The 47,736-nt window shown below is 52.4% G+C and carries 41 protein-coding genes and 1 tRNA gene (1 of these 42 running past the window's edge); 19 read left to right on the top strand and 23 right to left on the bottom strand.

Annotated elements, in window-relative coordinates; translation table 11 throughout:
- On the top strand, positions 1-9 hold the 3' portion of the coding sequence (gene mepK, locus KUE00_RS14260) for a peptidoglycan L,D-endopeptidase MepK (protein ID WP_246760553.1). It extends 540 nt beyond the left edge of the window; 9 of the gene's 549 nt are visible here — the last part of the coding sequence; its start codon lies beyond the left edge, outside the window; its stop codon occupies positions 7-9.
- Between the two features lie 32 nt (positions 10-41).
- Complete coding sequence (locus tag KUE00_RS14265; RefSeq protein ID WP_246760554.1) at positions 42-671, top strand: MBL fold metallo-hydrolase; 630 nt, start codon at positions 42-44, stop codon at positions 669-671.
- Between the two features lie 90 nt (positions 672-761).
- Here the strand turns inward: KUE00_RS14265 and KUE00_RS14270 are convergent, their stop codons facing one another.
- The 5 genes from KUE00_RS14270 to pncB form a co-directional block, all read right to left on the bottom strand.
- A complete protein-coding gene (locus KUE00_RS14270; protein ID WP_246760555.1) occupies positions 762-1,952 on the bottom strand; it encodes an amino acid aminotransferase in 1,191 nt (396 codons plus the stop codon).
- Between the two features lie 188 nt (positions 1,953-2,140).
- Positions 2,141-2,506, bottom strand: coding sequence for a hypothetical protein (locus KUE00_RS14275; protein WP_246760556.1), 366 nt, complete (start codon positions 2,504-2,506; stop codon positions 2,141-2,143).
- Positions 2,507-2,858: 352 nt separating this feature from the next.
- A complete protein-coding gene (ompF, locus tag KUE00_RS14280; RefSeq protein ID WP_281434629.1) occupies positions 2,859-3,953 on the bottom strand; it encodes a porin OmpF in 1,095 nt (364 codons plus the stop codon).
- Positions 3,954-4,254: 301 nt separating this feature from the next.
- On the bottom strand, positions 4,255-5,655 hold the full coding sequence (gene asnS, locus KUE00_RS14285) for an asparagine--tRNA ligase (RefSeq protein ID WP_246760557.1): 1,401 nt from the start codon (positions 5,653-5,655) through the stop codon (positions 4,255-4,257).
- 180 nt (positions 5,656-5,835) lie between these two features.
- Positions 5,836-7,041, bottom strand: coding sequence for a nicotinate phosphoribosyltransferase (gene pncB, locus KUE00_RS14290; RefSeq protein ID WP_246760558.1), 1,206 nt, complete (start codon positions 7,039-7,041; stop codon positions 5,836-5,838).
- A 260-nt stretch (positions 7,042-7,301) separates the two neighbouring features.
- On the opposite strand from pncB, the gene pepN reads away from it, so the two are divergent.
- The 3 genes from pepN to KUE00_RS14305 all read left to right on the top strand — a co-directional run bounded on the left by pepN (position 7,302) and on the right by KUE00_RS14305 (position 16,055).
- Positions 7,302-9,917, top strand: coding sequence for an aminopeptidase N (pepN, locus tag KUE00_RS14295; RefSeq protein WP_246760559.1), 2,616 nt, complete (start codon positions 7,302-7,304; stop codon positions 9,915-9,917).
- Between the two features lie 475 nt (positions 9,918-10,392).
- Positions 10,393-12,105, top strand: coding sequence for a ShlB/FhaC/HecB family hemolysin secretion/activation protein (locus KUE00_RS14300; RefSeq protein ID WP_246760560.1), 1,713 nt, complete (start codon positions 10,393-10,395; stop codon positions 12,103-12,105).
- A 392-nt stretch (positions 12,106-12,497) separates the two neighbouring features.
- Positions 12,498-16,055: a two-partner secretion domain-containing protein gene (locus tag KUE00_RS14305; protein WP_246760561.1), complete on the top strand. Its 3,558-nt coding sequence runs from the start codon at positions 12,498-12,500 to the stop codon at positions 16,053-16,055.
- A 107-nt stretch (positions 16,056-16,162) separates the two neighbouring features.
- Here KUE00_RS14305 and ssuB read toward each other — a convergent pair whose 3' ends face one another.
- From ssuB to ssuE, 5 genes are read right to left on the bottom strand one after another with little or no spacing between them, the layout of a single operon-like run.
- Positions 16,163-16,951, bottom strand: a complete 789-nt coding sequence (ssuB, locus tag KUE00_RS14310) for an aliphatic sulfonates ABC transporter ATP-binding protein (RefSeq protein WP_246760562.1) — start codon at positions 16,949-16,951, stop codon at positions 16,163-16,165.
- On the bottom strand, positions 16,948-17,739 hold the full coding sequence (gene ssuC, locus KUE00_RS14315) for an aliphatic sulfonate ABC transporter permease SsuC (protein WP_246760563.1): 792 nt from the start codon (positions 17,737-17,739) through the stop codon (positions 16,948-16,950). Before ssuC ends, ssuB begins: the two co-directional genes overlap by 4 nt.
- A 7-nt stretch (positions 17,740-17,746) precedes the next feature.
- A complete protein-coding gene (gene ssuD / locus KUE00_RS14320) occupies positions 17,747-18,892 on the bottom strand; it encodes an FMNH2-dependent alkanesulfonate monooxygenase (RefSeq protein ID WP_246760564.1) in 1,146 nt (381 codons plus the stop codon).
- The gene (locus KUE00_RS14325; protein ID WP_246760565.1) at positions 18,889-19,860 is read right to left on the bottom strand and encodes a sulfonate ABC transporter substrate-binding protein; all 972 of its coding nucleotides are present in this window, start codon (positions 19,858-19,860) and stop codon (positions 18,889-18,891) included. The genes ssuD and KUE00_RS14325 overlap by 4 nt, the downstream gene beginning before the upstream one ends.
- A 10-nt stretch (positions 19,861-19,870) precedes the next feature.
- Positions 19,871-20,422: an NADPH-dependent FMN reductase gene (gene ssuE, locus KUE00_RS14330; RefSeq protein WP_246760566.1), complete on the bottom strand. Its 552-nt coding sequence runs from the start codon at positions 20,420-20,422 to the stop codon at positions 19,871-19,873.
- 362 nt (positions 20,423-20,784) lie between these two features.
- Between ssuE and pyrD the strand changes: the two genes are divergently transcribed.
- Both pyrD and KUE00_RS14340 read left to right on the top strand, forming a co-directional pair.
- Positions 20,785-21,792, top strand: coding sequence for a quinone-dependent dihydroorotate dehydrogenase (gene pyrD, locus KUE00_RS14335; protein ID WP_246760567.1), 1,008 nt, complete (start codon positions 20,785-20,787; stop codon positions 21,790-21,792).
- A gap of 148 nt (positions 21,793-21,940) precedes the next feature.
- Positions 21,941-22,483 (top strand): cell division protein ZapC, encoded by a 543-nt coding sequence (locus KUE00_RS14340; protein WP_246760568.1) that lies wholly within the window; start codon positions 21,941-21,943, stop codon positions 22,481-22,483.
- Here KUE00_RS14340 and KUE00_RS14345 read toward each other — a convergent pair.
- A complete protein-coding gene (locus KUE00_RS14345; protein ID WP_246760569.1) occupies positions 22,480-23,595 on the bottom strand; it encodes a YcbX family protein in 1,116 nt (371 codons plus the stop codon). The two genes, KUE00_RS14340 and KUE00_RS14345, sit on opposite strands and share 4 nt — an antisense overlap.
- A gap of 134 nt (positions 23,596-23,729) precedes the next feature.
- Here KUE00_RS14345 and rlmKL point away from each other — a divergent pair, with 134 nt between their 5' ends.
- From rlmKL to rmf, 6 genes are all read left to right on the top strand, one after another.
- Positions 23,730-25,838, top strand: coding sequence for a bifunctional 23S rRNA (guanine(2069)-N(7))-methyltransferase RlmK/23S rRNA (guanine(2445)-N(2))-methyltransferase RlmL (gene rlmKL / locus KUE00_RS14350; protein ID WP_246760602.1), 2,109 nt, complete (start codon positions 23,730-23,732; stop codon positions 25,836-25,838).
- A 5-nt stretch (positions 25,839-25,843) separates the two neighbouring features.
- On the top strand, positions 25,844-27,754 hold the full coding sequence (locus KUE00_RS14355) for an ABC transporter ATP-binding protein (RefSeq protein ID WP_246760570.1): 1,911 nt from the start codon (positions 25,844-25,846) through the stop codon (positions 27,752-27,754).
- Positions 27,755-27,768: 14 nt separating this feature from the next.
- Positions 27,769-29,043 carry a membrane integrity-associated transporter subunit PqiA gene (pqiA, locus tag KUE00_RS14360; protein ID WP_246760571.1) on the top strand — a complete coding sequence of 425 codons (1,275 nt, stop codon included), beginning with the start codon at positions 27,769-27,771 and terminating at the stop codon, positions 29,041-29,043.
- Positions 29,030-30,670 carry an intermembrane transport protein PqiB gene (pqiB, locus tag KUE00_RS14365; RefSeq protein WP_246760572.1) on the top strand — a complete coding sequence of 547 codons (1,641 nt, stop codon included), beginning with the start codon at positions 29,030-29,032 and terminating at the stop codon, positions 30,668-30,670. The genes pqiA and pqiB overlap by 14 nt, the downstream gene beginning before the upstream one ends.
- The gene (gene pqiC / locus KUE00_RS14370) at positions 30,670-31,233 is read left to right on the top strand and encodes a membrane integrity-associated transporter subunit PqiC (protein WP_246760573.1); all 564 of its coding nucleotides are present in this window, start codon (positions 30,670-30,672) and stop codon (positions 31,231-31,233) included. The genes pqiB and pqiC overlap by 1 nt, the downstream gene beginning before the upstream one ends.
- Before the next feature lie 276 nt (positions 31,234-31,509).
- Entirely contained in the window at positions 31,510-31,677 is a 168-nt protein-coding gene (rmf, locus tag KUE00_RS14375; protein ID WP_246760603.1) for a ribosome modulation factor, read from the top strand.
- 61 nt (positions 31,678-31,738) lie between these two features.
- Here rmf and fabA read toward each other — a convergent pair whose 3' ends face one another.
- Together fabA and KUE00_RS14385 are read right to left on the bottom strand one after the other, a co-directional pair.
- Positions 31,739-32,257, bottom strand: a complete 519-nt coding sequence (gene fabA / locus KUE00_RS14380) for a bifunctional 3-hydroxydecanoyl-ACP dehydratase/trans-2-decenoyl-ACP isomerase (protein ID WP_246760574.1) — start codon at positions 32,255-32,257, stop codon at positions 31,739-31,741.
- Between the two features lie 68 nt (positions 32,258-32,325).
- Complete coding sequence (locus KUE00_RS14385; RefSeq protein ID WP_246760575.1) at positions 32,326-34,107, bottom strand: AAA family ATPase; 1,782 nt, start codon at positions 34,105-34,107, stop codon at positions 32,326-32,328.
- A gap of 146 nt (positions 34,108-34,253) precedes the next feature.
- Here KUE00_RS14385 and matP point away from each other — a divergent pair, with 146 nt between their 5' ends.
- Complete coding sequence (gene matP, locus KUE00_RS14390) at positions 34,254-34,709, top strand: macrodomain Ter protein MatP (RefSeq protein ID WP_246760576.1); 456 nt, start codon at positions 34,254-34,256, stop codon at positions 34,707-34,709.
- Between the two features lie 154 nt (positions 34,710-34,863).
- Here matP and ompA read toward each other — a convergent pair whose 3' ends face one another.
- Both ompA and sulA read right to left on the bottom strand, forming a co-directional pair.
- Entirely contained in the window at positions 34,864-35,928 is a 1,065-nt protein-coding gene (ompA, locus tag KUE00_RS14395; protein WP_246760577.1) for a porin OmpA, read from the bottom strand.
- Between the two features lie 347 nt (positions 35,929-36,275).
- Positions 36,276-36,785, bottom strand: a complete 510-nt coding sequence (sulA, locus tag KUE00_RS14400; protein WP_246760578.1) for an SOS-induced cell division inhibitor SulA — start codon at positions 36,783-36,785, stop codon at positions 36,276-36,278.
- 208 nt (positions 36,786-36,993) lie between these two features.
- On the opposite strand from sulA, the gene KUE00_RS14405 reads away from it, so the two are divergent.
- Entirely contained in the window at positions 36,994-37,620 is a 627-nt protein-coding gene (locus KUE00_RS14405; protein ID WP_246760579.1) for a TfoX/Sxy family DNA transformation protein, read from the top strand.
- Here the strand turns inward: KUE00_RS14405 and yccS are convergent.
- Together yccS and KUE00_RS14415 are read right to left on the bottom strand one after the other, a co-directional pair.
- Positions 37,617-39,746: a YccS family putative transporter gene (yccS, locus tag KUE00_RS14410; RefSeq protein WP_246760580.1), complete on the bottom strand. Its 2,130-nt coding sequence runs from the start codon at positions 39,744-39,746 to the stop codon at positions 37,617-37,619. The two genes, KUE00_RS14405 and yccS, sit on opposite strands and share 4 nt — an antisense overlap.
- A gap of 2 nt (positions 39,747-39,748) precedes the next feature.
- A complete protein-coding gene (locus KUE00_RS14415; protein ID WP_246760581.1) occupies positions 39,749-40,195 on the bottom strand; it encodes a YccF domain-containing protein in 447 nt (148 codons plus the stop codon).
- Between the two features lie 131 nt (positions 40,196-40,326).
- Between KUE00_RS14415 and helD the strand changes: the two genes are divergently transcribed.
- Positions 40,327-42,381: a DNA helicase IV gene (helD, locus tag KUE00_RS14420; protein WP_246760582.1), complete on the top strand. Its 2,055-nt coding sequence runs from the start codon at positions 40,327-40,329 to the stop codon at positions 42,379-42,381.
- Between the two features lie 18 nt (positions 42,382-42,399).
- Here helD and KUE00_RS14425 read toward each other — a convergent pair whose 3' ends face one another.
- Both KUE00_RS14425 and KUE00_RS14430 read right to left on the bottom strand, forming a co-directional pair.
- Positions 42,400-42,858 (bottom strand): methylglyoxal synthase, encoded by a 459-nt coding sequence (locus KUE00_RS14425; RefSeq protein ID WP_246760583.1) that lies wholly within the window; start codon positions 42,856-42,858, stop codon positions 42,400-42,402.
- Positions 42,859-42,974: 116 nt separating this feature from the next.
- Positions 42,975-43,601 carry a YccT family protein gene (locus KUE00_RS14430; protein WP_246760584.1) on the bottom strand — a complete coding sequence of 209 codons (627 nt, stop codon included), beginning with the start codon at positions 43,599-43,601 and terminating at the stop codon, positions 42,975-42,977.
- Positions 43,602-43,779: 178 nt separating this feature from the next.
- Between KUE00_RS14430 and KUE00_RS14435 the strand changes: the two genes are divergently transcribed.
- Positions 43,780-44,193, top strand: coding sequence for a CoA-binding protein (locus KUE00_RS14435; RefSeq protein WP_246760585.1), 414 nt, complete (start codon positions 43,780-43,782; stop codon positions 44,191-44,193).
- A 25-nt stretch (positions 44,194-44,218) separates the two neighbouring features.
- Here KUE00_RS14435 and hspQ read toward each other — a convergent pair whose 3' ends face one another.
- Both hspQ and rlmI read right to left on the bottom strand, forming a co-directional pair.
- On the bottom strand, positions 44,219-44,536 hold the full coding sequence (gene hspQ / locus KUE00_RS14440; protein ID WP_246760586.1) for a heat shock protein HspQ: 318 nt from the start codon (positions 44,534-44,536) through the stop codon (positions 44,219-44,221).
- 61 nt (positions 44,537-44,597) lie between these two features.
- A complete protein-coding gene (gene rlmI / locus KUE00_RS14445; RefSeq protein ID WP_246760587.1) occupies positions 44,598-45,788 on the bottom strand; it encodes a 23S rRNA (cytosine(1962)-C(5))-methyltransferase RlmI in 1,191 nt (396 codons plus the stop codon).
- Positions 45,789-45,871: 83 nt separating this feature from the next.
- Here rlmI and yccX point away from each other — a divergent pair, with 83 nt between their 5' ends.
- Positions 45,872-46,150, top strand: coding sequence for an acylphosphatase (gene yccX, locus KUE00_RS14450; RefSeq protein WP_246760588.1), 279 nt, complete (start codon positions 45,872-45,874; stop codon positions 46,148-46,150).
- A 32-nt stretch (positions 46,151-46,182) separates the two neighbouring features.
- Here the strand turns inward: yccX and tusE are convergent, their stop codons facing one another.
- Both tusE and yccA read right to left on the bottom strand, forming a co-directional pair.
- Entirely contained in the window at positions 46,183-46,509 is a 327-nt protein-coding gene (gene tusE / locus KUE00_RS14455) for a sulfurtransferase TusE (protein WP_246760589.1), read from the bottom strand.
- Positions 46,510-46,631: 122 nt separating this feature from the next.
- Positions 46,632-47,288, bottom strand: coding sequence for an FtsH protease modulator YccA (gene yccA / locus KUE00_RS14460; RefSeq protein ID WP_246760590.1), 657 nt, complete (start codon positions 47,286-47,288; stop codon positions 46,632-46,634).
- A 216-nt stretch (positions 47,289-47,504) separates the two neighbouring features.
- On the opposite strand from yccA, the gene KUE00_RS14465 reads away from it, so the two are divergent.
- Positions 47,505-47,592: transfer RNA gene (locus KUE00_RS14465), tRNA-Ser, on the top strand.
- Positions 47,593-47,736 lie beyond the last annotated feature (144 nt).

Raw genomic sequence — 47,736 nt, forward strand, 5'->3', positions numbered from 1 at the left:
CACTGGTAAAAATCCTGGCGTGTCGGGATTAATGGAGCCCTATGAATTATGAAATTATTCCGGTAACGGCTTTTTCGCAGAACTGCTCGTTGATTTGGTGTCCGACTACCTTACAGGCAGCGATTGTCGATCCGGGTGGTGATGCGGAGAAGATACGGGCGCAGGTCACTGAAAAAGGCGTAACGGTCACGCAGATCCTGCTGACGCATGGCCATCTGGATCACGTTGGCGCGGCGGCCGAGCTGGCGGCTTTTTATGCCGTTCCCGTTATCGGGCCGCATAAAGCCGACGCTTTCTGGCTGGAGGGTTTGCCAACGCAGAGCCAAATGTTTGGCTTCCCTGAATGCGCACCGCTAACGCCCGATCGCTGGCTGGATGAAGGCGAAGTTGTACACACCGGCGATATCTCGCTGGAAGTCTTACTCTGTCCGGGACATACGCCGGGCCATATTGTCTTTTTCGATCGGGTCTCGCGGCTGTTGATTTCCGGCGACGTTATTTTTAGCGGTGGCGTAGGCCGTACCGATTTCCCTCAGGGTAGCCATACCGATCTGATTGATGCCATTAAGCGTAAGCTTTTACCCCTTGGCGATGACGTAACTTTTTTGCCAGGCCATGGCCCGATCTCTACACTTGGGCGCGAACGGATTTCTAACCCTTTTCTTCAGTAGCAATATCTTCATTTTCATTAAAGACTGCATAAAAAAGCCTGCCCGGTGCAGGCTTTTTTTACATTATTTAGCTTTGCTTCAGACCTGCCTTTACAACACGGCGGCAATGGCTTCACACAGCGGAGCCATATTATCCGGCGTCATGCCTGCCACGTTCACACGTCCTGAATTAACCGCGTAAACGCCAAACTCTTCGCGCAGTCGGATAACCTGTTCTTTAGTCAGCCCGCTGAAAGAGAACATGCCGTTTTGGTTGATGATAAAGCTGAAATCACCTTTAGCACCTTTTTCCTGTAGCGTATTCACGAACAGCTGGCGCATGCGATGGATGCGCTGACGCATATCGGTCAGCTCCTGTTCCCAAAGCGTACGCAGCGAGTCATTACTTAGAATCGTTGCTACTACCGCAGCGCCATGGGCCGGCGGGTTGGAGTAGTTAGCGCGAATAGTTGCCTTAACCTGACTAAATGCGACGTCCGCAACGTCCGCCGTGCTGGCCACCAGGGTGAAAGCACCGACGCGCTCGTTGTAAAGCCCAAAGTTCTTTGAGTAAGAGCTGGCGACAATCAGTTCTTTGTGACCAGCGGCAAAAATACGCAGGCCTTCCGCATCTTCTTCCAGACCGCGAGCAAAGCCCTGGTAAGCGAAATCAAACAGCGGCAACCAGCCGTTGGCCAGTGAGAGTTCTGCCAGCTTGTGCCACTGCTCAGCGGTAGGATCGATGCCGGTCGGGTTATGGCAGCAACCATGGAAGAGTACGACGTCGCCCGCTTTGGCTTCACGCAGGGCGTTCAGCATGCCGTCGAAGTCCAGCGCATGATTAGCCGCGTCATAATACTGATATTCACAGACTTCCAGACCCGCTGCCTGAAAGACATTTTTATGGTTTGGCCAGCTTGGGTTGCTCACCCAGATACGCTTTGCGCTGGTCTGGGAAGCAATAAAATCAGCGGCAATACGCAGCGCGCCAGTACCGCCTGGCGTCTGGGCCGTGCGGGCACGTTTTTCGTTCAGGATAGCGTTATCGTTGCCGAAAAGCAGCGCCTGCGTACACTGGCCAAAATCAGCCAGGCCGTCAATGCTGAGGTAATTTTTCGTGGTTTCGTTTTCCAGCAGATACTGCTCGGCTTTTTTCACGCTGGTCAGTACCGGCGTTTTACCGGTTTCATCTTTATAAACGCCGATGCCCAGATTAATTTTATCAGGACGATCGTCTGCGCGGAAAAGATCGGCTAAGCCAAGAATAGGATCTGCAGGTGCAGCTGAAATACGTTCAAACATAGTGGAAGTCCGTTATAACCCGAAACGAAGTGGTTATTCAGGGTAACGCCAGCAGAAAAAAATTGCTAACCGTTTGCGTTAAAAAAATGGGTACGATGCCGCAGGCAAAAGAAGCAGAGGTGCCTGACTGGAAAAGGGTAGCTGTCAGCTTTAATCAACCTTTGCGGCATCAAAATACCGGCCAATGCTTATAGCCAGTGAAAGCCTTTTGCCATAATGCTGGAAAGACCTAATGCGACCATAATTAACGCGCTGAACATGAGACGGAAATCAGACCGCATATCTTTGCGCACGTCTCTTATCTCGTCACGAACGTCTTTTATTTCACCGCGGACATCTTTTATCTCACCGCGGACATCTTTTATCTCACTACGAACATCTTTTATCTCAACACGAACATCCTTAAGCTCATTTCTGATTTCGGTTACATCATGCCTGAGCCAGTCGATGTGGGTTTCGACTCTGACAAAGCGGCCATGGGAAATTTCTTCCTGCGGTTTTGCTTCGCCTGGCTTTTCTGAAAGGTTGAGTACCAGTGGGGAAATCATATCCATATAAAAGCTCCTTCTCCTGAACGGTGTTCATTTTTTCACCTTTCCTGCATGTCGGCAATACTTTTTCTGACGCTTTTCAAGGTTTGCGGGCTGGCTCGAAATATGATGAAAGAGCAGGGATTCATTGCATGAACGGGATAAAATGATTGGCCTGAAATGCGGACGCAGCAAATGCTATTAGAGGTATTAGAGGTATTAGAGGTATTAGAGGTATTAGAGGTATTGGAGGTATTGGAGGTATTGGAGGTATTGAAGGTATTGAAGGTATTGGAAAGCTTATGGTGCTGACAGGAGAAAGCAGACATAAAAAAGCGGGGCCCGAAGCCCCGCTCGATAATACAAGCGTAACGGATTAGAACTGGTAAACCAGACCTACTGCTACGACGTCATCAGTGTTCAGACCCAGAGCGTTGTCGTCATCCAACAGGTTGATCTGGTAGTCAACGTAGGTAGACATGTTTTTGTTGAAGTAGTAGGTGGCACCCACATCAACATATTTGTACAGGTCAACGTCGCCTACGCCTTCGATATCCTTGCCTTTAGACTGTTCGTAGGCAATAGAAGGACGCAGACCGAAGTCGAACTGGTATTGCGCTACGATATCAAAGTTCTGCGCTTTGTTAGCAAAACCGTTCACAGCATTGTCATCATTATCAACAATATTATTGTTAGTAATAAACTGTGCGTTACGGGTTTCGCCGTAGGAAGCTGCCAGGTAGACGTTGTTGGCGTCATATTTCAGCGCGGTAGCCCACTGCTGGGTTTTGTCGCCACGACCATAGAAAGCGCTGTTCTGCGCATCGGTACGATCGCCAGAAGCATAGGCACCGACGATAGCTACGCCAATTGGTGAGGTATAAGAGGTAGAGACACCCCAGCCGTCACCGTTTGAACGACGAATGTCGTCACGATCGTTTTTGCCCTGGTACTGTACGGCAAAGTTCCAGCCGTCAACCAGGCCAAAGAAGTTGGTGTTGCGGTAGGTAGCCACGCCGGTAGAACGACCTACCAGGAAGTTATCGGAGTAGCCAGAGTAGCCGCCGAACTCAGGCAGCATATCGGTCCAGCCGATAGCGTCGTAAACTACGCCGTAGTTACGGCCGTAATCAAGAGAGCCATACTCAGCAAATTTCAGGCCGGCGAAGCCCAGACGGGTTTTATTACCGTCTTGCGCGTCGGAACCTTCGCTGTTGTTAGCCTGGATGTTGTATTCCCACTGACCATAGCCGGTCAGCATATCATTGATCTGGGTTTCACCTTTGAAACCAAAACGCACGTAGCTCTGGTCGCCATCGTTGCCGCTGTCGTCTGAGAAATAGTGCAGACCATCAACTTTGCCATAGAGGTCCAGCTTGTTGCCGTCTTTGTTATAGATTTCTGCTGCATTGGCTGCACCAGCGGCTAACAGGGCTGGGATAACCAGTGCCAGAATATTGCGCTTCATCATTATTTATTACCCTCATTGGAGTTATCTGGACACCTGCCACTGCCGTCAATAATTCTTTACAGAACTACGATGAGAGTTTGGTGTCTTCCTGTGTCTGCACGCATCTTTCCATTGGCAGTCCGGTTAATCCACCTCGAAAATGCTACAAATATCGAATTGGTGTTTCACGGAGAAAATTTTTGTTTCTATATGTAAATATAGCGGAACTTTGTGAACCATCTCATAATTTGCAAAAATAAAAAAAGGCCAGCGAGGCTGGCCTTAGTTATATATATGAATTTCTTATATTTAATACATAAAATCAGAAGCTGGCGTTGCGCGGCGTTCTTGGGAAGGCAATAACGTCCCTGACATTTTGTACGCCGGTAACATAGGCAATCAGGCGTTCAAACCCTAAGCCAAATCCGGAATGAGGCACGGTGCCATAACGACGCAGGTCGCGATACCACCAGTAATCTTCTTTATTCAGACCCATTTCGGCAAGGCGTGCATCCAGCACGTCCAGACGTTCTTCACGCTGTGAACCACCAATGATCTCGCCGATACCGGGTGCCAGCACGTCCATGGCGGCTACGGTTTTTCCGTCATCGTTCAAACGCATATAGAACGCTTTAATGTCCTTCGGATAGTTTTTTACTACCACAGGGGCTTTAAAGTGCTTCTCAGCCAGATAACGCTCGTGTTCTGAAGAAAGGTCAATGCCCCACGAAACCGCGTTTTCAAACTTTTCACCGCAGGCTTTCAGAATTTCAATGGCATCGGTGTAATCGACCTGCGCGAAATCAGTAGTCACAAACTGTTGCAGGCGTGTAATAGCTTCTTTGTCTACGCGCTCGGCAAAGAAAGCCATATCATCCGCACGCTCTTCCAGTACCGCTTTAAAAACATATTTCAGCATCGCTTCCGCGAGCGCAGCGTTATCTTCGAGATCGGCAAAGGCAATTTCCGGCTCCAGCATCCAGAACTCAGCCAGATGGCGACTGGTGTTAGAATTTTCAGCACGGAAAGTTGGGCCAAAAGTATAGATTTTGGAAATGGCGCTGGCGTAAGTTTCGCCATTCAGCTGCCCGGAAACGGTCAGGAAAGCTTCTTTGCCAAAGAAATCTTCATCGTAATTAACTTTGCCTTCCGGCGTACGCGGCAGATTTTCCATATCCAGCGTGGATACACGGAACATTTCACCCGCGCCCTCTGTATCGGAGGCGGTTATCAGTGGGGTAGAGACCCAGAAAAAGCCCTGCTCGTCAAAGAAACGGTGCAGCGCCTGTGCCAGCGTATGGCGAACGCGAGCGACGGCGCCAATCAGGTTAGTACGTGGACGCAGGTGAGCAACCTCACGCAAATATTCGATACTGTGGCGCTTGGCGGCCATCGGATAAGTATCCGGATCGTCAACCCAGCCGACGACTTCAACCGCGCTGGCCTGGATCTCAAAACTCTGGCCTTCGCCCGGTGATTCAACAACCTTACCGGTGACAACGACAGAACAGCCGGTAGTCAGGCGCAGCACTTCATCCTGATAATTATTCAGAGAATTATTGACGACAGCCTGAACAGGATTAAAGCAGGAGCCATCGTAGACGGCGATAAAGGAAATACCGGCTTTTGAATCTCTGCGGGTACGTACCCAGCCGCGAACGGTGACTTCGCTGTCAACCGCGATCCGGCCTTGCAGTACATCCGCTACAGGCACAACGCTCATAATAAAGTCTCTCTTTTATCAGAATTAAAATTACCCGAAATCGGGGCGATCCTATGTTACTTGCCGACAGACGAGAAACAAGAAGAATTCGTTGTGATGCGGGAGATTTATTACAGAGCTGGCGGCGTAAAGAACAAAGCGGGAAAGAGATACGCTATCTCTTTCCCTTCGTGCCGGGGACTAGCTGGCTTTTTTAACCAGCGGCAAATCGAAAGCCTTACGCAGGGCGCGTACAAAAGCTTTATCCTGGCAAATAGTTTTACCCGGACTATCAGAAAGCTTGGCAACGGGTTTACCGTTACACTCAACCAGTTTAATGACGATATTCAACGGCCTTACCTGAGGTATATCGCAAGTTAAACGCGTGCCGATACCAAAAATAACCTCGATTCGCTGGCCAAAATGGCGATAAAGATCTACCGCTTTGTTTAAATCCAGATTGTCAGAGAAAACCAGCGTTTTGTTTTCAGGATTGATACCCAGCTTTTCATAATGGGCTATCGCTTTTTCACCCCATTCAACAGGATCGCCGGAATCATGCCGCAATCCCTGATAGCTACTGGCAAAGTTCAGGCCGAAGTCACGCAGAAAAGCATCCATAGTGATACAGTCAGTCAGCGCAATGCCTAAACGGTCCGGATATTCTTCCAGCCACGCCTGCAGCGCTGCTCGCTGGCTGTTGGCCAGCACGGGACTGATCTGCTGATGTGCCTGAAACCATTCGTGGGCCTGAGTGCCTACCGGTGCCAGCTGTAGCTGGCGTGCGATGTCATAGTTGCTTGATCCAACCAGCCATGGGAAATCCGTTTTCAGCGTGCTGACGATGCTCATTTGCACATCGCGGGAAAAACGGCGACGCGTACCGAAATCCATAAGCTTAAAGCGGGACATATCCATCCCGGCCGTCAGCGTATTAAATTCGCGCAGCTTGCTGTGCAAACGATCGACGGCAATTGCCGGCGTCGCCTGCGGTGAGCGATGGCGATGTACCACTTCACTGATCAATGCCAGCAGCGGTACCTCCCACATAATGACTTCCAGCCAAGGGCCAGCAATACGAATATCCAGTTTCCCCTGATGATTACGTATACGAACCTGAGAAGGATCATAGCGGAACTGTTTCAGCCATTGCAGATAATCCGCTTTGAAAAAGGGCAGGCCGGCAAGATAGCGGCTTTCTTCTTCGCTAAGCGCTAACGACTGCATCATCGCGACCTGCTGAGCTATTTCAGCAGCATAAATACCTAAAAGATCGTCGCCCCGGCAGCGAAACTCAGCCACCACGGAGACATTCTGATAACGGTGGAATACCGCCTGCTGCATATGCAGTTTATAGGCGTCCGTATCCAGCAGTGTGGTCAGTATCGGGGAAGCATGTCGTGTCATGGTGCGTTTCAGCATCCTCTGGCGAAGAGCGTTATCCCTGGTTGAAAGAGTGTAAATGACGCAGGAGTATAACTTGAATCCTCATTTATTGAACCTGATCACAGCATAATTCCACCGGACAGGTCGAGGGCAATCCGTGCGCTTGTTAAAAAAATGTATTTTTTAACAGCAATTGCCGCCTGGCGCGTCGAATGGACATGGCAACATTCTGCTAAGCGGAATAGACTTGCATTAACTAATTGTCGACGTGAGAAGGACTTATGACGCAACTGCCACAAGCCAAAAATCGCCATGATTACCGGGCGCCAGATTACACCATTACCGATATTGATCTGACGTTTGAACTGGACGCCGCCCTGACCCGAGTGACCGCAGTCAGCCGCGTAAAGCGTCTGGGCCAGGCCGATGCGTTGCTGCGTCTTGACGGGGAAGAGCTCTCGCTGATTTCACTGGAAATCGATGGTCAGCCCTGGACGGATTATGCGCTGGAGGAGGGCAGCCTGATTGTGTATCAGTTGCCTGAAGCCTTTACGATGAAAATCGTCAACGATATTCATCCGGATAAAAACAGCGCGCTGGAAGGTCTCTACAAATCAGGCGAAGCGCTTTGCACCCAGTGTGAGGCGGAAGGTTTTCGTCATATCACGTGGTATCTGGACAGGCCTGACGTGCTGGCACGCTTTACCACTACCCTTATCGCGGAAGAGAAGCTTTATCCTTATCTGCTGGCAAACGGCAACCGCGTTGACGGCGGAGTGGCAAAAAATGGCCGTCACTGGGTCAAGTGGGAGGATCCTTTCCCAAAACCTTGCTATCTGTTTGCGCTGGTAGCGGGCGATTTCGATGTTTTACGCGACAGCTTCATCACACGGTCAGGCCGCAACGTAGCGCTGGAGATTTTTGTCGATCGCGGCAATCTCGATCGTGCCGACTGGGCGATGACCTCGCTAAAAAACAGCATGAAGTGGGATGAAGAAAGGTTCGGCCTTGAATACGATCTGGATATTTTTATGATCGTTGCCGTCGACTTCTTCAACATGGGCGCGATGGAAAACAAAGGGCTAAACGTCTTTAACTCCAAATATGTCCTGGCAAAGGCAGAAACCGCCACCGACAAAGATTACCTGGGCATTGAAGCGGTAATCGGCCACGAATATTTCCATAACTGGACGGGCAACCGCGTTACCTGCCGTGACTGGTTCCAGCTTAGCCTGAAAGAGGGCCTGACGGTCTTCCGCGATCAGGAGTTCAGCTCCGATCTTGGATCCCGTGCCGTTAACCGTATCGACAACGTCCGCATTATGCGTGGCGCGCAGTTTGCAGAAGACGCCAGCCCAATGGCGCATCCGATTCGCCCCGAGCAAGTTATTGAAATGAATAACTTCTATACGCTAACCGTGTATGAGAAAGGCTCAGAGGTGATTCGTATGCTGCACACGCTGCTGGGAGAAGAAAACTTCCAGAAAGGCATGAAGCTCTATTTTGAACGTCATGACGGCAGCGCGGCTACCTGCGATGACTTCGTGCAGGCAATGGAAGATGCTTCAAAAATCGATCTTACTCAGTTCCGCCGCTGGTATAGCCAGTCCGGCACGCCCGTATTGTCCGTTCGCGATGACTACAATGCCGAACTGGAACAGTATACGCTGCACGTAACTCAGATGACGCCACCAACAGCCGATCAGAAGCATAAGCTACCTCTGCATATTCCACTGGATATCGAGCTTTATGACGGTGAGGGTAACGTCATTCCGCTACAGCACAACGGCCATCCAGTGCATCATGTGCTGAACGTAACGGAAGAGTTTCAGAGCTTTGTATTCGATAATGTTTATCACCAGCCGATCCCCTCACTGCTGCGCGAGTTTTCCGCTCCGGTAAAACTGGATTACAACTGGAGCGATACGCAGCTCACTTTCCTGATGCGTCATGCACGCAACGATTTCTCCCGCTGGGACGCGGCGCAAAGTCTGCTTGCTACCCACATCAAACTTAACGTGGCTCGTTATCAGCAAGGCCAGCCGCTCTCTCTGCCGCTGCATGTTGCTGATGCTTTCCGGGCGGTGCTGCTGGAAGAGCATAGCGATCCGGCATTGATGGCGCTGATCCTGACGCTGCCGGGCGAAAATGAGATTGCCGAACTGTTTGACGTTATCGATCCCGTAGCGATTGCGGAAGTTCGTCGTTCGCTGGTGAGCACGCTGGCAACCGAGCTGGCCGATGAATGGCTGGCAGTCTATAACGCCCATCGCGTTGACGACTATCGTGTTGATCATGCGGATATTGGCAAACGTGCATTGAGAAATATTTGTCTGCATTATCTGGCTTTCGGCGAAGTGGAGCTAGCCGATAAGTTAATTACGGCACAATTCCACCAGGCGAATAATATGACCGATTCGCTGGCTGCGATGGCCGCTTCCGTTGCTGCGCAGCTACCGTGTCATGAGACCTTACTCACTGAATTTGACGAACGCTGGCATAAAGATGGACTGGTGATGGATAAATGGTTTGCCCTCCAGGCGACCAGTCCGGCACCGGATGTGCTCAGCCGGGTGCGTGCGTTGCTTAGCCATCGTTCGTTTACGCTAAGTAATCCTAACCGAATCCGGTCACTGATTGGTGCTTTCGCTTCCGGTAACCCTGCTGCTTTTCACGCCAGTGACGGCAGTGGCTATCAGTTCCTCGTCGATATTCTGACGGATTTAAATACGCGTAATCCTCAGGTTGCGGCAAGAATGATTGAACCGCTTATTCGCCTGAAGCGTTACGATACCGATCGTCAGGCGCTGATGCGCAGTGCGCTGGAGCAGTTGAAAGGTTTAGATAAACTGTCGGGCGATCTGTATGAAAAAATCAGCAAGGCGTTGACTGCCTGATAGTGATTTTAACGGGTAAAGCAGGCGATATAATTGCCTGCTTTTTTATAAGTCTATTTTCCAGTAACAAACAGAATTTATCTTTAATTGTCAGGAATACCGCAACAGCTTTTATTCAAAATTAATGTAAATATAAATAAATGCAATAAGATGTTTTTATTATTACTATCTGATTCAATCTTATGACGGTTTAAATTCTCAATAAATATATTTGCATCTGTTGCTTAACAAAAAATAGATGTTTTTATAGATATTTTAACTTATCTGGGTGCTATGTGGCGAACATCGGTTGTATTCTGGCTTAAGTTATTATTGTGTACCCGGTTGCTATAATTCTATAACTTTCAAAAAAGCTCTAATTGTTTCTTAATTCATTCACAATTAAAAATAATTTCCTTGCCTGGTCGGTTTATTTTTAATAAATTTCACAAATTAAAGTCCTTGCGGCTTGAATATCACTAACAGGGATGTCTTTATGTTTTTACGTGCGTCATTCAGTTTTATCATGAGCGTGGGTTCAACGCTTATTTACACAACGGGCTTGCTCTCTTCGGCCTGTTATGCGGCAGAAAGCATCCCTCTGAATAATGGTTCACAGGTGATTTCCCAGCAGCAACAAAGGCAAAAGGCGATGGAAAAGCACTTGAACCCAACGGCAAAGGATGTGCGACTGCTGCCATCTGTTTCCAGTTCAGGAAAAGTCACTTTTCCCCAGGAGAAAAAATGTTTCCTCATTAAAGAAATTTTTATTGAGGGAAAAGGGAAGCTGCCGTGGGGAGAAACGTTACAAACGCTGGCTAACCAGGCGTCAGGAAAGTGCGTGGGCGGCGAGGGCATCAATCTATTGGTCAGAGTGCTGCAAAACCGATTAGTGGAGCGCGGCTATATTACTACGCGCGTTATCGTACCGGAGCAGAACCTTAAAAGCGGTACGCTAAAGCTTAAGTTAGTATTAGGGCGTATCGGTAAAGTTAAACTCGATGAAAAAAGCGATCGTTATATTCGCCGTTACAACACCTTGCCGGCCCATGCCGGCAGCTTGCTTAATTTACGCGATATTGAGCAAGGTCTGGAAAATCTGCAGCGTTTACCAACCACGCAGGCCGCGATAAAAATTATGCCCGGTGAACAACCGGGAGAGAGCGACATTAATGTTAACTGGCAACAGCAAAAAATGTGGCGGCTGGGCGTAACGCTGGACGATGCGGGCAATGTCAGTACGGGGCGCTACCAGGGCGCGCTTTCGCTTTCCGTTGATAACCCCTTATCCCTGGGAGACTTACTCTACTTTTCAACTTCCAAAAATTTACATAATAAGAATCATCAACAGAGTAAAAATATTACCGCCCATTATTCAGTGCCTCTGGGTTACTGGACGCTTGGCGCTACTGCCTATCACTACGAATACCTGCAAAGAGTTTCCGGCCTGTATCAGGATTTTCGCTACGGTGGTCAGATAAAAAATGTGGATGTCCAAATCAGCCGCGTTTTGCATCGCGGCCGCAGTCACAAAACCAGTTTTACCTATAACATTCTGGCGCGTGAATCCAGCAACTATATCCAGGATGTCTGGCTACCCGAACAGGCAAGGCGTACCTCTGCATGGCGCCTGGGACTACAGCACCGGCATTATTTAGGGCAGACCACGCTGGACGCGGCGGTCAGCTATCAGCGCGGCACCCGCTGGTTTGGTGCACAGCCTGCGCCGGAAGAAAGATCTGGCTATGCGACCGCGCTTGGCAAAATCGGCACGCTAAGCCTGCAGGTGAATACGCCGTTCCAGCTGATGAACCAGCAGTTTCGCTTTAACACTTCCTATTTTCAGCAATTCAGTAAAACGGCGTTAACTTCACCGGATCAGATTTCAATCGGAAATCGCTATACCGTGCGCGGTTTTGATGGTGAAAGAACGTTAATGGCCAGCGAGGGTTGGTTTCTTCGTAACGATATTGCGTGGCGGACACCGTTACCCAATCAGGAACTCTACTTTGGTTTCGATTACGGCAAAGTCAGCGGTTCTGGCAGCGAATACTTAGCTGGCACCCATCTTGCTGGTGGCCAGTTGGGAATAAGAGGCAACGCTTTTAACGGCAGTTACAATCTGTTTGCCGGGGTACCTTTCTCGAAACCTGACGCCTTCGCCACCAGCCCGGTCACGCTTGGCTTTACGCTTTCATGGAATTATTAAGTCTTTCAGGTTTTAAAATAGCGTAGAAATTATGGCAGGAGCGCTTGATATGTCAGCACCAGAAGAAAGTCATGTTTCCGCGAATTTAGGCAGGGATAATAAAAACGGTGGAAAAATTAAGGGTAGATAATCGCAACTGCTTTCTTATTCTTAATGGAAAACGGCAACTTAATTAATCTTCCAGTTATTTTTAATAAATAACTGCATGGATAGCTAAATGAACAGTGACAGTGATGCAGCCGTGAGTCTGCCGCACAGGTAGCATCACGCCTGTCATAAACGTTGGTATATCCATCGAGTCTGCTTCTTTTCCTTAAAAGAAAATAGCGAGAAGCAGACCAGATGGTTTTAACGACCTGTTTAATACATTAACTTTCAATAAGGACATTATAATGAACAGAAATCTGTATCGACTTATATACAGTAAAGCGCGCGGCATGCTGATTGCGGTGGCGGAATTTACTCGTTCTCAGCGTGCGGGTACAGCAGTATCTTCATCCGGCAAGCGTAGCGCAAAACTCATCTGCAAGCTTAGCTCAATCAGTTTTGGCGTTTTGCTGGCTACGGGCGCGGTGCAGACGGTACAGGCCGCCATCGTCGCCGACGCCAACGTGGCGGCCGGGCTACAGCCGACAATTATTAACAATCCCGGCATGGCTACGCAGGTCGATATTCAGGCACCAAGCGCTGGGGGCGTATCTCGTAACGTTTATAGCCAGTTTGATGTCGATCGCAACGGTGTCATCCTGAATAACTCTCAGCACGGTGCTTTCACTCAGAATGGTGGCATGGTTGCAGGCAATGCTTCACTGGCACAGGGAGCGGCTAAAATTATTCTGAATGAAGTTAACTCCAGTAACCCGAGCCAGCTAAATGGCCTGATTGAAGTTGCAGGTCAAAATGCCCAGGTGGTAATCGCTAACCCATCAGGCATTACCTGCAACGGTTGCGCATTTATTAACGCTAACCGCGCCACGCTAACCACTGGTCAGGCGCAGATAAAAGACGGCGTATTAACGGGATACCGGGTTGAAGGCGGTGAGGTCGTGGTTGAGGGAGAGACTGTATGGGATAACAATCAGGACTATACCGATATTATCGCCCGTTCGGTCAAAATAAATACTCAAATGTATGCCAACGATCTGAAAATCACTACGGGCCTTAATAATGTAGATGCAACGAATACAAATATTACCCGGCTCGATAATGCCGGGAGCGGTAAAGCACCTGAGCTTTCTCTGGACGTATCCAGCCTTGGCGGTATGTATGCCGGGAAAATTACGCTGGTAGGAACGGAAAAAGGCGTAGGGGTGAGCAATGCAGGCCAGATCATGGCAGGCGACGCTTTAACAGTGCTGAATGAAAATGGCGATATCCGCAATACCCGATATATGCACGGTGGGAATAAGCTGATTTTGGCCGCAAAAAATGTTCACAATGAGGGTAAAATAACCTCTGAAAAGGCTATTGAAATCGACAGTAGTGGAGCGGTCACCAACAATGGTCATATTTCTACCGATAGCTTCGAGGATGGTAATAGCGGGATAACCATTAAAGCCGCCAGTCTGGAAAGCCGTGGCGATATTACTACCGGCGAAAGCTGGCAAAAAACGGGCAATATCAATATCGACACTACAGATAAACTGATTGCTACCGGCCATATCAGCGCGGGCGGTGACCTGACTATGCAGGGTAAGACGGTAAATTTGAGTGGAGGCAATACCCAGGCTAATAACATTAAGCTTATCGCCCGCGACGGAATGCTGGACACCAGCAATGCTCGTGTAGAGGCTTCGCGGCAGCTTACCATTGCCAGTAGCAAATTAAATAACAAGCAGGGCATTTTATTCGGGGAAGAAGTAGCTGTTACCACAGGCGATATTAATAATCAATATGGCAGTATTCATGGCAGAAATAATTTTAAGCTGAAAGGAAACCGTATTACTAACACTGGCGGGGCGCTGGTGGCGGGTGATTCACTGGACATCACCGGTAACGAAATAAATAACCAGGCCGGACAAATCTACGCTGAAATGGGGGATGTCAGGCTTAACGTTACCGGAGATGTAGTGAATACTGATGGCGGCCAAATCCGCGCTAACGGCAAGCTGCTTATTACTGCTGGTGGTAGTATCGATAACGCAGGTGAGATAATTAGCGGTGCTCAACTGATGATGACCGCAAAAGATATCAACAATAACAACATGCTATATGCAGGTGACAGTATTGAATTAAACAGTGATGGCGCTGTCACTAACAACGGAATAATTCAGGCCGAAGGTGATGTAAAAATAGCAGCCGCAACGCTGAATAGCAGGGGAACCATCAGTGCCAGAGATCATATCCGAGGCACGGGTAATATCAATATCAGGACTACCGGCGCTCTTATTGCCACTGGTCAAAACCTGGCAAATGGCAATCTGACTATGCAGGGTCAGACGTTGGATTTGAGCGGCAGCACAACCCAGGCGGCAAATATTACACTGGCGGCCAGCGATACGTTAAACACCAGTCATGCACAAGTTTCTGCCAGACAGCAACTTACTGCTACAGCCCAAAAAATCGATAACAAAGACGGTCTGCTTGAAGCTGAAGTCATCTCTGTTACGGCTGATTCGCTGGACAATCAGGCGGGAAGCATCCGTGCCATCAGCGAGCTGGCGCTAGCCGTTACCGACATCAATAATGAGCAAGGTTCCGTTACCGCAGCGGGTAAGGATATTTTCGCTAAAGCTCCCGTACCGGAAGATAAAGCGCCTTCTTTTTCTGAATGGGATACCAATGGCGACGTATACAGGGAAATCACCTCTGTTATTGGCCGGAGATTTTTCCAGGGAAATATGCTTTCGGACATACTTAGCCATCTGTACGGAATACTTGTCAGCGGTGGTGAAATCGACAGTGATGTTATCCAGTCATGGGTTTCTTATGTCAGCGGTGGGCGCCAGCCTGAGCCCTATGAGGCGGCCATTAACACAGTGGTAAAAATCCTTACGGAAAAATGGTCGAGTCAGTCAGTCCCGGACGTCACGCCGCCTGCGAATGAAATCGTTGATGAAGACAAGGGCATAGCTGACGAAATCGTTGATGAAGACAAAGGCATAGTTGACGAAATCGTTGATGAAGACAAAGGCATAGTTGACGAAATCGTTGATGAAGACAAAGGCATAGCTGATGAAATCGTTGACGAAGACAAAGGCATAGCTGACGAAATCGTTGACGAAGACAAAGGCATAGCTGATGAAATCGTTGACGAAGACAAAGGCATAGCTGACGAAATCATTGACGAAGACAAAGGCATTGCTGACGATAAAGTGCCTTCCTTCTCCGAATGGGATACCAATGGCGACGTATACAGGGAAATCACTTCCGTTATTGGCCGAAGGTTTTTTCAGGGAAACACGCTTTCGGACATGCTTAGCCACCTGTATGGAATACTTGTCAGCGGCGGTGAAATCGACAGTGATGTGATTCAGTCAATAGTTAACACGGTCAGCGGTGGGCGACCAACCGAAGCGTATGAATCGGCCGTCAACACGGTGGTAAGGGTACTTACGGAAAGATGGTCTGGTCAGTCAGCCCCGGCAGTCCCGGACGTCACGCCGCCTGCTAATGAAATTGTTGATGAAGACAAAGGCGAATGGTACATCCCGCCAATGGATATTGATGGCCATCAGGCACTTGAGCAGTGGCCACTGTCCGCCCTGACTCTCCAGCAGATTAAAACTGCTATAAGCAGTGGCGATATCAAATGGCAAAACACTTCAAAAGACTTTGTCGCTGACGTCGTTAACTATTTTGCCTGGACCCTGGCAAAAGGCGGCGAGATTAATGAACAGTTAGTTCATGCCATTGCCGCGCAGGTTTGGGGAATGGGCGTAACGGCAGAGAATGACGCTTCAATCGCCAGCATTGCCAATATTGTTACCGCTAACTGGCCTGCTAAATAAGGCCGATAAGCCGCAGCAACAGGGATAATAATGTCCTGACTGATACCGCCCTTTATAACAGGGCGGTATTTTTTTATAGCAAGCACCTGAACCGACAGAGTGTTTTATTAACGCTGCGCGTAACGCTTTTCCGCTTCAACCGGCGAACGCTTCATTACTCTGTCCAGCACTTCCGCTTCCAGCTCTGCCAGCCGTACAGAACCTTTGCGGCGCGGACGTGGCAGATCGACAGTTAAATCCAGGCCGATTTGACCTTCCTCAATCAGCAGTACGCGATCGGCCATAGCAACCGCTTCACTCACGTCATGCGTGACCAGCAATACGGTAAAATGATGTTTTTGCCAGAGTGATTCAATCAGATCCTGCATCTCAATGCGGGTGAGGGCATCCAGCGCGCCTAAAGGTTCATCCAGCAGCAGCAGACCGGGACGATGAATCAGCGCCCGGGCCAGCGCCACACGCTGTTTTTGCCCACCTGAAAGCGCCGCTGGCCATTCTTTGGCGCGATCGGCCAAACCCACCGCTTCTAACGCTTCCAGCGCTGCACTTTTCCAGGCCTTGCCTTTCAGCCCCAGGCCAACGTTATCAATAATGCTTTTCCACGGCAGCAGGCGCGCATCCTGAAACATTAAGCGCGTATCATCTTTTGCCTCGCTCAGGGGCGCACTGCCAGCCAGCAGCTCACCGGATGTGCTTTTTTCCAGCCCGGCCAGCAGGCGAAGCAGCGTACTTTTACCGCAGCCGCTGCGGCCCACTACGGCAACAAACTGCCCGGAAGGGATATGCAGATCGATACTGTTCAGCACGGTCCGGCCATGATACTGCTTGCTGACGCTATTAATAACCAGAGGCGTCCCGGCATTCAGACGTGCTGGAGAAGACGTTATCTCGCTCATGCGTTTTCCTCTTTCAGTTGATAAGCCGGATGCCAGCGCAGCCAGACGCGTTCCAGTAGCAGCGCGCTGACGTCAGCCAGTTTCCCGAGCAGGGCATAGAGAATAATGGCGACCACCACAATATCGGTCTGTAAAAATTCGCGGGCGTTCATGGCCAGATAGCCGATGCCGGAGTTGGCAGAAATGGTTTCTGCCACAATCAGCGTCAGCCACATCAATCCCAGCGCAAAACGGACGCCAACCATGATGGAAGGCAGCGCGCCGGGCAGCACCACCTGGATAAACAGGCTCCAGCCAGACAGCCCGTAGCTGCGGGCCATCTCCACCAGACCACGGTCAATATTGCGGATACCGTGATAGGTATTGAGATAAATTGGAAACAGCGTACCCAGGGCAACCAGAAATATCTTGGCGGATTCATCAATACCGAACCATAAAATCACTAGCGGGATAAGCGCCAGGTGCGGCACGTTGCGCAGCATCTGTACCGAGGTATCCAGCAGACGTTCGCCCAGGCGCGACATGCCGGTAATCAGTCCCAGAATCAGGCCGATGGATCCGCCAATGCTAAAGCCCACCGCCGCGCGCCAGCTGCTAATAGCCAGATGCTGCCAGAGCTCGCCGCTGGCAGAGAGTTTCCAGAAAGTAATCACGATGGCTTCAGGCGAAGGCAGAATGCGGGTAGAAAGCCAGCCCGTTTGCGAAGCGATCTGCCAGACAACGACCAGCGCAATCGGCAACGCCCATGGAATCAGCTGATTCCCGATACGATTAAGCGTTTTACTCATGGCAACCTCAGCTTTGCGAAACTTTTTGTGGAGCGAAGTCGTGAGCTACGGCTTCACCATGCGCCACGATGGCGTTTGGACGAGGAATTTCCGGCACGTTTAAATCAAGGTGCGGAAACAGTAATTCGCCCACGCGATACGCTTCTTCCAGATGCGGATAGCCGGAAAGAATAAAAGTCTCTATCCCCAGGTCGGCGTATTCCTGCATTCTGGCTGCAACCGTTTCGCCATCGCCTACCAGTGCGGTACCCGCGCCGCCACGGACCAGGCCTACGCCAGCCCACAGGTTAGGACTGATTTCCAGCTTATCGCGACGACCACCGTGTAAAGCCGCCATGCGATGCTGACCAACAGAATCCGTTTTGGCCAGCGCGGCCTGTGCTTTAGCAATGGTGGCATCGTCAAGGTGCGAAATCAGCCGCTCGGCAGCTTTCCATGCCTCTTCGTTGGTTTCACGTACGATAACGTGCAGACGGATGCCGAATTTTACCTTGCGCCCCTGTGCCGCCGCCTTTGCCCGTACCTGGTCTATTTTTTCTTTGACCTGAGCAGGCGGTTCTCCCCAGGTCAGATACACATCAACCTGTTCGGCGGCCAGATCCTGTGCCGGCTCGGAGGAGCCGCCAAACCACAGCGGCGGACGCGGCTGCTGCACAGGTTTAAACATCAGGCGAGCGCCGCGAACGTGCACATGCTTGCCTTCATAATCTACCGTTTCGCCTTCCAGCACTCGGCGCCAGACGCGGGTGAATTCCGCCGATTCCGCATAACGCTCACGATGATCGAGGAACACGCCATCGCCCGCTAACTCTTCTGCATCACCGCCGGTAACAAGATTAAACAGCGCGCGACCGTTTGACAGGCGATCCAGCGTCGCGGCCTGGCGAGCAGCCTGGGTAGGTGAAATCACACCGGGGCGCAAAGCCACCAGAAAACGCAGGCGCTGCGTTACCGGGATAAGCGAGGCCGCAACCAGCCAGGCATCTTCACAAGAGCGGCCTGTAGGGATAAGAACCCCGCCAAAACCCAGGCGATCGGCGGCCTGCGCGATTTGCTGCAGATAACCATGATCGACCGGACGTGCTCCTTCAGTGGTGCCTAAGTAGTGACCGTCGCCGTGAGTAGGCAGAAACCAAAAAACGGAAAGGCTCATGGTGAAACTCCTTGCGTTGCGGAAGCGTCATGCCAGATACGACTGGCGATATCGACCTTCACCGGCATTAAATGATTGGCATAAAAAAGATCGGCGGTATGCTGCTGGGCCTGTACCGTTTTTTCGCTGACCGGGCCGATAACGGTAGGAGGACGGTGGTCAAGATAGCTGGCGATTACCGGCTTCGGCAGGCCAATCGTTTGTGAAAGCAGTTCGATACTCCGGTTGCGATCGCTACGCGTGAGTTCATCCGCCTGGCTAAAAGTGTCCAGGACAGCAGTCACAAAGGGGCCATTAGCCTCGGCAAAAGGTCGCGTTGCCAGATAGAACGAGCCGGTCAGATTCAGCCCGTTACCATCGGCAAGCACCCTGACTCCGCCCTGGAGTAGCGCAGAGGAATAGTAGGGATCCCAGATTGCCCAGGCATCGACATCGCCTTGCTGAAACGCGGCACGAGCATCTGCTGGCGTCAGATAAGCGGGCTGAATATCGCTAAATTTCAGGCCTGCTTTGGTTAAAGCACGCAGCAGTAAATTGTGTGAACTTGAGCCTTTCTGGAAAGCCACCTTATGGCCTTTCAGATCGGCGACGCTCTTAATCGGGCTATTTTTTGCTACCAGAATCACTTCCGACTGCGGTTTTGGTGGTTCAGAACCGACATAAAGCAGATCGGCCCCGGCAGCCTGGGCAAAAATCGGCGGGATATCGCCGGTACTGCCCAAATCGATACTGTTAACGTTTAGCGCTTCCAGCATCTGCGGGCCAGCGGGAAACTCGATCCATTTAATCTGCGTATGTGGAAAACGCTTTTCCAGCAGCTGGTGCGAACGGGCCAGCGCCATACTGACCGATCCCTTTTGATAGCCAATACGAAACGTTTTTGGCGCGGCAGGCTCCTTGGCCAGTACGCTACCGGTCAGAACACCGCTGATAGCCAGCGCGGAAAAAAGACGTAAAAACAGGCTCATTTATTCTTCCTTATACCGCAGCGGCCAGCAGCTGATGGCGGCGCGTCAATGCTTGCCAAAAAGTGTCTACAGATTCTGCGATACGCTCGGCCAGCACGGGCGCAAGTTCAGGCTGGCGATCGTAATGGCTAATCTGGCTGTCGTCGGCAAACACGCCGTGCAGCACTTCCTGCGCTTTCAGGGCGTTCAGTACCGGCTTGAGCGCATAATCGACCGCCAGCATGTGCGCCACGGTGCCGCCGGTTGCCAGAGGTAGAACAACCTTATGTTCCAGCGCGCGCTCTGGTAAAAGATCGAGTAGCGTCTTTAATGCGCCAGAAAAAGAAGCTTTATAAACCGGCGTCGCCACAATTAGCCCGTCAGCGTTTTCAAGATCTTCCTTTAACGCCAGCAGCGCAGGGGAGTCGAAACGGGCATATAACAGATCTTCAGGGTGAAAATTATGCAGGTTCCAGGGGATAACCTCGACGCCGCGCTGTTCAAGTGCCTGCTGGCAAAGGGTCAGTAAAGCGGTTGACCGCGAAGGATAGCGAGGACTGCCTGCCAGAGTAATAACGCGCATCATCTCTCCTTATAACCAAAAGTTATTGATTAAAATATTTCCCGAACTGATGGAACTATCCTGACAGAGTGCGTAAGGAGGCTTAAATGATTTATCCGGCATATTTAAGTCATTTTCTGGATAAGTGAGCAGAGGCTAATGGGAAACAGCGAAAAAAGAAGAGGATAAGGGGACGCAATCGTTTTACTTTCCGCGCAAAGGACTTTACCATTTTCCTCCGCGCCTGCAGCGTCACTGCGTCGGCAAAATGCGTCTCTCACGGGAAACTACATAATAAAGGTGAGCAGGCGTACGCCTCAGTGTTGAGGGTTGCTCTGGCAACCAGTCCTTTCCCGATCCGCCTGGATCATTCAGGAGCGAACATGTATAACCTGGCCCGTAAAGCGCTTTTTCAGCTGGATGCTGAACGTGCGCATGAATTTACTCTTCAGCAGCTGCACCGCATAACCGGTACGCCGCTTATCCACCTGGTGCGCCAGACTTTACCCTTTAAGCCTGTTAACTGTATGGGGCTGGTTTTTAAAAATCCGCTGGGCCTTGCGGCAGGGCTGGATAAAAATGGCGAATGTATCGATGCTTTTGGCGCGATGGGGTTTGGCTTTGTCGAAGTGGGTACCGTGACGCCGCGCCCGCAGGCGGGTAATGACAAACCGCGCATGTTCCGCATACGAGAAGCCGAAGGCATTATTAACCGTATGGGTTTCAATAATCTTGGCGTAGACCATTTGGTCAATAATGTTAAGCAATCCCGTTTTGATGGCATACTTGGCATTAATATTGGCAAGAATAAAGATACGCCTGTTGAAACTGGAAAAGACGATTATCTGACCTGTATGGATAAAGTTTATCCTTATGCAGGTTATATTGCGATCAACATCTCATCTCCGAATACGCCGGGCTTGCGTACGCTGCAATACGGTGAAGCATTAGACGATCTTCTGATAGCTATTAAACAAAAGCAGCAGGAGCTGGAAGCGCGCCACCATAAATATGTCCCGGTTGCGGTAAAAATTGCGCCAGATCTGGCGGAAGAAGAGCTAATTCAAATTGCCGATAGCCTGGTGCGTCATAATATTGATGGCGTTATTGCCACCAATACGACGCTGGACCGCTCGCTGGTCAGCGGCCTGAAACACAGTGAAGAAGCGGGCGGCCTCAGCGGGCGTCCCGTGCAGCTACGCAGTACGGAAATCGTTCGTCGCCTGGCGCAGGAACTGCAGGGACGACTGCCGATTATTGGCGTAGGCGGAATCGATTCGCTGGTTGCAGCGAAAGAAAAAATAGCGGCGGGCGCCTCGCTGGTGCAAATATATTCCGGCTTTATTTACAAAGGGCCGCCGTTGATAAAAGAAATTGTTACCCATCTCTGATAAAAACCCGTTATAACGGCGCCAGGGGCTTTATTTTCGCCTCTGGCTCGTTTATATTTTCTCCTGTTTACCCATTTTCAGCCTGATTTGGCCGGATGCATTATTCCCCGGACGATTAATAGCAGGTCTACTTATTACGGGACACTTCATGAGGATTAAACCTGACGACAGCTGGCGCTGGTATTTCGATGACGAACAGGATCGCATGATGTTGGATATGGCCGATGGCATGCTGTTTCGCTCCCGCTTCCCACGTAAAATGTTAACGCCGGATGCCTTTGCCGCAGCCGAATTCTGTGTTGACGATGCCGCCCTGTTTGTTAATTTTGATGAAAACTGCCGCGACTGTGATTTAAATCCGCAGCAGCGTGGCGAACTGGTGCTGAACGCGCTGGTGGCGCTGCGCTTTCTGAAACCGCAGATGCCAAAAAGCTGGCATTTTTCCACGCACCCTCGCCACTGTACGCCGAAAGATGGCGAGCTTGTGGCGGTACGCCTGAGTGAAACCGGCGAAGAGGCTACGCTGCTGGTGGTCGAAGCGGGCGAAAACGCGGCACTCTGCCTGTTAGCCCAGCCGCAGCTGGAGCTGGCGGGCAAAACGATGCAGCTGGGTGATGCGATCAAAGTGATGCACGATCGCCTGCTGCCGGCTATCAGTCAGCACCACTTTACCTTTGCGCGCGCCGTTTAGCGCTCAGCCAGCTGTACGTCGCCATCCGGTATACAGCTGCAGCTTAATAGCGTGCCGTCTTTACGCAGCGCGCCTTTTTTCAGCTCGCGAACCTGGCCAGATAGCAGCCTGACGCGGCAGCTGCCGCAAACCCCGGCACGACAGGAGTAAGGGATGCGGAATCCCTGCTGCTCCAGCTGTTCCAGCACAACCTGCTGGTTATTGCCGCAAAAAGATTCACCCTGCCAGCTAATCGTCAACGGCGCTTCGGCCTGGCTGACTGGCGCAAGGGTTTCCGCCACTTCACCCGCGCCGTACAGGCGTGGTGATTGACGGGTAATCACTTCCAGCTCGTCGCCCACGCGCACAATACCGCTGCCCAATGCCACCAGATTCAGGCCAAAATCCACATCTCCGCTGCCGTCCGCGGCGGTACGGAACTTTTGCAAAGTAGTAAGCGGCTCGCCGGTCGGATGCTTGCGCCCACGTTCAGGACTGACGGTGGTAAAAATGCAGCGGCTACAGGGTTTAGGGACGTCGAATAAAATCGTGCCTATTTTCACCCTTGACCAGCTGTCTTCTTCCCATGCTGTCGCACCCGTGACCACCAGGTTAGGGCGAAACTGCTCCAGCCTGACGCCAGCAGGACAACGGCTGCGCAGGTCATGTAGCGACGCTTCGTTAATCAGCAAATAAGGATAGCCGTCGGCGAAACCCAGCGGCACCTGCTCCAGCCGTTTAACGCGGCGCGTCATGTCAGGTCCAACCCAGCGCAGCTGTACCGGCCGTGGGAAAAAGCCGCTGAGCCATTCATTAATTTCTGCAGGCGCAACCAGCGCGGTAAAATGGTTGCCCCAGACTTCCGTAGGCGCCGGATCGGCGGCAAAATCGGCAAAGCGAACGGTGGCGCTACTGCCATCAGCCGCAGCAAGAAATAATCCTTCAGGCGTTAACGCTGGCGTAAAAAGCACCATTTCCGGATATTGACGAGCGGTAATAAAGGTACCGTCACTATCCGTAAGCATAAAAAAACGATCAAACGCCAGCCCGCTGGCCAGCGCCTGGGCGTGCGAGACCTGCGTGCCGCGCATCGATTTGACCGGGTGAATAAACAGACGAGACAGACTGACCATAGCGCTCTCCGGCAGAAAAGAGGGCGTCAGCGTAAAAAAGACCTGAAAGCGGCTGACGAAAAGAAGCTAACTTTATGACATGCGCCCTGGATTAGCTATAATGCGCAGCAATTTTCCAGATGATAAGTGACGTTATGAATTCTCTGTTTGCCAGTACGGCGCGTGGGCTCGAAGAGCTGTTAAAAAGTGAACTGGAAGCGATGGGGGCAGAAGAGTGCCAGGTCGTCCAGGGCGGCGTACATTACCAGGGGGACGATCGTCTGATGTATCAAAGCCTGATGTGGAGCCGCCTGGCTTCCCGCATCCTGCTGCCGCTGACCGAATGCGGCGTCTACAGCGATTTGGATCTCTACCTGGGCGTGCAGGCTATCGACTGGCCAGCCATGTTTGGCAGCGATAAAACCTTCGCCGTACACTTCAGCGGCCTGAATGAAGTGATCCGCAACAGCCAGTACGGCGCGTTAAAGGTTAAAGATGCCATCGTCGACAGTTTTACCCGTAAAAATCTGCCGCGTCCCGATGTCGATCGCGAGCAGCCGGATATTCGCGTCAACGTCTGGCTGAATAAAGATACCGCCAGCATCGCCTTAGACCTGAGCGGCGAAGGGCTGCACCAGCGTGGCTATCGCCAGCAGACGGGCATGGCTCCGCTGAAGGAAAACCTGGCGGCGGCAATCGTATTGCGCTCCGGCTGGCAGGCAGGAACGCCGATGGTCGATCCTATGTGCGGGTCGGGTACGCTGCTGATCGAAGCGGCCATGATCGCCAGCGATCGCGCGCCGGGCCTGCATCGTACGCACTGGGGCTTTACCGGCTGGAATAAATTTGACGATGCGCTGTGGCGTGAAGTCACCAGTGAAGCGCAGGTTCGCGCTCGTCGCGGGCTGCAGGAAACGACCTCGCGCTTCTACGGCTATGACAATGACAGCCGCGTTATTGAACGCGCGCGCGCCAACGCCCGTCGTGCGGGCCTGGCCGATGTTATCAGCTTTACCACGCAGGACGTGCTGAAGCTGACCAATCCGCTGGAAGAGGTAACCGGTACCGTATTAAGCAACCCGCCGTACGGCGAGCGTCTGGAAAGTGAACCGGCGCTGATTGCGCTGCACAGCCAGCTGGGTCGCCTGATGAAGCAGCATTTCGGCGGCTGGAACCTGTCGCTATTCAGCGCCTCGCCAGAGCTGCTGAGCTGTCTGCAGCTGCGCGCCGAGCGCCAGTTCAAAGCCAAAAACGGCCCGCTGGACTGCGTGCAGAAAAACTATCAGCTGGCGGTTAACACCACTGGCGTGGCGCAGATTGCGGAGGATTATGCTAACCGCCTGCGTAAGAACCTGAAGAAGCTGGAAAAATGGGCGCGTCAGGAAGGGATTGAATGCTATCGCATGTACGATGCGGATCTGCCGGACTATAACGTTGCGGTCGATCGCTATGGTGAATGGGTAGTAGTACAGGAATATGCGCCGCCAAAAACTATCGATCCGGGTAAGGCTCGCCAGCGTCTGTTTGACGTAATCGCGGCCACGCTGAGCGTGCTGGAACTGCCTGCTAACCGGCTGGTATTGAAAACCCGTGAACGTCAGAAAGGCAAAAGCCAGTATCAAAAGCTGGGTGAAAAGGGCGACTTCTTCGAGGTTTCCGAATTTAATGCGAAGCTGTGGGTAAATCTGACCGACTACCTGGATACCGGCCTGTTCCTGGATCACCGCATCGCGCGCAAAATGCTGGGCCAGATGAGTAAAGGAAAAGACTTCCTTAACCTGTTTGCCTATACCGGTAGCGCCAGCGTGCATGCCGGGCTGGGTGGCGCTAAAAGCACCACGACCGTCGATATGTCGCGTACCTATCTGGAATGGGCGGAGCGCAATCTGCGTTTGAATGGCCTGACCGGACGCCAGCACCGTTTAATGCAGGCCGACTGCCTCAGCTGGCTGCGCGATTCTGACGAGCAGTTCGATCTGATCTTTATCGATCCGCCGACCTTTTCCAACTCCAAACGTATGGAAGAGAGCTTCGACGTCCAGCGCGATCATCTGCTGCTGATGAAAGATTTGAAAAGGCTGCTGCGTAAAGGCGGCACCATTATGTTCTCTAACAACAAGCGCGGATTCAAAATGGATCTTGCCGGACTGGCGGAACTGCAGCTCAACGCTCAGGAAATTACCGCAAAAACCCAGTCGCAGGATTTCGCCCGCAACCGTCAAATTCACAACTGCTGGCTGATTACTCACGCCGGTAAGGAATAAGTTTTATGTCACTGATCAGTATTCATGGTGCTTACCTGTCATTCAGCGATGCGCCGCTGTTGGATAACACTGAGCTTCATATTGAAGAGAACGAGCGCGTCTGCCTGGTAGGCCGTAACGGCGCGGGCAAATCAACGCTGATGAAAATCATCAACCGCGAGCAGCCGCTTGACGATGGCCGTATCATCTATGAGCAGGATCTGGTTATCGCGCGTTTGCAGCAGGATCCGCCGCGTAACGTAAAAGGCTCAGTTTACGATTTCGTTGCCGAAGGCGTGGATGAGCAGGCCGAATACCTGAAAGCCTATCACGCCATTTCGCATCTGGTGATGACCGATCCCAGCGACAAAAATCTTAATGAGATGGGCAGGCTGCAAAGCATTCTGGATCACCAGAACCTGTGGCAGCTGGAAACGCGTATCCAGGACGTGCTGAAGCAGATTGGTCTGGATGGCGATGCACCCCTTTCCTCGCTTTCCGGCGGCTGGCTGCGTAAAGCGGCGCTGGGCCGCGCGCTGGTCAGTAATCCGCGCGTGCTGATGCTGGACGAACCGACCAACCACCTGGATATCGAAACCATTGACTGGTTGGAAACCTTCCTGAAGACGTTCCAGGGCAGCATTATCTTTATTTCGCATGACCGCTCGTTTATCCGCAATATGGCAACGCGTATTGTCGATCTGGATCGCGGCAAGCTGGTTTCCTGGCCGGGCGACTACGATCAGTTTTTGCTGGGTAAAGAAGAAGCGCTGCGCGTGGAAGAGATGCAGAATGCCGAGTTCGATCGCAAACTGGCGCAGGAAGAAGTCTGGATCCGCCAGGGCATTAAGGCTCGCCGTACCCGTAACGAAGGCCGCGTGCGCGCATTAAAAGCGTTACGTCGCGAGCGAACCGAACGCCGCGAAGTGATGGGCAAGGCCAACATGCAGGTTGAAGAGGCGAGCCGCTCCGGCAAAATCGTCTTTGAACTGGAAAACGTCAGCTACGCCGTGGACGGCAAGCAGCTGGTTAACGACTTTTCTGCTCAGGTACAGCGCGGCGATAAAATTGCGCTGATTGGCCCGAACGGCTGCGGTAAATCTACCCTCTTAAAGCTAATGCTGGATCAGCTGAAGCCGGACAGCGGCCGCGTGCATATCGGGACCAAGCTGGAAGTGGCCTATTTTGACCAGCACCGTACCGAACTCGATCCCGATCGCACGGTGATGGATAACCTGGCGGAAGGCAAGCAGGAGGTCATGGTTAACGGCAAGCCGCGGCACGTGCTGGGCTATCTGCAGGACTTCCTGTTCCATCCTAAACGCGCAATGACGCCGGTACGCGCTTTGTCCGGCGGCGAGCGCAACCGTCTGCTGCTGGCACGTCTGTTCCTGAAGCCAAGCAACCTGCTGATCCTCGATGAACCGACCAACGACCTGGATGTTGAAACGCTGGAGCTGCTGGAAGAGCTGATTGATGGCTACCAGGGCACCGTGCTGCTGGTCAGCCACGATCGTCAGTTTGTCGACAATACGGTAACCGAATGCTGGATTTATGAAGGCAACGGCGAAATCGGCACCTTTGTGGGCGGCTATCACGATGCGCAGCAGCAGCGGAGTGCCTATAAGCAAACCCGCAGCGCGGCGAAAACGTCGACCACGCCACAACGTCAGGAAACCGTAAAAAACGAAGCGGCAAAGCGCCCGGTCGCTAAAATGAGCTATAACCTTCAGCGTGAGCTGGAACAGCTGCCGCAAAAGATGGAGCAGCTGGAGGCGCAGCTCGCTTCGCTACAGGCCAAAGTGGCCGATGCCAGCTTCTTTAACCAGCCTCATGACGTCACGCAGCCGGTTCTGGATGCCTTAGCCAGCGCGGAGCAGGAGCTGGAAGTGGCCTTTGAGCGCTGGGAATATCTGGAATCGCTGAAAAACCAATAATACCGAGGTAATTTATGTGTTCATCGCACCAGGCCGACCAGTGGATGCTTTGCCCGCAGTGCGACCTGATGACACAGTTGCCGTCGCTGACGCCGGGCAGTAAAGCTAACTGCCCGCGCTGCAACACCACGCTGGTGATGAACTGGGACGAGCCGCGCAAGCGGCCAACCGGCTATGCGCTGGCGGCGCTGTTTATGCTGGTGTTGGCCAACCTGTTCCCGTTCGTCAATATGCACGTGGCCGGGATGAGCAGCGAAATCACGCTGATGCGCATTCCGCAGGTCATGGTGTCGGTTGATTACAGCAGCCTGGCGACGCTGTTTATGCTGTTTGTGCAGACCGTTCCCGCGCTCTGCATGGTTATCATTCTGTTACTGGTCAACTCTGTCAGACTGTCCGTACCGCTAAAACGGCTGCTGGCGCGCGTGCTGTTCCAGATTAAAGCCTGGGGCATGGCAGAGATTTTTCTCGCTGGCGTACTGGTCAGCTTCGTCAAGCTGATGGCCTATGGCGACATTGGTATCGGCACCAGCTTTATTCCGTGGTGTCTGTTTTGCCTGCTACAGCTGCGGGCTTTTCAGTGCGTCGATCGCCGCTGGATGTGGGAGCGTATCGCGCCTTTACCCGCGCTACCGGCAAAACCGATCGCCGGCGTTAGCGGTTTGCAGCAAAATTTACGTTCCTGCGGCTGCTGTACGGCAGTGCTGGCGGCTGAGCAACAGGTATGTCCGCGCTGCGGCACGGTGGGGCACGTTCGCCGCAGGCATAGCCTGCAATGGACAATGGCGCTGCTGCTGACCTCGCTGCTTTTATATATTCCCGCTAATCTGATGCCCATCATGATCACCGATTCGTTGGGAAGTAAGATCACCTCTACGATAATGGCGGGCGTGGTTCTGCTGTGGAGTGAAGGCTCTTATCCGGTGGCCATGGTTATTTTTGTCGCCAGCATCATGGTGCCCTCGCTGAAAATGTTGGCTATCGGCTGGTTGTGCTGGGACGCTAATGGCAAAAGCAAGCCGCACCAGGACAGCGAACGGATGCATAAAATTTATGAGGTGGTGGAGTTTGTCGGGCGCTGGTCAATGATTGACGTTTTTGTGATCGCCGTGCTCTCGGCACTGGTACGCATGGGGCAGATAATGAACATCTATCCCGCGACGGGCGCGCTGTTGTTTGCGCTGGTCGTCATTTTAACTATGTTTTCCGCCATGACTTTCGACCCGCGTTTGACATGGGATCGTGTAAGTAACAAAACTCAAGAGGAGCCAGACATTGCAGGAAAATAATCATGGTGTGGCAACGGTTGATAAAATCAAACGTTGGTCACCGGTCTGGATAATCCCCATCGTTACCGTTTTAATGGGGGCGTGGATCCTTGTTTATCATTTTACCCATCAGGGGCCGCTGGTCACGCTGATTACCACCAATGCCGAAGGTATTGAAGGCGGGAAAACGGCCATCAAAAGCCGCAGCGTGGATGTCGGCACGGTTGAAAGCGCCGTATTAACAGACGACTTACTGCATGTGAAAATTACCGCGCGCCTTAACACCGGCATGGAAAAATTGCTGAAAGGCGACAGCGCTTTTTGGGTAGTCAAACCTACTATCGGTCGGGAAGGCGTCACCGGCCTGGGCACGCTACTCTCCGGTTCTTATATTGAGCTCCAGCCCGGCAGCAAGGGCGAACAGCCTGAAGAGTATAAGCTGCTGGATGCGCCGCCGCTGGCGCCGCCGGATGCCAAAGGCATTCACGTCACGCTGGACAGCGCGAAAGCGGGGCAGCTTAATGCCGGCGATCCCGTACTGTTTCGCGGCTATCGCGTTGGTTCGGTAGAGACCAGCCACTTTGACGCCGACAAGCGCATGATGACCTATCAGCTCTTTGTCGCGGCGCCTTACGATCGTCTGGTCACCACCAATGTCCGTTTCTGGAAAGACAGCGGCATTGCGGTAGATATGTCTGCTTCGGGCATGCGCGTCGAAATGGGCTCGCTGACCACGCTGTTCAGCGGCGGCGTTAGCTTTGACGTGCCGGACGGCTGGGATCTGGGACAGGCAGCGGCTAACAAAGCGGAATACAAACTGTTTGACGATCAGCGCAGCATTCAGGATTCGCTCTATACCGTGCATAAAGATTTCCTGATGTTCTTCAGCGATTCCATCCGCGGCCTGCAGCCGGGCGCACCGGTAGAGTTCCGTGGCATCCGCCTGGGTACGGTAGCCGAAGTGCCGTTCAAATCGACGAAGATCGCACAGCAGCTGGGGAATGACTATCGCATCCCGGTGCTGATCCGCATTGAGCCGGATCGCTTTGACAGCATGCTGGGCAAGGATTTCGATATCGAACAGCACCTGAAAGAGGGCATCAAGGCTGGCCTGCGAGCCTCGTTGAAATCGGCTAACCTGTTGACCGGTTCGCTCTATATCGATCTGGACTTTGACAGCAATGCCAAACCGGTGACCGGCCCGGACTCCTTTGCTGGCTACGAGCTGATCCCGACCACCAGCGGCGGCCTGGCGCAAATCCAGCAGAAGCTGATGGCTACGCTGGATAAAATCAACGCGCTACCGCTGAACCCGATGATCAATCAGGCGACCGGCACGCTGAAAGAGAGCCAGCGTACCATTCGCGAGCTGCAGAAAACGCTGGACAACATCAACCAAATCACCGGCAGTAAGTCGATGAAAGAGTTGCCTGCGGATATGCAGAAAACGCTGCGCGAGCTGAACAACAGTATGAAAGGCTTCCAGCCTGGCGCACCGGCCTATAGCAAACTGACCGGTGATATGCAGCAGCTTAACCAGGTATTGCGCGAGCTTCAGCCGGTATTAAAAACGTTGAACAGCAAGAGTAATGCGCTGGTGTTTGAAGCCAAACCTGGCCACGACCCGCAGCCGAAGAGGGCGAAATAATGAAAAAATGGATACCCGTGGCGTTTGCTTTGACACTGGCTGCCTGTAGCAGCACGCCGGAAACGACCTACTACCAGCTGCCTTCGGCGACGAAAAGCACGCTGGCCAGTACCAGCGCTGATGCGATGCGCCCAACGGTCTTTGTGCAACACGTTTCGGTGCCGGATTATCTGGCCGGAAACGGCCTGGTTTACCAGAGCAGCGATGTAAAATACGTCATCGCCGCCAACAACCTCTGGGCCAGTCCGCTTGACCAGCAGCTTCAGCAAACGCTGGTTGCCAACCTGAGCGAGGCGCTACCTGGCTGGCTGGTTTCCTCATCGGCGCTGGGCGAGCAGCAGGACAAGCTGACCGTTAACGTAACCGGTTTCCAGGGACGTTACGATGGCCAGGCGGTCATTAGTGGCGACTGGGTGCTTGAGCATCAGGAAAAGGTCATCAGGCGCGCCTTTACGCTCACGCTGCCGCAAAAAGAAGATGGCTATGACGCGCTGGTCCGGACGCTGGCGGCAGGCTGGCAACAGGAAGCGCAGGAGATAGCGCGGGCTATCAGCAGTAATTAAGAAAATTTAATAATCTTATTAAGCCCCGGCATACAGCAATTCAGAATGTTGTACGGTCGGGGCTTTTTTTTACCAATTACAGCTGGTTATTCCGTTTTTAAGGCTAATGCAGGCAATACGTTGCCGCTATGCTCGCACAAATTTATGACATTGGCGTGAATTTTGCGCATTGATTTCTGTTTTGAATGGCGTTAGAACTGAATTGTGATTGCGTACGCACTCACTGATTTCTTTCCACCAGATTCCACCTGACCTGAAGAGGGGATTGCAGGCATGATGAAGAGACAGAAACGAGATCGGCTAGAACGGGCACATTCCAGGGGTTATCAGGCCGGTATTTCCGGGCGTCCCAAAGAGATGTGTCCCTATCAGATGATTGATGCGAAATCTCACTGGTTGGGAGGCTGGCGACAAGCCATGGAGGACAGGACGGTTACCGCTTAATCCGGACTGTTTTAGAAAAGGAAAAAACCTCCGCCCGGGCGGAGGTTTCTGTTTTCAATGTTTAGAAAGCGGTAGTGTCTTTAAACAGACCTACTTTCAGATCGGTAGCCGTATAGATAACGTTACCGTCAACCAGCACTTCACCATCAGCCACGCCCATCACCAGTTTACGGTTGATCACGCGCTTAAAGTGAATGCGGTAAGAAACTTTTTTCGCCGTTGGCAGAACCTGACCGGTAAATTTAACCTCGCCCACGCCCAGCGCACGGCCTTTGCCTTCCGCGCCCAGCCAGCCCAGGTAAAAACCAACCAGCTGCCACATCGCGTCCAGACCCAGACAGCCAGGCATCACAGGATCGCCAATAAAGTGGCAGCCAAAGAACCACAGATCCGGATTGATATCCAGCTCGGCCTCGACAAAGCCTTTGCCGTATTTGCCGCCATCCTCATTCATCTCAACCACGCGATCCATCATCAGCATGTTTCCTGACGGTAACGGCGGGCCTTCGGCACCGAACAGTTCACTGCGGCCAGAGGCAACCAGATCTTCTTTGGTGTAGGATTTGCGTTTATCTACCATGTTTTCAATAAGCCTTATTTTAATGAAGCACGAAGGTTAGCTTACAGCTGTAAGCTGAGCAAGCCCGATTAGCTCTGGTTAAACCAGTTTAGCCAGCGCAGCGGCCACGGGCGTTGTCGGCCTTCGTGCTGGTTTATCTGCGCTATGCGTTCCTGTATCGTTCTTAACAGGCAAGGCGCGTCTTCTTTATCCCACTCGACTGCTGTCAGCAAAGGCAGCGCTTCTTCTACGCTTTCCACTGCCCAGATATGGAATTTCCCTTCTTTTACCGCATCCACCACTTCCTGCTGCAGAGAAAGATGGCGAACGTTGGCGGCCGGAATAATCACGCCCTGGCTACCGTTAAGCGTACGCTGATGACAAATATGGAAAAAGCCTTCGATTTTCTCGTTAAGGCCGCCTACAGGCTGCACCCGACCAAACTGGTCGACGGAGCCGGTTACCGCTATTTGCTGCGTAATCGGCTGATTGGCCAGTGCGCTGATCAGGGCGCAAAGTTCGGCCAGAGAGGCGCTGTCGCCATCCACTTCGGAATAGGATTGCTCAAAAACCACCGAGGCGGAGAAGGGGAGCTGCTGCTCCAGCTCCAGCTCAGCTATCAGCCAGGCCTGCATAATCATCATGCCTTTAGCATGAATATTACCGCCCAGCTCGGCTTTGCGCTCTACGTCATGGAACTCGCCGTCGCCAACGTGTACGACGCAGCTGATACGTGAAGGTTCACCAAAGGCGCGTGGATGTCCCGGAAACTCAATAACCGAGAGGGCGTTGATCTGACCAATCATTTCGCCTTCGGTTTCAATCAGGATTTGCTCCAGCAGAATTTCATCGCGAATACGCTCGGCAAGGAAGCCTTCACGCCATTCCCGACTTTCCAGCGCGGCCTGAAGATGTTCGCCAGAGATAACGTTATCATCGCTGTGGGCCAGCGCGTCCTGGAACTGGCGAGAAAGCCAGACGGGGCAAAGCGGCAGCGTATCCTGATCGCCGGTATAGCGTACCGCTTCGCGCATCAGCACCGGCCAGAGATTATCCGCGATAACGATGTCTTCATCGGCGGCTACCGAACGCGCCCACTTGATCCACAGGCTAAAAGCTTCTTCATCAACAATCTGAATGTTTTCTTCAAATTCAGAATAGAAGGCCAGCGAGACCAGCTCCGGTTCCATCTCCTGAAAATCCGCCAGCGCATCGCGCTCGCCGGTCAGAATGAGCCGGAAATGCATGGGCATCGGCGGCACGGAAACCGGCAGCGGCCGCGCTTCGTCAGGCGAATGCCAGCTGAACTGGCCGGTCGTCAGAATCTGCTTCAGGCGCAGCCACAGCAGCGGTTGAGCAAGCAGAGCACGGAGTGAAAGGATCAGCGTGCCGCCGTTGGCCTGATGTACCAGACCCGGCTCCAGCGTGAACGCATTATGATACTGACGAAAACAACCGAACAGCTGCTCTGCTTCTGTCCAGTCGGCAAAGTGAACGCCGCCCGTACTCGCAAAATTGTCCTGCTCTGACTCGGCGGGACGCCAGCTGATTTTCGCGCCTTCAATATGATAATGACCGCCGTAAAGCGCGGGGCTTTCTTCGGTAAAACCCGCAACGACATCCTGCAGCAGCGACTGATACTGCACGTGCTCAGGTGTTTTCACCAGCATGAGCGGCAGCTTTGCCGGGCTTTCCAGCAGCAGGCTAAGGGTGCTGAACAGGCGAGACTGCACGACGGCAAAATAACAGGAGTCATCGGGAAGCTCAGAAAAAAGCGGCTGAACGCTGTCGGTATCGGGCTGCAGGGCACGCCATTCAAGTTGGTTGTTGGTCAAAGTTATCGTATTTTTTTGAAATGAGTAATGCGGCATTATACAAGATTTCAGCCTGTTAAGCATTGCGCAGATCCATTTCAGGCACTGATAAACAGCATTTGCGAGTTGGCTCTGGTTTTCCGTGCGGCTCGGTGAAAAAAACTGTTATCCTGAATAAGATACAGACTTAGCATGAGATTGCGATGAAATATCAGCAACTGGAAAACCTTGAAAGCGGATGGAAGTGGGCCTATCTGGTGAAAAAACATCGGGAAGGCGAAGCGATCACGCGTTATCTGGAACGAAGCGCGGCGCAGGTTGCTGTTGGTGAGCTACTCGCGATGGAAAATCGACCGACAGAAGTGCTGACGTGGATTAGCCGACATATTAATCCGGCGCTTGAAAACCGCATGAAGCAAAGTATTCGTGCACGCCGCAAGCGGCATTTTAACGCCGAGCATCAGCATACGCGCAAGAAATCTATCGATCTGGAATATCTGGTCTGGCAGAGGCTGGCCGCGCTGGCGCAGCGGCGTCACAGTACGCTGTCGGAAACCATTGTGCAGCTGATTGAAGACGCTGAACATAAAGAGAAGTATGCCAGCCAGATGTCCTCATTAAAACAGGACTTACAGGCTATTCTGGGCAAGGCGGACTAAGCAGGTTTTCAGGAAAATTAACGGCCAGTTGAAGGGATAAACAACATCAGGCGTCAGCCTTCTCGTTTTTATCATTCAGCATCAGAGAGCAAATTGCTGAAGATCGCATACAAAAAACCCCGCCGAAGCGGGGTTTTTTATCAAAGCGTTAAACTTAACCCTGAGGCTGAGTTACAACGTCTTTGATGCCTTTAACCTGAATTTCTACACGACGGTCTGGACCCAGACATTCGATCAGGGCTTTACGGCCTTTCACGCTGTCACAGGTGTTGCCGGTAACTGGGTTAGATTCACCCATGCCACGTGCAGAGATCTTGTTAGAAGGGATGCCTTTAGAAACGAGGTAGTCAACAACGGACTGAGCACGTTTCTCGGACAGTTTCTGGTTGTACTGGTCAGAACCGATACGGTCGGTGAAGCCCAGAACAACAACGCTGCCGTCTTTCGGATCCAGAGAGCTCAGCTGGGTGTACAGCTGATCCAGAGCCTGCTGGCCTTCAGGCTTCAGAGTCGCCTTGTTGAAGGTGAACAGAACGTCTGATTTCAGGGTGAAACGCTTGGTTTCAACAACTGGCGCTGGCGCTGGAGCCGGAGCCGGTGCTGGAGCTGCTTCATCCTGACCGAAGCGGTAGGAAACACCTACGCTCAGCATGGCGTTGTCTGGACGAGTACCAACGGTGTTTGCATCACCGATGTTGTTCACCCACTGATAATCCAGGCGGGTAGCCCAGTTTTTGGTCACAGCATACTCAAGGCCCACTGCTGCCAGCGGAGAAACGCCGGTGTCGTGGTCGCTGATGCGGTTGCCGTTGTTGTTCTGCTTAGAGTCTGCGCGCCATACCATGCCGCCCAGACGGGTGTACACGTCCAGATCGTCATAGATTGGGTAGCTCAGTTTAGCAGCCAGCTGAACGCCCTGTGCTTTATATGCGCCATTTACTACATTGCCTTTGTAAGGCATACGGCCCAGCCAGTCATAACCCAGTTCGAAGCCCAGGTATTGGTTAGCCTGGTAACCACCGAACGCACCAGCGCCCAGCTGGCTTTCGTGAGTTGGACCGTCGTTGTTTGCATAACCGTTACCGTAGTAACCAGTGTCGTGGTACTGAGACCAGCCCAGTTTCGCACCGGCGTACCAGGTGTCATCTTTAGGGGCGGCCTGCGCTACGGTAGCGAAGCCAGCCAGTGCCACTGCAATTGCGATAGCTGTCTTTTTCATTTTTGCGCCTCGTTATCATCCAAATAGGCAATGAGCTTTCATTAGCTCTTTGATTAATCCTTCGCCGGGTTATGACGCTCGATTATGACTCATCCAAAAAAGGGAGATTATTGAGCACCCTGGCGACGTAAAGTCTACAACGTACCAGCAAAGTTACAAGTAAGATGTGAAGGAGGCCTGAAAAAAAACGGAGGTTTAGACACAAATTTACATATTTAACTTATGTGAGGGACGAAATAAAGGAGGGGGAAAAGAGGGCTAAACCATTGTCACGCCGGGTCATAGCATAATCAGACGCTTATCAGGCCCGGCGAAGAAGTTTATGATGGGAAAACTCTTATTTTTACTTAATGATACAAACTTGAGTGAATCTTTAAGCCATTAAAGGGTCTGGAGGTCGCCATTTCGGTCGGATCCGGGCGCATAATTAACCCCAGGGCCTGGCCACAAAGAGCAGCATTATGCAGTCGTTGCCGATCGTCTGATGACAATTCCTCCGGCAGCCAGCCGAGCACTACGCTGTAGTTTCCTGTTTGCAGGGCCTTTATCATCGCTTCCAGCGTATTAATGGCCGCTGTTCCCTGAACCTGCATCACTTTATCCAGCGGCAGGCCGGATTGCGCAAGCCAGCTACGGCTTAGTTTTTGCTGTGGCGTCAGCCAAAGCTGCCAGCGTGACTGGGTGCCGAGCTGTTGCAGTAGAGGTAAAAGCAGCATTTGCGTCATGCCTGGCTGATTCTCACTGTAAATCAGTTCGCTGATAAGGCCAGTAGCTTCGTTTGTTGTCGATGCGGCACAGGCTGAAGCCTGTTGAAAACGGCGATTAGCAAAAAGAGATTTCATGGAATGAGTATGCATATTGGCTTTGCTCGCAGGTCACTGTATGGATATACAGTATAAGGGTAATGCATAAAGATCAACCTTATTTTTTGAAAACGCCTCGCAAAATCACAATCCAGGCGACCCACACAGCAATTATTAATTGAACCTGTAACGGTGATTGCATACCTTTCTTTTCCAGAGAAAACGCCACGGGAAGGCATCATTTATCTGGAAGGAGAGAATTATGTGTGACTCAAAAACGCAGATTGCCAAAGCCAAATGTCAGCTTGCTGAACTGGGCGATATCGACAGTCGTAGCCAGTTCGGCGGCTACAGTCTGTCTGTCGATAACGTTGTTTTTGCCCTGGTAGCAGAAGGAGAGCTCTATCTGCGCGCTTGCGAGCAGGTGAAGCCCTATCTGACCGAGCGGAAAATGAAACCTTTGCACTTCAATAAAAGAGGCGTGCCGGTCGCGCTGGACTACTATCGCGTTGACGAGCCTTTATGGAAAGAGAACGAACAGCTTCTGGCGCTTTCCAGGCTTTGCCTGCAGGGCGCACGTGAGCAGAAAGCCCGGCAGCAACAAAATCAGCGTTTAAAAGATTTGCCTAACCTGACCGGAAAGCTGGAAATGTTGTTAAGGCAGGTAGGCATCAGCACCATTGCCAGGCTCAAGCAAGAGGGGGCCAGACGCTGCTGGCTTAAGCTGTACGCCAGTAATAAAAATGTCGGCATTAATATTCTGTTTGCGCTCGAAGGCGCTATTACAGGGCATCATCATGAAGCGCTGCCGGAACATATCAAAACAGAACTTCGGCGGTGGTACAAAGAAACGATGCGGCGTCAGATGGCCAGGCAGCAAAAACCTTAAGCCGCAGAGAGTTTTTTCTTAAGCCGGGCTATTTCCGGCAGCAGCGCGACCAGCAGGCCAACTTGCTGCAATACCAGCGGTTCTTTCGTTTCCGGCGCGGCCTCGGCCTCGGCCAGACGTACAGACAGATTATCCAGCAGTCTGGCAGCCTTACTGTCGTCTACGATATCAACGTGCAGTACGTCATCAACGTAGCAGACCGCGTCGTCCATCAACTGCAGAATTGGCTGGCTGGTCATTTTTTCACGGTGCGCGCCCAGGGCCGAGATGTAGCTGAGAAAGGAGTGGTTAAGGCACAGCAGGCGAAAAGCATCTTCTCGCAGGCTGGTCCCGGTATTTTTCTCTGCTGAAATATTTGAAACCACGGAGGCAAGTTCCGCATCGCCATTATGGGCATCGCGGCGTGCTACGCGGTAATCCAGCCGGTTATCTTTACCCTGGTGATACTGCACAAGGATAGCGTCCAGGTAGCGACAGTTAGCGTTCAGCGTACGCTCCGCTACGGCAGAAAGACGGCGGAAGCGCCAGTCGGGCCAGATAAAAGCCACGGCCAGCCAGGCGATGCCGCAGCCCAACAGCGTATCGATAATACGCGGCAGCGCGACCTCAAAACCTTCACCGAGCAGGTTAAAGCAGCACAGCACCAGCAAGGTAATAAACAGCGTGGCGGTAGCATATTGCGACTGGCGGAAAGCAAAAAACAGTACGCCGCTCAGCACAATCAGCACAAGCTGGCCTTCCACGGAAGGCACCAGCCAGAGCAACGGCAAGCCGATCATAATGCCGACGACCGTACCGGCAATACGCAAGGCCAGCCTGCGCTTTGTGGCGTTGTAGTTGGGCTGGCAGACAAACAGGCTGGTCAACAATATCCAGTAGCCATGTTCAAGCCCGGTCAGCTTGATAAAAGCGTAACCGGTACACAGCAGTAACGACATGCGTACGGCGTGGCGAAAAAGTGGCGACTGCGGTGATAAATGGCGGCTCAGGCGCAGGCGAATATCGGCCCAGCCAGTCAGGCCTTCGCTGGAAAGGCGGCCATCGCTGTTATCCTGTAATACCTGCTCGGACTCAATCGTCGCCAGCTGCGCGTCTATTGCCTTCAGGTTGTGCAGCAAATAGTGCATTGCTTTGATTTCACCGCTGGCTGGCTGCGCCTTAGTGATACGATCCAGTGCGGCCTGTAAATGAACAAATGCACGTTCAAAACGCGCATCATGCTGCCAGGGTTCACGCAGTAAAATGCAGTTAGCCAACTGCTGGCAGGCCTTAGCCTGCATGGTTAGCAGCCGTTGAAAACGGAATAAAATATCGCTGTAGCGGTACGCTTTGCGCAGCGCATGGTATTGCGCATGGGAAGAGCTGGCGCGCTCGTGAATATCCTGCGCCACAAAGTAATAGTGCAGCGTACGTCGGGTGCTTCGCTGCCCCCTGTCGCCACGCAGCCGCGACTGAATGGAAATTTTTGTCTGGTTCAGCGTGGCAACCAGCTGGCTGTTGGTCATCGCGGCTTCAATCAGCGAGCCATCATCGTTTTCTTCAATATCGGGATCGAACAGGCCTGCTTTGGCTTCCAGATAACGCGCCAGACCCTCAAAGCAGCGGGCAATATTTTCCTGCAGCGGCCGTACCGGAAAAAGGGTGTGGCCAATAAGCGTCAGCAGGTTGTACCAGACAGCGCCCAACAGCAGGAGCGCAGGCTGCATGTACCACTGCTGAAACAGGCCAAGCCCAAGCAAAGTGTAAACGGCAATCAGCAGCGCGCCAAAAGCGATAGTGGCATAACGCTGACCCAGCGCGCCCAGCAGGATGAATCCCCATGTTGAGAGCGCGAGGCCAATAATAAACAGCCAGGGATAAGGCGACAGGAGCTCAATAGACACTGACGCCACGCAAAAACAGATCAGCGTGCTCAATAAATTGCGCAAACGACCGCTGAGCCGATCGTCAAGATCGGTCAGCGCTGCGGCCACCACACCCAGCGTTAGCGGAATAGTCCAGGTAATCTGGCCCAGCCATAGCGGCACGGCTGTAGTACCGGCCAGGGCAAAAAAGATCCGCAGGTTATAGAGCAGCGCGCTGTTATAAGCATAGCGGCGCAGGCGTGGCGTCAGCGTTAAGAGCATAGTTAGTTAAACCGGCTACGGGCGTTAGCTTCGCGGGCGGCCTTTGCAACTTCAACGCTTACCACACGGCGTCCCACAGGCCACAGCGCGATGGCAGCAATTTTGAAATGAGCGATGCCGGTAGGAATGCCGATAATCGTAATGCATTGTGCGATACCAACCAGAATATGCGTCACGCAGAGCCACCAGCCGCAAAAAACCAGCCAGACAATGTTCAGCAAGGTGCCGCCAGAATTCAGGAAAATATTTTTCCGGCCGGGATTGAGTTCGTCAACGTGCACCGCTTCGTTACCGAAAGGGAATAGGGAAAGTTTAGTGATTTCCCAACAGGAACGGGTTAGCGGCAGGGTAATAATAAAGATAATGCTTAACAGCGTAGCGACCAGCCAGCCAATAGTGGTCAAAAATCCGCCCATGAAAAAATTCAGAATGTTTAAAATGGTACGCATCAGATAGTGTCCTCCTGGTGCGAAAAAAGAGAAGGGTCAATACGTTGATTATACCGTGTTTTAGCGCTGGAGCGGTACTCCCTTGCCGGGTAAACTGTCGCGATTAAGCTATCCGCAGCCCGAGGCCATTAATGGAACTGAAAGCAACATCGCTGGGTAAGCATCTGGCACAGCACCCCTATAATCGGGTTCGCCTGCTCGCGGCAGGCGTGGAAGTCAGCGGTGAAAAACACGAATACCTGATTCCTTTCAACCAGCTAATAGCAATCCGCTGTAAGCGTGGGCTGGTCTGGGGCGAGCTGGAGTTTTCTCTGCCGGATGAAAAGGTCGTGCGGCTACACGGTACCGAATGGCAGGAAACGCAGCGTTTTTATCACTACCTCAATCAGGCCTGGCAAAACTGGAGCCAGAGTATGAGCCCGATCGCGGCCGCAGTTTTACAGCAGCAGGTAGATAAACTGCGCGAGGCCGAACAGCAGGATAAATGGCTAAAACGTAATGAGGTTGTTGACTGGCGTAAGGCTATCCTGACCGCTTACGCATCACAACCTCTGCCGCTTGCCCGGCTGGAAACCTTTGATAACTGTCGTGAAGCCTGGTATTTCTGCCAGCGTTGGCTGGAAAATAGCGAAACAGAGCGGCAAAAACGCAATGAAAAGTGGTCAGAAAAGATGCTGGCGCAGTATGCGGATTTTTTTAACCGCTTAGAAAGCTCGCCTCTGAACGCGGCGCAAATCCGGGCAGTTATCAACGGCGAAGAAGCGTTGCTGGTGCTGGCCGGTGCCGGTAGCGGTAAAACCGCCGTGCTGGTGGCCCGCGCAGCCTGGCTGCTGTTACGCAAACAAGCTACCGCAGAACAAATTCTGCCACTGGCTTTTGGCCGGTTAGCGGCTGAAGAAATGAATAACCGCCTTAAACAGTGTCTGAATCATGACGATGTTGTTGCGCGCACCTTTCACTCGCTGGCGCTGCATATTATTCGCGAAGGCAGCAATAAAATGCCGGTGATTAGCCAACTGGAAAATGATGCCGTACAAAGACAGCAGCTGTTAATCGAAGCCTGGCAACAGCAGTGCAATGAGAAAAAAGCCCAGGCCAACGGCTGGCGGCAATGGTTACAGGAAGAGCTGGGCTGGGAGCTGGCGGAAGGCGTTTACTGGCAGGATAGCGAGCTGGTTAAACGCCTGGGTAGCCGACTGGATCGCTGGCTGGGACTGATGCGTATGCATGGTGGCGCGCAGGCGGCCATGATTGAATCCGCGCCGGAAGAGGTTCGTGAGCTGTTTGGCAAGCGAGTTAAACTCATGGCACCGCTGCTGAAAACCTGGAAGAGCGCGTTAAAAGAAGAGGGCGCTGTCGATTTCAGCGGCCTGATCCATCAGGCCATTGCCATTCTGGAAAAGGGACGTTTTATCAGCCCGTGGAAGCATATTCTGGTTGATGAGTTTCAGGATATCTCTCCGCAGCAGGCCGCATTACTCACGGCGCTGCGTAAGCACAATAGTCAAACCTCGCTCTTTGCCGTGGGTGACGACTGGCAGGCTATTTACCGGTTTAACGGTGCCGATATGGCGCTAACGACCGCGTTTCATCACTACTTTGGGGAAGGCGACCGCTGCGTGCTGGATACTACGTATCGTTTTAACGCGCGGATTGGCGAGATCGCTAACGCTTTCGTGCAGAGTAATCCGCAACAGTTAAGAAAACCCCTGAATAGCCTGAGCAAAGGCAATAAAAAAGCCATCTCACTGCTTCCTGAAGCGCAGCTGGAAACGTTACTGGATAAAATCAGCGGTTATGCCACGCCGGAAGAACGGGTGCTGATACTGGCGCGCTATCATCATTTACGGCCTGACTTGTTGAATAAAGCAAAAACGCGCTGGCCCGGACTGAATATCGATTTTGCCACCATCCATGCCAGTAAAGGGCAGCAGGCGGATTACGTATTATTAACGGGCTTGCGTAGCGGAGAGGACGGTTTTCCGGCGGCGGCAAGAGAGTCAGTTATTGAACAGGCCTTACTGCCCCCACCGGAAAGTTTTCCCGACGCCGAAGAGCGTCGTCTGGCTTACGTAGCGATAACGCGTGCCAGGCAGCAGGTCTGGCTGCTGTTCGACAGCGTTTCACCTTCTGCTTTTGTTGCAGAGTTTAAACGCCTGGGCGTACCGGTATTACGTAAACCCTGACTCAGCACGCCCGATTGCTTACTGTAGACGCTCCTGCAAATAGCGCTCATAGTCGGGAACGGAAACGGCAAGCTGCTGAGCAAACAGCGGAGAATGGATAATAAAATCGGCGGTTGAGCGATTGGTCGCAACGGGGATGTTCCACACCGTAGCCAGGCGCAACAGTGCTTTGACATCAGGATCGTGCGGCACCGCGTTCAGGGGATCCCAAAAGAAGATCAGTACGTCGATTTTACCTTCGGCAATCATTGCACCTACCTGCTGGTCGCCGCCCATCGGGCCGCTCAGCATGGCAGTTACACTCAGGCCGGTCGCGCGCTGAATCAGGTTACCGGTCGTGCCGGTAGCGTAAAGCAGATGCTGCTGCAACAGCGCTTTATGGCTGTCGACCCACTCCATCATCGAAGCTTTACAGTGATCGTGTGCGACCAGCGCAATATGTTTTTTATCCCGTAGGGTTCGGGTAGTTTGTTCCATGACAACATCCTGTTCCGCATTGAAAAAACAACTATACGGTTTCCAGTTACAGGATGCCAGAGGCTGGCGATTAGCCGGTGCGCAATGCCTTCACGAGCAAAACCAGAGGCTGGCGATTAGCCGGTGCGCAACGCCTTCATGATCAAAACCAGACGCTGGCGGGTAGCGGAATCAACCTGCTGATACCACAATTGCAGAATGCGGCTTGCCGGATACGCATTGTCGGCAAAATCAAGTGTGCTATGGTCTGCCATATTGCCGGTAGTATGAGGCTGTGCAAAGCGGGGAACGGAAGCCGGGTGGCCCTGCATATTATAGGCAGCCATCGCCTGCTCAAAGTTTATGCTGACGTTAGTCGCCAGCCGATCGTGCTGGCTTTCTACCTGGTTGCCCTGTTCATCGTGCAGCCTGAAATCAGGATGGCGAGCAAAGGCCCGGGCCTGCTGAAGCGTATGCAGGGCAGGCAGCGTAATAGCGATAGTTTTTGTCGACGCCGTAAAGGTTACGATCAGTGGTGGAGAGACCCAGGGTGAGGCATCAATATTTTTGTCCACCCGGAAAAGAACCTGATGCTGACCGCGCTCAAGTTCAATGCCGTCAGCGCCTTTTAATAAAGAACCGGAGATTTTATGGCCATCAAGCACCAGCAAATCCATATCAGGTGCAAGTTTTAACGTAGTTGCCTGAGCCGCTGTCGCAACCCACATCGTCAACAACCCTGTCAGGAGCAGATCCAGCTTCATTATTTCTCCAGATGTGCAGGAACTTAAAAAAGAGCGAATGTATCAAAGTCTTTCAGTATGACAGCATATTAACATTTTTACATATTTATTCATGTTAAATCTTCTGCGGTAATGGACAAAAATATCAGTTATGTTCATCTCGGGTGTTCCGGACACGCAAACTTTTCTGGAGAAAATAATGGATAACAAAGTCATTGCAGATGTGTTAACTACCACCCGGCATATTGCCCTGGTAGGGGCCAGCGACAATCCTGGCAGAGCAAGTCATTACGTGATGGCTTATTTGCTGGAGCAAGGGTACAAAGTCACGCCGGTTAGCCCTAAGCTTGCCGGACAAACGCTGCTGGGCCAGCAAGTATATGCAACGCTGGAAGAGATTCCCGAGCCTGTCGATATGGTCGATGTTTTCCGTAATGCGGAAGCGGCTTATGGCGTGGCGCAGGAGGCCATCGCTATTGGTGCGAAATCGCTGTGGCTACAGCAGGGCGTGATCAATGAACAGGCCGCGGTACTGGCGGCGGATGCAGGTTTGACGGTGGTAATGGATCGCTGCCCGAAAATAGAGATCCCGCGGCTTGGTCTGGAAAAATAAAAAACCCCGCGTTGCGGGGTCTTTGTCAGTTTCTGAGGCGCGGTGCCTGAAGCTGCTCGCGAATTGAAGCGGCAAGCTCATCCATGGAGGGATGCTCGGGATGTTCACCCGGGATCTCCCAGCCCAGCTGGGCTTCTGCCAGATAGGTATGTACCGTTTCGCCGTTATCATCTTCCATCACCACGTGATACCAGGGAGCATTACGTAGCGAAGCGCTGTCGGCAATATCATCTATTTGCGGATCCTCTAACGAATACTCCGGATCCACATCAACAACAACACCTAAAAAACCAAGCAGCTTATGCCGCACCTGCTGGCCAGGCCCAAATTTGCTGGCAATCATTGTGACCTCCTGAGAAACATAGCCCTGCCAAATAGATGGGGGCAGGGTAAGCGTTTTCAAGTCACAGTACGCGGCAGGCAAAACCTTTCAGGTAAAGTCCTTCCGGATAGCTGGCGATCACCGGGTGATCGGCCGCCTGACGGAACTGCTCTATAAATTGTACATCACGCTGCGCATCCAACGCGGCATCCGCGATGATTTTCTGGAATAATTCCGTAGGCATCAGTCCGGAGCAGGAGAAGGTTAGCAACGTACCGCCAGGATTCAGCAGCTGCATCGCCAGCATATTGATATCTTTATAGCCACGGCAGGCACCGGCCAGCTGATTTTTATTCTCGACAAATTTTGGCGGGTCCATCACGATCAGATCGAATTTTTCTCCGCTGTCGCGATAGCGACGCAGCAGTTTAAATACGTCATCGCGCAGAAACTCTGCTCTGGAGAGGTCCAGCCCGTTCAGCTCTACGTTCTGGCGCGCAACGTCCAGCGCAGCCTGAGAGGTATCCACGCTGATTACCTGCTGGCAGCCGCCCATTAATGCGGAAACAGCAAAACCGCCGGTATAGGAAAAGCAGTTCAGCACGCGCCCCTCTTTTGCATAGCGTCGGGTCGCCAGACGGCTGTCGCGCTGATCGAGGTAATAGCCTGTTTTGTGGCCGGTCTGAATATCCACCAGCAGCTTCATCCCGTGCTCGGTGATAGGCAGAAGTTCTGGCGGCGTTTCGCCTACAACCACGCCCTGCGTCAGTTCCAGACCCTCTTTTTTACGTACCGACACATCTGAACGGTCATAGATAGCGCAGTCCGGATAGCAGCTTTGCAGTGCGCTAATCAGGGCCGCACGCTGGTATTCGGCACCCGCGGAAAGCAGCTGCAGCACCAGGAAGTTGCCAAAGCGGTCGATGGTCACGCCGGGCAGGCCATCGGACTCGCCGGCAATCAGCCGGTAGCTGTCCAGATCGTCACGCACTGCCAGCCAGTCACGCAGCTGCTGCGCCGCCTGTAGACGTTTAATAAAGAAGGCGATATCGATTGCCTCATCCTGTTCCCAGCTCCAGACGCGAGCGCGGATTTGTGAAGCAGGCGACCAGGCGGCGCGGGCCAGCCATTTTCCCTGGCTGTCACAAACGTCCAGCGTTTCACCCGGTTGGGCTTTCCCTTCCATGCGGGCTACGGCACCTGAAAATACCCACGGGTGACGACGAAGTAAGGACTTTTCACGTCCTTTGGCAAGAATTAAACGAACAGTCATATTTGCTATGCTTACAGTCAGAAAATCAGGCGCTATTGTCCGGTGCCTGGCAGCAAAATGCAATCTGTCTCTGTGGAGGTAACATGACGGTAATCTGTAAAAGAGCCTGGGTACATGGCGTAGTGCAGGGCGTGGGCTTTCGCTATACCACGCAGCAGGAAGCCAGGGCGCGCGGCTTAAAAGGCTATGCCCGCAACCTGGATGATGGCAGTGTCGAAGTGCTGGCCTGTGGCGAAGAGCAGGAAGTAGAAGCGCTTATCGCCTGGCTAAAAGCGGGTGGGCCAAAAGCGGCCAGGGTTGATAAGGTATTAGCGGAGCCTTTTCAGCCTCACGATGAACCGACGGGCTTTACCACGCGATAGCGCTCCCTGTTTATCCCGACAGGCAGGGCAAGTCAGAGGCATTTTGCCGGTTTGGGCAGGCCTGCGATTTTGGTGGCCTGTTTCGCCGGGCCTTCAGGGAAAAGCCGGAACAGGTAGCGGCTGTTACCTTTCTCCTCGCCATATTTTTTTGCCATCGCCTTAACCAGCATCCGTACGGCGGGCGAGGTATTGAATTCCAGATAGAAGTTCCGCACAAAATGGACGACTTCCCAGTGGGCTTCGCTCAGTACGATACCTTCTTCCTCGGCCAGTTGCGGAGCCAGTGCTTCGCTCCAGTCGGTAGTGTTGAGCAGATATCCCTGCGCGTCGCGTTCAATTTCTTTGCCGTCAAAAAACACTGTTTTGCCTCTTATCTGTTGTTGGCCGCCAGTTTAGCAAAAAACATCGTCGGCATGCAGTCTGGCAATCTCGCTATAAAAAAGCCCCGCGTCGCGGGGCCGGATAAGCAATAACCATTTTGTTAGTTGTTACGCGACATACCCAGAATACTTAACAGGCTAACAAAGATGTTATAGACAGAAACATACAGGCTTACCGTGGCGCGAATATAGTTCGTTTCGCCGCCGTGAATGATGTTGCTGGTTTCCCAAAGGATGGCACCGGATGAGAACAGGACAAACATCACGCTAATCGCCAGGTGCAGCGCCGGGATGTGCAAAAAGAGATTGGCCAGCACCGCTACCAGCAGTACGACAAAGCCAGCCATCATCATGCCGCCAAGAAAAGACATATCCTTACGGGTAGTGAGTACGTAAGCGGAGCAGCAAAAGAACACCAGCGCGGTGCCGCCCAGAGCCAGACCGATAACGTCACCCATTCCCGCCGACAGCAGCGAGTTTAAGATGGGGCCAAGGCAATATCCGAGGAAACCGGTGAAAGCGAAGGCGGCCAGAATGCCGGCAGGGCTATCCGCCAGCCGGTAGGTCAAAAACATCAGGCCGTAAAAACCGACCAGCATAATAATCAGGCCCGGCGCGGGCAGGGCGAACACGGTACTTAGCGTGGCGGTAACAGCCGAGAACGCCAGCGTCAGCCCCAGCAGAAAATAGGTATTTCGCAAAACTTTGTGCGTGGCAAGCAGCGAGCTTTGCCGGGTAGTAGAGATAATGCGATCCATAAAAATGCCTCTTAAGGTCATCAGATGGCAGTGAGAATAAGCAGCGCTTCGTATTGCGGGAAGGCGTTTTACCCTTCTTTACTCGTGGTCATGGAGATTATGTGAGCGAACTGGCGTTTATTACGACAAAAAAACCGGGTTTGGCTGTTTTTGCGGCAGTTGAACCAGACCCTGCTTTACAACGGCACGGAGGATGTTTATAGTTCGGCTCATTGCGGAGGGGTGGCCGAGTGGCTGAAGGCACCGGTCTTGAAAACCGGCGACGGGAAACCGTTCGAGAGTTCGAATCTCTCCTCCTCCGCCATCAAATTTAACGGGTCAGCGAAAGCTGGCCCGTTTTGCTTTCTGCCTTATAAGATTTAAGCTGCTTCCTGCTTCCTGCTTCCTGCTTCCTGCTTCCTGCTTCCTGCTTCCTGCTTCCTGCTTCCTGCTTCCTGCTTCCTGCTTC

The organism is Erwinia phyllosphaerae, assembly GCF_019132875.1.
In the GTDB taxonomy this organism is placed as follows: domain Bacteria; phylum Pseudomonadota; class Gammaproteobacteria; order Enterobacterales; family Enterobacteriaceae; genus Erwinia; species Erwinia phyllosphaerae.

Excerpts from the sequence above, each read along its gene's own strand:
- KUE00_RS14265 (WP_246760554.1), top strand. The coding sequence starts at position 42 with ATGAATTATGAAATTATTCCGGTAACGGCTTTTTCGCAGAACTGCTCG.
- KUE00_RS14270 (WP_246760555.1), bottom strand. The coding sequence starts at position 1,952 with ATGTTTGAACGTATTTCAGCTGCACCTGCAGATCCTATTCTTGGCTTA.
- KUE00_RS14275 (WP_246760556.1), bottom strand. The coding sequence starts at position 2,506 with ATGGATATGATTTCCCCACTGGTACTCAACCTTTCAGAAAAGCCAGGC.
- ompF (WP_281434629.1), bottom strand. The coding sequence starts at position 3,953 with ATGATGAAGCGCAATATTCTGGCACTGGTTATCCCAGCCCTGTTAGCC.
- asnS (WP_246760557.1), bottom strand. The coding sequence starts at position 5,655 with ATGAGCGTTGTGCCTGTAGCGGATGTACTGCAAGGCCGGATCGCGGTT.
- pncB (WP_246760558.1), bottom strand. The coding sequence starts at position 7,041 with ATGACACGACATGCTTCCCCGATACTGACCACACTGCTGGATACGGAC.
- pepN (WP_246760559.1), top strand. The coding sequence starts at position 7,302 with ATGACGCAACTGCCACAAGCCAAAAATCGCCATGATTACCGGGCGCCA.
- KUE00_RS14300 (WP_246760560.1), top strand. The coding sequence starts at position 10,393 with ATGTTTTTACGTGCGTCATTCAGTTTTATCATGAGCGTGGGTTCAACG.
- KUE00_RS14305 (WP_246760561.1), top strand. The coding sequence starts at position 12,498 with ATGAACAGAAATCTGTATCGACTTATATACAGTAAAGCGCGCGGCATG.
- ssuB (WP_246760562.1), bottom strand. The coding sequence starts at position 16,951 with ATGAGCGAGATAACGTCTTCTCCAGCACGTCTGAATGCCGGGACGCCT.
- ssuC (WP_246760563.1), bottom strand. The coding sequence starts at position 17,739 with ATGAGTAAAACGCTTAATCGTATCGGGAATCAGCTGATTCCATGGGCG.
- ssuD (WP_246760564.1), bottom strand. The coding sequence starts at position 18,892 with ATGAGCCTTTCCGTTTTTTGGTTTCTGCCTACTCACGGCGACGGTCAC.
- KUE00_RS14325 (WP_246760565.1), bottom strand. The coding sequence starts at position 19,860 with ATGAGCCTGTTTTTACGTCTTTTTTCCGCGCTGGCTATCAGCGGTGTT.
- ssuE (WP_246760566.1), bottom strand. The coding sequence starts at position 20,422 with ATGCGCGTTATTACTCTGGCAGGCAGTCCTCGCTATCCTTCGCGGTCA.
- pyrD (WP_246760567.1), top strand. The coding sequence starts at position 20,785 with ATGTATAACCTGGCCCGTAAAGCGCTTTTTCAGCTGGATGCTGAACGT.
- KUE00_RS14340 (WP_246760568.1), top strand. The coding sequence starts at position 21,941 with ATGAGGATTAAACCTGACGACAGCTGGCGCTGGTATTTCGATGACGAA.
- KUE00_RS14345 (WP_246760569.1), bottom strand. The coding sequence starts at position 23,595 with ATGGTCAGTCTGTCTCGTCTGTTTATTCACCCGGTCAAATCGATGCGC.
- rlmKL (WP_246760602.1), top strand. The coding sequence starts at position 23,730 with ATGAATTCTCTGTTTGCCAGTACGGCGCGTGGGCTCGAAGAGCTGTTA.
- KUE00_RS14355 (WP_246760570.1), top strand. The coding sequence starts at position 25,844 with ATGTCACTGATCAGTATTCATGGTGCTTACCTGTCATTCAGCGATGCG.
- pqiA (WP_246760571.1), top strand. The coding sequence starts at position 27,769 with ATGTGTTCATCGCACCAGGCCGACCAGTGGATGCTTTGCCCGCAGTGC.
- pqiC (WP_246760573.1), top strand. The coding sequence starts at position 30,670 with ATGAAAAAATGGATACCCGTGGCGTTTGCTTTGACACTGGCTGCCTGT.
- rmf (WP_246760603.1), top strand. The coding sequence starts at position 31,510 with ATGAAGAGACAGAAACGAGATCGGCTAGAACGGGCACATTCCAGGGGT.
- fabA (WP_246760574.1), bottom strand. The coding sequence starts at position 32,257 with ATGGTAGATAAACGCAAATCCTACACCAAAGAAGATCTGGTTGCCTCT.
- KUE00_RS14385 (WP_246760575.1), bottom strand. The coding sequence starts at position 34,107 with ATGCCGCATTACTCATTTCAAAAAAATACGATAACTTTGACCAACAAC.
- matP (WP_246760576.1), top strand. The coding sequence starts at position 34,254 with ATGAAATATCAGCAACTGGAAAACCTTGAAAGCGGATGGAAGTGGGCC.
- ompA (WP_246760577.1), bottom strand. The coding sequence starts at position 35,928 with ATGAAAAAGACAGCTATCGCAATTGCAGTGGCACTGGCTGGCTTCGCT.
- sulA (WP_246760578.1), bottom strand. The coding sequence starts at position 36,785 with ATGCATACTCATTCCATGAAATCTCTTTTTGCTAATCGCCGTTTTCAA.
- KUE00_RS14405 (WP_246760579.1), top strand. The coding sequence starts at position 36,994 with ATGTGTGACTCAAAAACGCAGATTGCCAAAGCCAAATGTCAGCTTGCT.
- yccS (WP_246760580.1), bottom strand. The coding sequence starts at position 39,746 with ATGCTCTTAACGCTGACGCCACGCCTGCGCCGCTATGCTTATAACAGC.
- KUE00_RS14415 (WP_246760581.1), bottom strand. The coding sequence starts at position 40,195 with ATGCGTACCATTTTAAACATTCTGAATTTTTTCATGGGCGGATTTTTG.
- helD (WP_246760582.1), top strand. The coding sequence starts at position 40,327 with ATGGAACTGAAAGCAACATCGCTGGGTAAGCATCTGGCACAGCACCCC.
- KUE00_RS14425 (WP_246760583.1), bottom strand. The coding sequence starts at position 42,858 with ATGGAACAAACTACCCGAACCCTACGGGATAAAAAACATATTGCGCTG.
- KUE00_RS14430 (WP_246760584.1), bottom strand. The coding sequence starts at position 43,601 with ATGAAGCTGGATCTGCTCCTGACAGGGTTGTTGACGATGTGGGTTGCG.
- KUE00_RS14435 (WP_246760585.1), top strand. The coding sequence starts at position 43,780 with ATGGATAACAAAGTCATTGCAGATGTGTTAACTACCACCCGGCATATT.
- hspQ (WP_246760586.1), bottom strand. The coding sequence starts at position 44,536 with ATGATTGCCAGCAAATTTGGGCCTGGCCAGCAGGTGCGGCATAAGCTG.
- rlmI (WP_246760587.1), bottom strand. The coding sequence starts at position 45,788 with ATGACTGTTCGTTTAATTCTTGCCAAAGGACGTGAAAAGTCCTTACTT.
- yccX (WP_246760588.1), top strand. The coding sequence starts at position 45,872 with ATGACGGTAATCTGTAAAAGAGCCTGGGTACATGGCGTAGTGCAGGGC.
- yccA (WP_246760590.1), bottom strand. The coding sequence starts at position 47,288 with ATGGATCGCATTATCTCTACTACCCGGCAAAGCTCGCTGCTTGCCACG.